The following is a 56,379-nucleotide window of genomic DNA, read 5'->3' as shown; positions in this document are numbered from 1 at the left end:
ACCGAACCGTCGGCCCCGCCCAGTATCACCAGGCTCCGCTGCGCCGCCGTGTCTTCGGTTTTCTTCACTCCCGCTTGCCTTTCCCCAGGATTGATCCCGGCTTCCGCCGAGGTGTAGAGCAGGTCGTCCTCGTCGACCGGGAAATTGGCCTCCCTGATGTAGAACTGCCTCGGTCTCGGCTGACCCGCGCCGACCACGACCAGATAGCGGACGCTCAGCGAAAGCACCGTCAGCACCACGGAGAACAGGGCGAACGTCAGTGCCGAGGTGACGTCGCGGCCGAGCAGGCCGAACACGGTCGCGAGTCCCGCCAGTCCCGCGATCCCCGCGGTCGTCAGCGCGGTCGCCGACGCCGCCGTCGTCAGGCGCCTGGTGAAGCCGACGAAGAGTTCGATGGCGTGCGAGGACAGGAAACCGAAGCCCACTTTGGACTCTCCGCGTTCCCGTGCCCGGTGTGCCACCGGGACGGTCGTGTAGCGGCTGGTCAGCTTCGGCACGGTGGCGAGGAAATACGGGGTGCCAAGGCGGAGGTCGACGATCTTGCGGGCCAGTTCGGTGCGGACCAGGCGGAAGGCCGTCGCGCCCGGTGGGATCTCGATGCGCAGCACGCGGCGGCCGAGGAAATGGAAGGCCGCGGTGCCCCAGCGGCGCAGCAAGGGATCTTGCCGGTTGGTGCGCACGCCGAAGACGGCGTCGTTCCCTTCCTCCGCCGCGGCGATCAATTTCCGCGCTTCGGAAGCCGGGAACTGCTGATCGGCGTCGATGTGCAGGAGCCACGGCTTACCCGCGTATCGATATCCCGCGGAAAAGGCCGCTTCGAACCCGAAATTGCGGGTGAAGGACACATAGCGCACCCGGGGGTCGGTCTGTGCGAGAGCCCGGATGACGTCCAGTGTCCCGTCCGTACTCCCATCGTCCACATAGATCAGTTCGAGTGGGTGATTCCCCAACTCGGCGACTATCTCCCGGTAGGAGGGCTCGACGTTGTCGACTTCGTTGAAGCACGGAACGACTACGGTGAGTCCGCTTTGGGTGGGACCAGGGACCGACCGGCTCATCTGTCGATCCTCTGCGGTGAGTGCGCTATTGTGTTCACAGCGTCACTTGTGGTGAGTTCACGGTTCATGCGTCCCCTTGGCCCCAGGCGACCGGCAGATCATGCCGGCTCGAAAGTTCCCGGTGTTATAGGCAGACTCGCTTTGTTCTCGCCAGGGAGTCCGGAAAGTTCCTCCTTTCAGCTCAGTCGAAAAGGAGGGAATTCCGCTGCGAGTCGGACGAACCACGCATGATCTGTTCCCAATCCGGCCCCGATGACGCATGATTCCGCGCCATGTGGGAGTTGGGGGTGAACGCTGCCTGGCGGGCGGCCTATCGGCGTTCCGTGCGGTCGGCCTTCGCGACGGTGCCGTTCTACCGCGAGCGCTGGGCGCTCGACGGCAGAACGGATCCGGTGCTGGTGCCCGGCCGCACCGGGACGGATTCCGGTGCGGCGCCGCTGGCCGAGGCGGTGCACAAGGTCATCGATCTCGTGCCGCTCGCCGGTGGCACGCAACGGATCGAGCCGAACCGGGGCCTGGGTCCCGTGCTGCGCAAGGCACGTTCGGTGACCGGAGACGCACTGGTCGTCGTGCTCGGTGACGACCGGGCGGGGCCGCCGGTGGACCTGCCACGCGGAGTCCGTTGCTGTGTGGTGGATCCCGATGTCCCGGCGCCGGGCGTACTCGCGGAACTGTCCGCCGCACTGCGCCGCGGACAACGTGTGCTCGCGATCGGTGACGACAAGCAACTGGCCGTCTTCGCCGGAGCGCTTCCTGAAGACCGTGCGTACCGGGTCGAATCCGTACCGCGACGGGAACTGGACACAATGGACACCGGCCCGTACGGCGTGCTCCACGATCCGGCACTGGGTTACCTGGGCGCGATCGAAGAATGCGGTCGCTGGCACCTCGACTGGCCCCGCGTCTACGCGCGGTCCACGACGGGCGGTCTCGCGTTCACCCTGCTGCGTCAGGATTCCCCGCGATTCGTGGACGTGCTGCCGTCGGGCGGCGTCCGTGGCGAGATCGCGCCGTGCCCGCGACACGGCACCCCGGTCGTGCTCACGTGAAGATCGGCTTCCACGATCCCCGTACCGATCCCGTTCCCGTCGGCTGGCCGGAGTTCTTCCACGCCGCGCGCCTGCATCCGGTGTGGGACTACGAGGTGATGGGTCTCGACGCCTGGACCGCGCGGAATCCGCCGATACTGGCCACCGTTACGGACGGTACCGGGATCGTCGCGGCGTTTTCGGTGCTGGTGTGCCGTCCACGGCTGCGATACCGCTTCGCACCGACGCCGGGGCACCGGTTACTGCGCCCGTTCTGGGCCGAGGTCTGCCAACCGTGGCTGAGCGGCTACCCGGGGTTCGCGTTCGCGCCCGGGGTCGGTGGCGCCGAACGCCGTCCCTTGATCCGGGACTTCGAACGGTCACTGCGCCGCCGCCTCGGTCCGGGCCTGCTCGGCGTCCTGTACCGGGCGTTGGGGCGCGACTTCGCGGAGAACCTTCAGGGCCCAGGACGGCTGGTCAAGGTGGTCGATTCGGTCGCGGTGCTGGAAAACCGCTTCGCTTCCGAAGAAGAATGGATCGCGTCGCTGCCCAAATCGCGACGGGGTGGACTGCGACGGCAGCGCCGGAAGCTGGCCGCGGATCCCGATGTGGTGGTCGAGGGCGGTGCGGGCCGGGAAGACGTCGACAGCGCCGAGGTCGCGACCCTCATCCAGGGGCATCGTGAACGGCACGGGAAGCTCCCGTTCGACACCAGGACACCGCCGTCCGCGGCGTTCCTGCACCGGTTCCTCCGGCGGCCGGACGTGCACACGCTGACCTACACCGGCGCCGACGGCAGGCTGCTCGCGGTGAACACCCTGCTCGATCATCCGGACAGTCCGGCGAAACAGCATTGGGGCACCTTGCCGGTGGACGAAGGCGGACGGCAGGGACTGCTGTTCGACTCCTACATCCACGCGATGCGTTACGCCACCCGGCGCGGGGTCAAGGAACTCACCGCCGGGCGTGGACTGCCCGAACTCAAGGCCACGCTGGGCTTCCGGGCGCGCCCGGTGTACTCCGCGGCCGTGCCGAGACCGGTACTGGGATGGTGACGATGAAGGTGACGGAACGGAGCACCGCCTTCGAGGTCGAGGTGGTCGATCCGAGGAGCGCTGCCGAACCCGCGGGCTGGCGGGAATTCCTGCACCGCGCGAGGTTGTCGCCGGTCTGGGAGTACGAGGTCCTGCGCCGGGAAGCCTGGCTGGCGAAGAACCCGGCGGTACTCGCGGTGCTCCGCAGGGGTGAGCAGGTCGTCGGCGCGGTCACCGTGATGGTGTGCCGGAGCTGGCGGGCGGACGACTTCGCGCCCCTGTCCGTCCTCGGTGGACGATTCCGCCCGCGCTGGGCGGAGGCCTACCTCTGGCAGCTCAGCGGCTATCCCGCGGTGGTGCTCGACGAGCGGCTGGACGAGACCGAGCGGCGGGAAGTGGTCCGCCGGTTCGAACGGGCACTGTGCGCGCACCTCGGCCCCGGGTTGCTGGGCCTCATCTACCGTGCGATGACCCCGGAACTTCTCCCCGCGCTGGACGGCCGCGGCCGGATTTCCCGGGAGATCGACCCGATCGCCGTTCTGTCCAATGACTATTCCACTGTGGACGACTGGGAACGGACGCTCGGCGACGAGACCCGGAAGACGCTGCGCGACCTGCGCGAGGACGGGGACCTGCACACCGAGGCGGCCTCCGCCCGCCAGGACCTGGACTGCCACGAACTCGCCGTGCTGCTCAACGCCCACCGCGCCAGGCAGGATGAACGGGCGTGGGCCGAGGGGCAGCGGTCGCGGTTCGGCGGGCTGCACATGGACACCCGGAGCCCGATCGCACCGTCCTATCTGGACGCACTCGTGCGCCGCCCGGACGTCGTCACCCGGACCTACCGGGACGGAGCCGGGCGGCTGCTGGGATTCGGCACGTTGATCGACGCGTACGGCGAATGCGTGCTGCACCAGTGGGCCGCGCTTCCGCGTGCGGGCGGTGGCCGCGTAGGGCTCTATGTCGACTTCTACGCCAGGGGAGTGGAGTACATGGTCACGCACGGGCGCCGCGAACTGACCGCCGGCCGGGCGATGCTGGCGAACAAGACCGCACTCGGCTTCGGCACCAGGTCCCTGGTCTCGGTCGCCGTGCCGAGACCGGTGCTGGGCCGATGACCTGGGAAGTGCGGGTGCTCGACCCGCGAACCGATCCCGAACCCGAAGGCTGGGCCGCGTTCCTCGCCGTCCAGCAGGCGCCGGTCCCGTGGGACTATGGGTTGCTGCGGGTGGAATCGCGGTTTTCCCGCAGTCCCAACGTCCTCACCGTGATCAGCGACGGGGGCGAGATCGTCGCCGCGGTACTGGCGATGCAGTGTTCCCCGCCGGCGTCGGAGCGGCCTGGCGCGGTGCGCGGCGCGGCGCGGTGGGGACCGCGCTGGGTCGAAGTGCAGCACGCGTGGCTTTCCGGATATCCGCCGTGGTTGTTCGCCGACGGGGTCGGCGCCGCCGACCGGCGGGAGATCATGCGCCGATTCGAACGGGCCGTCTGCCGGTTCACCGGGCCCGGCTGCCTCGGGGTCGTGTACCGCACTGTGGAGCCGGAATCGCTCGACATGCTGTCCGGACGGGGCAGGAAGGTGCTCGACACGATGCCGACATCGGTGCTGGAGAACCGGTTCGTCGACGTCGAAGGATGGCTGGCGTCCCTGCGCCGGAGCAGGCGGCTGAGCCTGCGCGGTCAGGCGAAGAAGGTCGCCGCCGATCCGGACGTGCTCGTCCGGGGCGAGGCCGCCCGCACCGACCTCGACCCACGGGAACTGGCCACGCTGCTGCGGAAACACCGTGAACGGATGGGCCCGGTGAAGTTCGACCGGCGAGGTCCGGTCACCGCCGAATACCTCGCCGAACTCGTGCGCAGGCCGGACGTGATCACCTCGACCTACCACGACGCCGACGGCAAGCTGCTCGCGTTCGGCATCGTGCTCGATCACCCGGTGGCCCCCTGCCACCAACATTGGGCCGCGGTGGCGCCGGAGGAGGGACGGCCGAAGCATCTCTACTTCGACGCCGTCGTCCGGAATGTGCGCTACATGATCGAGGGCAACCGGAAGTCCCTGTCGATGGGGCGGGGGCTGACCGAGCTGAAGGCCACGCTCGGTTTCCGGCCGGTCCGGCTGCTCGGGGTCGTCGCGCCGAGGCCGGTGACCCGATGGTGATCGAGGTGCTCGACCCCCGGCGCGATCCGGAGCCCGCGTACTGGAAGACGTTGCGGGCCAAAGCCGGTCTGCGGGCGGACTGGAGCTGGGAGGTGCTCACCACCCAGGCGTGGGCGGCGCGTACCGCGCAGCCCGTCACGGTACTCATCGAAGACGGGGAACCGCGTGGCGTGGTCAGTTCCGCGTGGGTCACCGGACTGACGCGGCGGCACCGGTTCGCCCGCCCGACCGGACGCGGACGGCTCGGCGGGCTCGACGTCCGCGCCCCCGGTTCGGGTGCGATGCCGGGCTGGTGGTTCGACAGTGAGGACGACGATGGCGGCGTCGGCAGGCTGCTGGACACCTTCGTCCCGGCCATGCGCTCCGAGCTGGGCCTGGGACTGCGAGCACTGCTGGTCCGGCAGATCGGCGAGTCCGGAGTGGACAGTGTCCGCGGCGGGCTGAAGATGGTGCGCCGGACCGAGGACGTCGCCGTGCTCGACGTCACGAGGTTCTCTGACCGGGACGACTGGGTGAACTCGCTGGCCAAGAAACGGAAGTACAACCTGCGCAAGATCTTCCGCACCTTCGAGGCCGATCCTTCGATCGAGGCGCGGGTCGTGCCCGGCGTCGACGCCGATCCGGTCGAGATCGCGGAACTGTTGCGGCACAACGAAGCCAAACACCACGATGTGCCGATCGTGCCGCTCCCGGCGTTCGTCGGCTACTGGAGCGCCCTGCTGCGGCAGCCCGACGTGACCCTCATCTGCTACCACGACACCGCCACGGGCCGGGTGGTCGCCATGACGACCCTTCTCGATCACCCCACCCTGCCGATCGTCCGCAACTGGGCCGCGCTGCCGCCGGAGCTGGGCGGACGCACCAACCTGTATTTCCATTTCTACGGCGAAGTGGTACGCTGGGCGTTGGAGACCGGGCGGCCACAGGTGATGTTCGGCAAGAAGATGTCCGAGACGAAGGCGTCACTGGGGGCGCATCTCGTGCCGCAGTACGCGGCCGCGGTCGCGCTGCTCTGACCTGAGCCGGAGGCGTCACTCGCGTGCTTATTGAGGGGTAACTCAAATGTGGCGTGTCCTGAAGGCCCCCGTTGAGACGTTGAAGGTCTCAAAGGGGTCCTTCAGGACATCACGCTTCGACGCTGGGGCCGCGGTGTTCGGGCCTGTCGCGAAGGCCCCTTTGAGGGGCTCGCATTTGCTTACTCACTGGTGTGGAGCTTTGTGCGGGTCGCCGGTCCACCGGTAGTGATCAAGGGGCGAGCCGGGCGACGATGCCCGCGGAGCTACCCTCGTCCAGGTCAGGCGTAGGTGCACAAATGCGGGTTCTCCTTCGGGACATGTGGTGTCCCGAAAGGGGCTTTCGCGTCTCTGGAAAGTGTCTCTTGTGGACACTCAGGGCCGTGGTCCGGCTTCCGTCAGCCAGGCCGGACCGCGCGCGGTTTGCCTCGTTCCTCAATGACCGTCGTTACCGCTCACGAGGCCGCGGAGGAACATGTCGATGGCGAACTCGAAGCGCTCCTGCGCGGTTTCCGCGCTGAAGTACTCGCCCGACCTCAGCAGGTTCGGGAAGGTGCCCGGCGGGAACGACGTCATGTAGTCGACCATCCGCTTGCCGCGTTCCTCCTGCTCCGCCAGGTTGATGTCGCCGTGCTTCCAGCCGTCGCCCTCATAGGCGAAAGCCTTGGCGTAGAGCCATAACGCGTCGGCGGCGAACAGTGCCCGCCTGAGGTCGAGGCCGCCCGCGCGCAGCACCGCGAGCAGGGCTTCGGCCTGCTGCAAGGAGTTCGCGCCGACAGGTACCGCGATGGCCCACGCGATCTTGGCGATCCCGGGGAACGACGTCAGCGCGCGCACGTTCCCGCGCAGCAGCTCCTTCGCCTGCTCGACCCACCGGTCCGGGTCGGGTTCGGGGATCGGGCCGAAGTCGAGGACGTGGTCGACCATCAGCTCGTGGAGTTCTTCCTTGTTCGCGACGTGGGCGTAGAGCGACGCCGGGCCGGTCTCCAGCGCCTGTGCCACGCGCCGCATGCTCACCGCCTCCAATCCCTCGGCGGCGAGGAGGTCCAGTGCCGTCTTCACCACGAGCTCCTGGGACAGCACTGGTTTCTCGGCGCGACGCCGGGGCCTGCTCACTTCGTTCGCCTCCTGATCCGGGGTACGCGGGAACTCTACTTGACGCGAACACCGTTCGTCTGTAGAACAGTGTTCGTAACACGAACAGCGTTCGTCCCACTGGAGGGCATCATGACCGAATCCCGTACCGAAGTCCTGGCCGTGCTGAGCAAGCTCGCCGAAGCGTGGAACGCCGGTGACGCGGCCGCGTACGCGCGGTTGTTCACCGAAGACGCCGATTACGTGACGTTCTTCGGGATGAACATGCCGGGCCGCGCGATCATCGAAAGCGCACATCGATCCCTGTTCGAGGGGCCGCTGAAGGGGTCGAAGCTGGCCGGGGGCGATGGTGAGCCAAAGGTCCGGTTCATCCGGCCGGACGTCGCGATCGTGGTGGCGGGTGGCGGGTCGTCGCTGGCGGGTGGCAAACCCGAACCGGGCCGGGAATCGACGCTGACGTACGTGCTCGTCGAGGAGTCCGACGGTTGGCGCGTCGCGTCGTTCCAGAACACGCGTGTGAGCGACCCGGCCGCGAGGGCGTCGTGAGGCCTCTGGTCGAAGTGGCGGGTGCGGCCGTGCAACCCTGGCTTCGAGGGCAAGGTCGCTTCCAGGCGGGTTTTGCTCAGCTGATCGGTGACCTGACCCCGCCTGCCGGAGAAGGGCGTACGCTCGGTTAGGTTCACCTAACCTGCAGGAAAGGAATCGTGGATGGCCGAGGCGAGGAAGCCGGTGTCGGCGACCCGGTTACGGGTGCTGCGCACCGAGCGGATCACCCCGCATATGGTCCGGATCGTGGCGGGGGGCGAAGGGATCGCCTCGTTCCAGCCCAATGATTTCACCGACGCCTATGTCAAGGTGCACTTCCGGGTTCCCGGCGTCACCTATCCCGAGCCGTTCGACCTGGCGCGGGTTCGCGAAGAGTTGCCGCGCGAGCAGTGGCCGCGGATGCGGTCCTACACCGTCCGTGCCTTCGACCCGGACCTCGGTGAGCTGGTGCTCGACTTCGTCCACCACGGTGACGAGGGCGTCGCCGGGCCGTGGGCTGCCGCCGCGAAACCCGGGGACGAACTGCTGATCTCCGGTCCCGGCGGGGCATACCGGCCGGGCGACGAGGCCGACTGGCATCTGCTCGCCGGGGACGAGAGCGCCCTGCCTGCCATCGCCGCGTCACTCGAGGCGATGCCGGCGGGGGTGCCCGCGCACGCGCTCATCCTCGTGGAGGACGCCGCCGAAGAGCAGTCGCTGGCCACCAAGGCCGACGCGCACATCACCTGGCTGCACCGGAGCCGGGGCGACGATCTCGCCGCCGCGGTCCGCGCGCTCGACTGGCGTGACGGTGTCGTGCAGGCGTTCGTCCACGGCGAGGCCGGATTCGTCCGCGACCTGCGGCGTCATCTGCTCGACGACCGGGGGATGCGGCGCGACCTGCTCTCGATCTCCGGATACTGGCGGCTCGGGAAGACCGACGAGGCGTGGCGACTGGAGAAGCAGGCCGAGCGGAACGCGTAGCCTCGGGCACATGATCGAGCTGAAGGTGGACGTCGACCCGGCCGAGGTGGGTTTCGACGAGGAGCGGCTGCGGCGGATCGACAAGCACTTCGACGGGTACCTGGAACGGAACCTGCTTCCCGGGTACCTGGCGGTGGTGACCAGGAACGGGAAGGTCGCGCATCTGGCGTCGAACGGGATGCGTGACATCGAGGCGGGACTGCCGGTCGAGACGGACACGATCTGGCGCATCTACTCGATGACGAAGCCGGTCACCTCGGTCGCCGCGATGATGCTCGTCGAAGAGGGCCGTATCGACCTCACCGACCCGATCTCGCGATGGCTGCCGGAATTCGCGGAGCCGCGGGTCTTCACGAAGGGCTCGTCCGTCCGGATGGCGACCGAGCCCGCGACCGAGCCGATCCGGCTCTGGCATCTGCTCACCCACACCGCGGGCCTGACCTACGGCTTCCACCGCACGCATCCGGTCGACGCGGTCTATCGCGAGGCCGGATTCGACTGGGGCACGGCGCCGGGGCTCGACCTCGCCGGGGTCTCCGAAGCGATCGCACGACTGCCCTTGCTGTTCCAGCCCGGTTCGGAATGGAACTATTCGGTCGCGACGGACATCCTCGGCAGGCTGGTCGAAGTCGTCTCCGGCCAGACTCTCGACACCTTCTTCGCCGAACGGATCTTCACGCCGCTCGGTATGCACGAGACAGGCTTCCAGGCCGATTCCGGCGTCCTCGACAGGCTCGCCGCCCTCTACGTACCCCACCCGAAGACCAAAGCACCCTTCCGGCACGACGAGATGGGCGCCGTCGGCCGGGTCGCGCCCACCTGTTTGTCGGGCGGTGGCGGCCTGGTCTCGACGGCGGGCGACTACCACCGCTTCACGCAGATGTTGCTGCGCGGCGGCGAACTCGACGGCACTCGGCTGCTCGGCCCGCGCACGGTGCAGACCATGGCGACCAACCATCTGCCGGGTGGCGTCGACCTGGAGACCTACGGGCGGCCCGCGTTCTCCGAGGCGCCATACCACGGTTTCGGCTTCGGACTCGGCTTTTCCGTGCTCGACGACGCGGTGAAGGCCAAAACCCTCGCCAGTGCGGGAGAATTCGCCTGGGGTGGCGCGGCGAGCACCGCCTTCTGGGTGGATCCGGACGAGGACGTCACGGTGCTGTTCTTCACCCAGCTGCTGCCGTCGTCGTCCTATCCGATCCGGGTCGAACTGCGCAACCTGGTGTATCAAGCGCTCGTCGGCTGAGGACGGTCCCCACTCGGTGTCCCTTGTGGACCCTGAAGCCCGGCATGCGCCCAGAATCAGGTCGGCCCTACCTCTGAACGTCCTGCGCTCTTCTTGAGTCACCTGGCGTCGAACGGTGCGTGATCCGGGGCGCAGACGGTGCCGCGCGCCGGAAGCCGTCCGAAGGTCAGGTAGGCGTCGAGTGCCGTGTCGACACAGGCACTGCGGTTCGCCGCGCCGTGCCCCCACGCGTCCAAGGTGAGGAGCCGGGCGTTACCGAGGATCCGCTCGGTTCGCTCAGCCCCCGCGTACGGCGTTTCCGGATCGCCCTTACCGTTGGCCAGCAACAGGATCGGCGCGGTCGGGCGATTCCACGGTCCGGTGTGGCGCGCCGGGTCGGCGGCGGGCCAGAAGGCACACGGCAGCGAGAGATACGTGTCGTAGGAACCGAACCCGCGGCTTTCCCGGTCCGCCGCGCGTGCCGCCTTCGGCCAGGCGGCCGGGTCGCGCGGGTTCGTCGTGTCGGCGCAGAGGGTTCCGCCGCCGCCCAGTGCCGAGTCGAAGGGCGTCGCGATGGCCTTCGCCGCTGTGGGAGCTGCCGCCGGTTTCGTCGCCGTCTGAAGGAATTCCGCCAGCGCGGGAGAGTTCCTCTCGTCGGTCAGCGCGTTGTGGGTGCGCCGGATGACCTCCTGGTAGGTGATCGGTCCCGGCGTGGCTTCGAGCCGGTCGAGGAGCGCGTCGTACTTGGCCCGGAGATCCGTGCCCGGCTCACGGAACGCGCACCGCGTGTCGGCCGCGCACGCGTCGAGGAACGCCTGCAAGGCGCGGTCCGCGTCCCGGAAACCGCCGAGCCTGGCACTGAACGGGGTGTTCGCGTCTTCCGGACGGTGACCGGTGGACCAGGCGATCGGATCGTTGACGGCGTCCAGTGCCAAGGCGCCCACGCGTTGCGGGAACAGGTTGGCGTAAACCTCGCCGAGGTAAGTGCCGTAGGAAAGCCCGTAGTAGCGAAGGCGGGGTTCGCCGACCGCCGCGCGCAGTTCGTCGAGGTCCCTGGCGACGTTCGCGGTCGACAGGTGATTCAGCAGCGGCCCGGCGTTGCGGCCGCACGACGCGGCGACCTCGCGGACGTCGGCGAAATGCCGGGTCTCCTGTTCGGCGGTGATCGGGAAGTTTCCCAGGATCCGTTTGAGCGGCTCGGTTTCGGCGTCGCTGGTGAAGCAGCGGACCGGGGTGCTGGCACCGACGCCGCGCGGATCGAAGCCGACGATGTCGAACTGCCGGTGCAGGGACGGGGTCTGGAACCTGCTGAAGCGGCCGGGGTTCCCGGGGCCGCCGGGGTTGGTGAAGATCGTGCCGCGTTTGCGCTTCTGGTCCGTGGCGGGGAGACGGCCGAGGGCGATGGTGATCCGAGGGCCGCCCGGGTCCTGATAGGACAACGGGACCTCGATCTCGGCGCAGTCGTAGCCCGGTGGCGAACCGGACGGACACGGGCCCCAGTCGAGTCCCTGCGGCGCGGCCGAGACCGCGGGCGCGAAGGTGACGGTGGCGAGGGCGGTGACGGTGAGCACGGTGGCGATGCGGATTCTGGTCACCGGCCCAGCGTTCCGCCTCGCGGGCGGGCGGTCCCTGGTGCGAATACCCGGAAAGATGGTGGGGCGTACCCCTCCATGGTCAACATATAGCGCACCGGGGGGCTTGCGGCAAGACCCCGGTGGTGCCGCAGAATCCTCGGCCGTAGCAAGAACAGGCCGAACAGGAGTGAACTTGACGGACGTCGATGTGATCATCGTGGGCGCCGGCCCGACCGGGCTGATGCTGGCCGCGGAACTGCGGCCGGCGGGCGTGCGCCCGCTGGTGCTGGAACGGCGGCCGGAACGGGGGAAGACACCCAAGGCTCACGGCCTCAGCGGGCAGATCCTGGACCTGCTGCACTACCGCGGCCTGCTGGACCGGGTGCGGGAGCTCGTCACCGATCCCGTCCCGGCCGACCGGTTCCCGTTCGGCGGGGTGCATGTCGACCTCACCCGGTTCGAGGAGCCGCCGCTGAAGGCGTTGTCGGTGCGCCAGCAGCTGCTGGAAGGGTTGCTGGAGGAGCACGCCACCGGTCTCGGCGCGGAACTCCGCCGCGGGCACGAGGTCGTCGGCGTGAGCCAGGACGACGGGTCGGTGACCGCCGAGGTGCGCGGTCCGGACGGGACCTACCAGGTGACCGCTCCGTATCTGGTGGGCTGCGACGGCGGGCGCAGTCCCGTCCGTTCGATGGCCGGGATCGGCTTCCCCGGCACCACCTATCCCGAGGTCAACCGGATCGGGCAGGTCAGCGTCCCGGATGGACTGACCGTGCACGACAACGGCGACATCGAGACGCCGGAACTCGGCCGGATCAAGGCGGGCTTCACCCGCACCGGCACCGGCGTGTTCGCGCTCGGCTCGCTCACCCCGGGGATCCTGTTCATCCAGACCACCGAGGACGATCCCGGCGAGATCGACGACGACGTGCCGATGACGCTGACCGAACTCGGCGACAGCATCCGCCGCGTGCTCGGCGGGGACGTCCCGCTGGGCGACCCGGTCCGCCTCTCGCGCTACCAGTTCTCCGCCCGCCAGGCCGAGCGCTACCGCGCGGGCCGGATCCTGCTGGCGGGCGACGCGGCCCACCTGCTGCCCTCCACCGGCACCGCGATCAACGTCGGCATGTCCGACTCGGTCAACCTCGCCTGGAAACTGGCCGCCGAGATCCAGGGCCGGGCACCGGAAGGCCTGCTGGACAGCTATCACGCGGAACGGCACGCCGCGGGTGCGCGCGCGTTGCTGCAATCCCGGGCCCAGGTCGCGCTGCGGCGCGGGCACGACGAAGCCGCCGAGGCACTGCGGGCGGTCTTCCAGGAGCTTCTGGACGACGAGCAGGCCGCGCGACGGCTGGCCTCCCACGTCGCCGGGACCGACACGCGTTACCCGATGCCGGGTTCCACGCACGCGCTCACCGGCACGTTCGTCCCGGATCTCGCGCTGGAGACCGATCAGGGCGCGACGAGTGTCGCCGAGCTGCTGCGTGACGCGCGGCCGGTCCTGCTCGACCTCGCGGGCCGCCCGGAACTGCGCGCACTGGCGGAAGGGCTTGTGGACGTCCGCACCGCGAAGGCCGAGGACCGGCCCGCCGACGTCCTGCTGATCCGCCCGGACGGGTACATCGCCTGGGCGGGCGACGGCGACACCGAGGGCCTGCGCGAAGCCCTGGCCGCCTGGTTCGGCGCCTGACCCCACGCGTTTCGTCCTCTGAATGCGGTACCGCATTCAGAGGACGAAACGCGGGTCGTCAGCGGCCGATGACCTCCGAGCCGTACCGCTTCAGGGTCTCTTCCCGCTGATCGTGCATGAGGTACAGCGAGAACTGGTCGACACCGAGCGAAGCCAGCTCCTCCAGCCGTTCGACGTGCGCCGAGGACGGGCCCAGCAGGCAGAACCGGTCCACGATCTCGTCCGGGACGAAGTCGGTCGACGGATTGCCCGCCCGCCCGTGATGTGCGTAGTCGTAGCCCTGACGCTCACGGATGTAGTCGGTCAGTTCCCTAGGCACCGGACCGGAATCGCCGTAGCGCGCCACGAGATCCGCGACGTGGTTGCCGACCATCCCGCCGAACCACCGCAGCTGTTCCCGCTGGTGCGCCAGATCGTCACCGACATACGCCGGCGCCGCGAGACAGATGGTGATCCCGCCCGGATCCCGTCCCGCCGCACGGGCCGCCTCGCGCACCGCGCCTATGGTCCACTGGGCGATCGCGGGATCGGCGCACTGGAGGATGAAGCCGTCCGCGTGTTCACCGACCGTCTTGAGCGCCTTGGGCCCGTATCCGGCCATCCACATCTCAAGCCTGCCGTTGCGGATCCAGGGGATCCGGACCGGCTTGTCCCGCAACAGGACCTCACGTCCCTCCGCCAGTTCCTTGACCACGTGCATGCAGTCGCGCACGGTGGCCAAAGTGGACGGTGGCATCCCGACCACCCGGTGCGCCGAGTCGCCGCGGCCGATGCCGCACACCGTCCGGTTGCCGTACATGTCGTTGAGCGTGGCGAAGGTCGACGCCATCACCGACCAGTCCCGGGTGGCCGGGCTGGTCACCATCGGCCCCACGATCATCGACGACGTCGCCGCGAGGATCTGCGAGTAGATGACGAACGGTTCCTGCCACAGCACGCACGAGTCGAACGTCCAGCCGTAGCGGAAACCCTGGTCCTCGGCAGCCTTCATGAGCCGTACCAGGTCGCGTGCGGGCGGATCGGTCTGGAGAACTATCCCGAAGTCCACGGCCACCACCTCAGTTCAGGTACTGGTTGAGGTCGCGCGAGAGGAATTTCCCGTGCGTCGTACTCCCGGAGAACCCCGACGGCGACACCACCACGCGGCCGCGCGAGAACACCGTTTCGACCTTGCCGGTGATCTCCAGCCCTTCGTAAGCCGAGTAGTCCACGTTCATGTGGTGCGTCTCGACCGAAAGGGTCTGTTTCGCCGTGGGGTCGTAGACGACGATGTCCGCGTCCGAACCCGCCGCGATGACCCCCTTGCGCGGGTACAGCCCGAACATCCGCGCCGGAGTGGTCGAGCAGGTCTCGACCCAGCGGCCGAGGGTCAGCTCGCCCGCCACGACACCCTGGTGCAGCAGGTCCATCCGGTGCTCGACGCCGGGGATCCCGTTGGGGATCGCGCGGAAGTCGCCGCGGCCGAGTTCCTTCTGGTCTTTGAAGCAGAACGGACAGTGATCGGTCGACACCACCGAAAGGTCGTTGGTGCGCAGCCCGCGCCACAGGTCCGCCTGATGCGACTTCTCGCGCAGCGGGGGAGAAGCGACGTACTTCGCGCCCTCGAAATCCGGCTTCGCCAAGTCCTCAATGGACAGATAGAGATACTGAGGACACGTCTCCGCGAAGACGTTCTGCCCGTCGTTACGCGCTTCCGCGACCGCCGCCAGTGCCTGCGACGCCGAGAGATGCACGATGTACAGCGGTGCCCCGGTCACCTTGGCCAGCTGGATCGCGCGCGAGGTCGCCTCGCCCTCCAGCTCCGGCGGCCGGGTGAGCCCGTGCTGCACCGGGTCGATCTTCCCGGCGGCGAACGCCTGCGCGGCCAGCTGGTCGATCGCGATGCCGTTCTCCGCGTGCATCATGATCGTGGCGCCGATCTCGCGCGCCTTCTGCATGGCCAGCAGGATCTCGCCGTCGGTGGAGTAGAACACCCCCGGGTACGCCATGAACATCTTGAAGCTGCCGACCCCGCCGTCGACACAGGCCTGCATCTCCTTCAACGACGAATCGTTGACGTCGGAGACGATCATGTGGAAGCCGTAGTCGATCGCGCAGTTCCCGTCGGCCTTCTCGTGCCACTTGTCCATAGTGGACAGCAGTGACGTTCCCTTGGCCTGTACGGCGAAGTCGATGATCGTGGTCGTCCCGCCCCACGCCGCCGCCGTCGTCCCGGTGCCGAAGGAATCGACGGAATGCGTTCCGCCGAACGGCATCTCCATATGGGTATGCGCGTCGATCCCGCCGGGCAGTACGTACTTCCCGGTGGCGTCGATGGTCTCGTCGGCGGGCCCGAGGGTGCCCGGCGCGCCGACGGCCGCGATCGTCTCGCCGTCGACGAGGACGTCCGCCGCCGAAGCGCCCGCCGTGGACAGCACCTGCCCGCCCTTGATGAGGGTGGTCATCACGCCTCCGCGAGGGGTCCGTAGCTGTCGGGACGGCGGTCTCGGTAGAAAGCCCACAGATCGCGGACCTCGGCGAGCTTGGCCATGTCGAGGTCGCGGACGACGATCTCCTCCTCGGTGTCGGACGCGGCCCCACCGACGAGCTGTCCCCGCGGGTCCGCGAAATAGGACTGGCCATAGAAGTCGTTGTCGCCCAAAGGTTCCACGCCGACCCGGTTGATCGTGCCGACGTAGTACTCGTTCGCCACCGCGGCCGCGGGCTGCTCCAGCCGCCACAGGTACTCCGAAAGCCCCCGGCTGGTCGCCGACGGGTTGAACACGATCTTCGCCCCGGCCAGGCCCAGCGCGCGCCAGCCCTCGGGGAAGTGCCGCTCGTAACAGATGTAGACGCCGATGCGGCCGACGGCGGTGTCGAACACCGGGTAGCCCAGGTTCCCGGGCCGGAAGTAGAACTTCTCCCAGAACCCCTTCACCTGCGGGATGTGGTTCTTGCGGTGCTTGCCGAGGTAGGTCCCGTCGGCGTCGATGACCGCGGCGGTGTTGTAGTACACGCCCGGCTGCTCGACCTCGTACATCGGGACGACGAGGACGACGCCGTGGCGTTCGGCCACCTCCTGCATGAGCTTCGTCGTCGGCCCGTCGGGAATGCCCTCGGTGTAGGAGTAATAGTCGGTGTCCTGCACCTGGCAGAAATACGGGCCGTAGAACAACTCCTGCAGGCAGACCACCTGCGCGCCCTGCGAAGCGGCCTTACCGATCGCTTCGACGGCGTTGGCGATCATGGACTCCTTGTCACCCGTCCACCGCTGCTGGATCAATCCGGCTCGGACCAGGTCGCTCACTTGCTTCCTCCTCTGGATAGGCGGTGCGGTTGCGCTCGGGCAGGGCCAGCAGCAGGTAGACGACGAAAGCGCCCGCCAGTCCGACGACCCAGTTGTAGTCGTAGAGCGGTTTCAGCAACGGGATCAGCCCGTCGGCGGGGAACGGCCCGCCGTACGCGCCGCCGACCGCGAGCACGGCGCCGACCAGCGTCGCGACCAGCGCCCGCCAGTTCCACCCGCCGTTGAACCAGTAGACGCCGCGTTCGGTGTAGAGGTCCCTCAAGCTGAGGTGTGTCCGGTTGACCACCCAGTAGCCGGCGACGAGCACCCCGGCGACCGCGCCGAGGAGGCCGCCGTAGAAACCGAGCCACGCGAAGATGTAGATGTTCGGGTCGGAGTAGAGCCGCCACGGCTGGATGACGATGCCGATGATGCCGGTGATCAGCCCGCCGACGGCGAAGGTGATCTTCTTCGGGAACGCGTTCGAGAAGTCGTAGGACGGGCTGACCACGTTGGCCGCGAGGTTCGCCGACACGGTCGCCAGCACCAGCGCGATCAGCGCGATCACGACCACGAGCGGGGAGTCGAACCGGTCGGCCAGTTTCGCCGGGTCCCAGATCTGCTCGCCGTAGAGGACACTGCCGCCGGAGGTGGTCAGGATCGCCACGATCGCGATGAAGGTCATCGTGGTCGGCAAGCCGAGGATCTGGCCGCGGACCTGCTTGCCCTGGCTGCCGCCGAAACGGGTGAAGTCCGGCATGTTGAGCGAAAGCGTCGACCAGAACGCGATCATCGCCATCAGCGACGGCGCGAACACCTTCCAGAAGTCGGGGCCCCAGCCGAGTTTCCCGGGTTCGGACAGGATCGGGCCGAGCCCGCCCGCCTTGACCAGCACGTAGCCGAGCATGATCAGGAAGCCGACCGAGACCAGCGGTGCCGTCCAGTTCTCGAACTTCCGCACCGCCTCCATCCCGCGCCAGATGATCAGCATCTGGAACAGCCAGAACAACCCGAACGAAAGCCACAGCGTCCAGTGCTGCCCGAGGACGACGGTGGAGTCCTTCCAGCCGGAGCCCGCCAGCCGTCCGACGATGATGTAGACGGCCTCACCGCCGACCCAGGTCTGGATGCCGAACCAGCCGCAGGCGATGAACGCCCGCAGCAAGGCCGCCAGATTCGCGCCGCGCATCCCGAAGAAGGCGCGGGCGAACACCGGGAACGGGATGCCGTACTTCGTCCCGGCGTGGCTGTTGAGCAGCATCGGGGCGAGCACGATCAGGTTGCCGATGGTGATCGTCATCAGGGCTTGGACCCAGTCCATGCCGAGCGCGATCAAGGACGCGGCGAGCGCGTACGAGGGGATGTTGTGCGCCATCCCCATCCACAGCGCGAAATAGTTGTAGGTGGTCCAGGTCCGTTTTTCCACCGGGACCGGGGCGAGTTCCTCGTTGTAGAAGCGGCTGTCCTTCAAGGACTCGGCCTCGCCGAGTTCCACCCGGCCATCAGGATGCACGAGCTGGGTTCCGCGTGCCGTCGGCTCCATTGCGGAATCGTGCTCGCCCGCGCGGCGGAGGTGGGACTGGCAGACTGTTCACTGTTGGTGGCGTCGAAACGCAGACTGTCGATTGCGTTCGAGCGCCCCTGGTGCATGACCTGCGTCACACACACGGACGTCTCAAACCGGCAATCCGGCCGAAACATCTCCACAGGATCTCCACAGCTCACCCGAACGGTCTCCACGGCCGCTGCTTACAGTCATCCCCATGGAACTGGGAGGACGCCGGGTGCTGGTCGTCGAGGACGACGTGACCATCGCCGAAAGCATCGCCGCGCGGCTGCGCGCGGAGGGATTCTCGGTGGATCTGGCGCACGACGGCCCGACAGGTGTCGAGGTGGACGCCGCGCGGGAGCCGGACCTGGTGGTGCTGGACGTGATGCTGCCGGGGTTCGACGGACTCGAGGTCTGCCGCCGGATCCAGGCCCGCCGCCCGGTCCCGGTGCTGATGCTGACCGCCCGATCGGATGAGACGGACATGCTGATCGGCCTCGGCGTCGGCGCGGACGACTACCTCACCAAACCGTTCTCCATGCGGGTGCTCTCGGCCAGGGTGCACGCGCTGCTGCGCCGCGTCGACCGGTCCGCCAGGGCCGACCTGAGCGAAACGGGCACGAAGATCGTGCTCGGCGACCTCGAAATCGACGTCGAACAGCGGCGGGTCACCCGGGCGGGTACCCCGGCACAGCTGACGCCGATCGAGTTCGACCTGCTCGTCCATTTCGCGAAGCGGCCACGGGCGGTGCAGCCGCGGGAACGGCTGCTGAGCGAGGTCTGGGACTGGGACGTCGCCGGCACCGGTTCGGGCACCCGCGCGGTCGACAGCCACATCAAGGCACTGCGCCGCAAACTGGGCGCGGATCTCATCCGCACCGTGCACGGCGTCGGCTACGCCCTGGAGGTGGGATCGTGAACCCGCGCCCGCTCGTGGGCCGGATCGTCGACGCGCTGCCGAGACCGCTCGACCCGGTCCGCTCCATCAAACTCAAGCTCGCGATCCTGCTGGTGTCCTCCGGCGGCATCGCGTTCGCCTTCTTCAACTGGCAGATCGGCTGGCTGCCACCGAAGACGACCATGGCCGCGATGGTGCTCGCCGTGGTCACCTCGCAGATCCTCGCGCACGGGATGACCCGGCCGCTGCGGGAGATGACCGCCGCCGCCCGCGCGATGGCCAAGGGCGACTACACCCGCCGGGTGCGGGCGACCGCGCGGGACGAGGTCGGCGAGCTGGCGCACGCGTTCAACCAGATGGCGGCCGATCTCGAAGTCGCCGACCAGCGACGGCGCGAGCTCATCGCGAACGTCTCCCACGAACTCCGCACCCCGATCACCGCGTTGAACGGGGTGCTGGAGAACCTCGTCGACGGGGTCGCCAAACCCGATCCGGCGACCTTGAAGACCGCGCTGCAGCAGACCGAACGGCTCGGCAGGCTGGTCTCCGAACTGCTGGACCTCTCCCGGATCGACGCGGGGGCGTTTCCGCTGCAGCTGGAGGAGTTCGACCTCGAACTGCTCCTGGAGGAGGTCGCCGCCGAGGCCGGGGTGACCGCGGCCGCGACCGGCAGGGGCGTGCGGTTCGCCGTCGACGTCCAGCCGCCCGGCGCGATGGCCGTCGCCGACCGGGGCAGGCTCTACCAGGTCGTGGTGAACCTGCTCGACAACGCCGTCCGGCACGGACCCTCCGGTGGCGAGGTCCGGGTGCGGGCGGAGGCGCGCGACGCCGACGTCGTCATCGAGGTCGAGGACGAGGGCCCCGGGATCCCGCCGGGGGAGCGGGACAGCGTGTTCGAACGGTTCACCCGCGGTGAGCGGGCAGGCGGCGGGGGCACCGGCCTCGGCCTCGCGATCGCCCGGTGGGTGGTCGACCTCCACGACGGCAGCATCGCCGTCGTCAGCCCCGTAGCGCGGCAGGGCTGTGTCATCCGCGTCGTGATCCCCGTTCCTTAGGGGCTGAAGGGGACTTTCGCCGCATGCGATGGGGCGAAAGCGTCCTTCACCGCATGAGATGAGGCGAAGGGCCCCTTCAGCCCTCCCTACACGCCACGGTATGTGCTTTCGCAAACTGGAGGATTCGATGAGCGAAGACCACGAGAAGAAGCAGGCGCACGCGTCGCCCCCGGCGACAGGGGCGACGGCCACGTTGCCGCCCGCGCCGCAAGTACCGGTGCTGATGCGGCCCCGGGTGCCGCCGAAGTCCGCGATCGTCCCGCTTCCCGGCTCGGTGCTGCCCGCGGCGGCCGCGGCGGGGCTGATCGCCGCCGCCGCGCTGCCGGACGATCCCGGAATCGGCTGGTTCGTGGCCGGGCTCGCCTTCGCCGTGGCCGTCTACTTCGCGGACAAGCGGGCCCGTGGTGCCGCCGCGCCGCATTTCGGCCTGGTCAACGCGGTGTGGGCGCTGGCCGCGCTCGGCCTGCTCGCGGTCGGCGTGTTCCGCGCGTCGGTATGGCTGAACGTGTTGTGCGTACTGGCCGCCTGTGTGGCGGGATCTCTCGCGGTGGTCGGGAAGCGCACGGTGAACACGATCATCTACGACGTCTTCGCGGTGCCGATCGAAGCGCTGCTCGCGATCCCGTGGATCGGGCGCGGGCTGAAGAAGTTCACCAAGCAGCCGGAAAGCCGCGCGAGGCCACGGTTCCTGGTGCCGGTGCTGGCGAGTGCCGGACTGCTGCTGGTGTTCGTCCCGCTGCTGCGCGGTGCCGACGCCGCGTTCGCGAACGTCGTCGACGCGGTGATCCCCGAGCTGAACCCGGAAACCTTCGTACGCTGGGGTTTCCTCTTCGCCGTCGGCGCGTTCGCCGTCATCGGCGCGTGTTACCTCCTCGCGGCGCCGCCCTTGCCCGCCGAGGACGACGCACCGCGCAAACGGCTGGCGCACCGGCTCGAATGGGCTCTGCCGCTGGGGATGCTGGTGCTGCTGTTCGCGAGCTTCGTCGCGGTTCGCCTGGTCGTGTTGTTCGGTGGCACCGAGTACGTCCTGCGCACGAGTGGCCTGACCGCGGCCGAATACGCCAGGAGCGGGTTCTGGCAGCTGTCCGCCATCACCGTGCTGACCCTGCTGCTGGTCGCGGCGGCACTGCGGTGGGCGCCGAAGTCCTCGAAGGCCGATCGGGCGTGGCAGCGCGGGTTGCTCGGCGCGCTGAGCGTGCTCAGCCTGGTGCTGGTCGCGTCGGCCTTGAGTCGCATGTGGACATACCAGGAGGCGTACGGGTTCACCGTGCTGCGGCTGCTGGTCGAGGTCTGCGAACTCTGGATCGGGCTGATCTTCGCGCTGATCCTGGTTTCCCTGATCCCGCTGCGCTCGGCGTGGCTGCCGCGCGCGGCCATCGGTGCCGCCGCGGCGGCCCTGCTGGGGCTGGCCGTGCTGGATCCGGAGCGGTTCATCGCCGAGCGCAACATCGACCGCATCGCGGCGGGCAAAACCCTCGATACCCGTTACCTGTCGGGGTTTTCCGCCGACGTCGTACCCGCGGCGGACCGGCTTCCGGAACCCCTTCGCTCCTGTGTGCTCGGACCGGTCGTGACGGGAATCTCGGAAGATGAGTGGCGCGGATGGAACCTGAGCCGGGCTCGCGCGCGTCAGACCCCCGTCGCCACCGCGGACGGGGAGAGGTGTCCTTATCCGGCCCGTCGCTGAGCCGTGGCACCACGGCCTTGATCGCCCTCTTGGGGGTGAGGGCGATCAAGGCGGTGGTGATCGGCGGCGACCGCCGGGCCACCGAGGGGGAGGCCCGGCGGTCACCTGTCCTTTACCGGTCAGAAGGTGAAGACGCCGTCAGAGTCGGCGTCGGCGACACACGGGTTCGGGTAGGAAGTGCGGAAGGTGACCGGTTCACCTCGCCATTTGCCGACCGCGGAGACGTCCACCGGCGAGTACTCCAAGGTGCAGGCACGCGGTTCCCCGCGTAGCCTGTCGAACTTTCCGTCCACTTTGGACAGGCTGGCGCAGGCCCTGCCGCGGCTCGGGTGTGAGCCACCGGTGGGCTGGCAGGTGAGCGAAACGGAGCCGATCCGGCCGTTGGAGTGGTGGCTGGTCAGCTGGAACGTGGAGTCGGCGGGCTGCACCGGGGCCAGACAGGCCAGCGCGAGCATGCAGGTGCCGATCGGTTCGAAGAAAGCCATATCAACCCTATCGGCTGACGTGACCCGGTGACTGTGTTCCTCGGCTGGGTGAGATTCACTCACCCGGTCGTGTGGTCGTCGCCTTCTCGGATGTCGTGGGCGAGCAAGGCGACGTAGAGGGAGAGCATCGACTCCGGCTCCTCCAGCCGCACACCGAGCACCTGCTCGATCCTGGCCAGCTGCTGGTAGTAGGCGGTGCGGGAGGTGTGCGCCGCGGCCGCGGCCGCCGATTTGTTGCCCCCGTGTGCGCAGTAATGCCGCAGTGCCTGCACCAGCCTGCTGCCCTGCGCCGCGTCCCGGCTCAGTAGCGGGCCCAGTTCCCGCGCGGCGAACGCGGTGACCCGTTCGTCGCCTGCCAGCAGATGCAGCAGACCGCGCAGGCGGACGTCGTCGAGCCGGTGGACGACCCGCTCCGCGTTCTCAGTGAGCGCGGCGGCGGCGACCTGAGCGGCTTCGACGAGCGTCCGGCGTGCCTCGGCGGGCCCGGTGGCGGTCGTGCCCACCGCGACCACGGCGGGCGCGCTGGAGCGGGCCTCGTGGACGTCGGTGGCCAGCCGTCGCAGGACCGCGTCGACCCCCGCCTCCGGGGAAAGCGCGATCAGCGCGCGCACCAAGGTGTCGTCGGCGGCCACGAGCGCGGACACCTTGGCCCGGCGCGCGGCGAGCGCGGTCGCCTCGGCGAGTTCCCTCAGCAGCACCGGGGTCGACTGCGCGGTACTGGTGGTCGCGGTGATCCGGGGCCGCACGGCGACCCCGATCAGCAGCCGTCCCGTCAGCGGGACACCCAGCGCGGAGGCGCGCGCGGTGAGTTCGGCAGGCGGCACCGGGTTCGCCAGCAGTTCGGTCAGGATCGCGCGGTGCGCCTGGCGTTCCAGTCCGTCGGTGTCCTTGGCGACCAGCCGGTGGACGGCGAGCGCGGACGCGGCGCGTTCGGCGACCACGACGTGCCGTCGCGGCGGCGGATCCCCGCAGACCACGATCAGCCGTCCCCAGTCGTGCCCGCGCGCGCCGACCACGGTGACCAGCCAGCCCGCGCCGGTGTGGAAGCCGGTCCGCTCGCCGACCCGCACCGGTCGCGACCGCGACGGCCAGCCGGGCAGCAGCTCGCCAGGGTCGGTGCCCGCCGTGTCGTAGGCGAGGACCTCGTGCGACAGGGTCTCCAGCACGACGGGATGTTCGGTGAGTCTCGCGACTTCGCGGAGGATCTCGCCGGGCTCGGCTCCGGCGACGGTCAGCGCGGTGAAGGTCTCGTGGACCCGTTCCGCCGCGCGGAGTTCGTCGACCTGGGCGTCCACGATCAGCCCGTTCACCGCCTCGGTGACCGACACGAAGCGCGTCTCCCGGGAAAGGGTGATCAGCGGGACCCCGTGGTGCTCCGCGGCCTCGACCAGCGCGGACGGCAGCTTGTCACTCCAATGACGGACCAGTTCGACGACCACGCCGGCCACCCCGACCCCGGCCAGCTCGGCGACATACCTGGCGAGCGCGTCCCCGTCGTCGGGCAGCGCGACCCCGGTGGTGAGCACGAGTTCCCCGCCCCGCAGCAGGGGCGCGATGTCGGCGACCTCGGCGACGTGCGCCCAGCGGACCGGCGCGTCCAGTCCCGCCGCCCCCGCCACCACATGGGGCCTGCCCTGGCGCAGTACCGGCAGCGCGAGCACCTCGGCGACGGTCGGGTACATCGGCCTCCCACCTGGTCGGAACGCAGAGTATTCGTCGGTGAACCCGCGTCCGCGATCGACGTCGGCAGGACGCTGCCTGGTCGTCGACGTCACGGTGGCGGATCAGGCGTCCTGCCACCGCGATAGCGGGGCCTTCGGCCGTGGCGGGTGCACGCGTCTGGTCACCTTTCGAGGTACGTCTTCAGCTCCGCCGACAGCACAGAGACAGACTGTACGGCCGGGAGCGGGAGTCCGTACACGTTGCCGATGGCGTCGGTGTGGCGCGCGCACCCAGACTCGACCGGGAGCAGGCATCGGGCGACCAGGAGGGCGGAAATCCGTGACCGACCGCATCAACCACTGGATAGACGGCAAACCGTTCGAAGGCGTGAGCGAACGATCCGGTGACGTGTTCGATCCGGCCACCGGTCAGGTGCGGGCGAAGGTCGCCTTCGCGGCGCAGGACGACGTCGACGCCGCGGTCGCGGCCGCGTCCCGGGCGCTGCCCGGCTGGCGCGGGACGTCGCTGGCCGGGCGGACGCGGGTGCTGTTCGCCTTCCGCGAGCTGCTGTCGGCGCGGCGTGACGAGCTGGCGAAGATCGTCACCAGCGAGCACGGCAAGGTCGAATCCGACGCGGCCGGTGAGATCGCGCGCGCCATCGAGAACGTCGAGTTCGCCTGTGGCGCGGCGCAACTGCTCAAGGGCGGCTTCAGTGAGAACGCCTCGACCGGCGTCGACGTCTACTCGATCGCGCAGCCGCTGGGCGTGGTCGGCGTGATCTCGCCGTTCAACTTCCCGGCCATGGTCCCGCTGTGGTTCGTGCCCAACGCGCTGGCCTGCGGCAACACCGTCGTGCTCAAGCCGAGCGAGAAGGACCCGTCCGCGGCCGTGTTCATCGCGGAACTGTTCGCCGAGGCAGGCTTGCCCGACGGCGTCCTCAACGTCCTGCACGGTGACAAGGTCGCTGTCGATGGCCTGCTGGAGCACCGCGACCTCAAGGCGATCTCGTTCGTCGGGTCGACGCCGATCGCGAAGTACGTCTACGAAACCGGGACCAGGCACGGGAAACGCGTGCAGGCGCTCGGCGGGGCGAAGAACCACATGGTCGTCCTCCCGGACGCGGACCTCGATCTCGCCGCCGACGCGGCCGTCTCCGCCGGCTTCGGCTCGGCGGGGGAGCGGTGCATGGCGGTGTCGGTCGTGGTCGCGGTCGACCCGGTCGGCGATGACCTGGTCGCGAAGATCGCCGAGCGGATCACGCGGCTGCGCGTCGGCGACGGCAGGCGGCCGACGTCGGAGATGGGACCGCTCGTCACCGCCGCGCACCACGAACGGGTCGAGTCCTATGTGGAAGCGGGTGTCGAAGCCGGCGCCCGGCTCGTCGTCGACGGACGGGGAGTCGAGGTCGACGGCGAGGACGGCGGGTTCTGGCTCGGCCCGACCCTGTTCGACCACGTGACACCGGAGATGTCGGTCTACACCGACGAGATCTTCGGGCCGGTGCTCGCGGTCGCGCGCGCCGAGGGGTACGACGCGGCGCTGGAGCTGGTGAACGCCAACGCCTACGGAAACGGCACCGCGATCTTCACCAACGACGGGCGGGCCGCGCGGCGGTTCCAGAACGAGGTCGAGGTCGGGATGGTCGGGGTGAACGTGCCGATCCCGGTGCCGGTCGGCTACTACTCGTTCGGCGGCTGGAAGGACTCGCTGTTCGGCGACACCCACGCCTACGGGCCGGAGGGCTTCCACTTCTTCACGCGCACGAAGGTGGTCACCTCGCGGTGGCCGGATCCCTCGCAGGGCGGCGTGAACCTCGGCTTCCCGCGCAACAGCTGAGCCGAAGGGGACCATCCCCGCATCGGACGCGGTGAAGGGCGCTTTCACCTCATCTCATGCGGGGAAGGCGTCCTTCGGCTACCCGGGCACGATGCCTTCCGTAAACTCGTTGTGAGGACGAGCTGAGGGAGGTGCAGGTGGCCAACGCGGAAGAACGCCGCTTCGAAGTGCTGCGCGCGATCGTCGCTGATTACGTGTCCAACCAGGAGCCCGTGGGATCCAAGGCGATCGTCGACCGGCACAATCTCGGTGTGTCCAGCGCCACAGTGCGCAACGACATGGCCGCACTGGAAGAAGAGGGATACATCACCCAGCCCCACACCAGCGCGGGGCGCATCCCCACCGACAAGGGATACCGGCTGTTCGTCGACCGGATCGCCGAGGTCAAACCGCTGAGCGCCGCCGAACGCCGCGCCATCACGGCCTTCCTCGACAGCGGCACCGACGTCGACGACGTCCTGCGCCGGTCCGTCCGCCTGCTCGCGCAGCTGACCAGGCAGGTCGCGGTCATCCAGTACCCGATGATGACCAACTCCGCCGTCCGCCACCTGGAAGTGGTGCCGCTCACCCCGGCCCGGCTGATGCTGGTGCTGATCACCGACTCCGGCCGCGTCGACCAGCGCACCGTCGACCTCGGCGACGTCATCACCGAGGAGAACGTCGGCAGGCTGCGCACGGTGCTGAACGGCGCGCTCGCGGGCCGCAGGCTGTCCGAAGCCGCCGCCTCCGTCGCCGAACTGCCCGAAAAAGCACCGGGCGAACTGCGCGACAACCTCACCCGCGTCTGCACCGTGCTCGTGGAATCGCTGGTCGAACATCCCGAAGAACGGCTGGTGCTCGGCGGTACGGCGAACCTCACCCGCAACGTCTCGGACTTCCCCGGATCGCTCCGGCAGGTACTGGAGGCGCTCGAGGAGCAGGTCATCGTGCTCAAGCTCCTCGCGGCCGCCCGCAACCCCGGTGCGGTCACCGTGCGCATCGGTGAGGAAAATGAGGACGAGCAGATGCGCAGCACCTCGGTGGTTTCCATCGGCTACGGCATGGACGACATGCTGCTGGGCGGGATGGGCGTCGTCGGGCCGACCAGGATGGACTACCCGAACACCATCGCCGCGGTGCGCGCGGTGGCGAACTACGTGGGGCAGATCCTCGCCGGCCGCTGAACGCGGGCGTCGAGATCGAAGGCAGAAGGAGAAGGCGAAGACGGTGGCGAGGGACTATTACGGCATTCTCGGGGTTGCGAAGAACGCGACGGATCAGGAGATCAAGCGCGCGTATCGCAAGCTGGCCCGTGAACTGCACCCCGACGTCAACCCGTCGGAGGACGCGCAGCACCGGTTCGGTGAGGTGACCACCGCCTACGAGGTGCTGTCGGACCCGCAGAAGCGCAAGATCGTCGACCTCGGCGGCGACCCGATGGACAGCGGCGCACGCGGGAACGGCGGCGGCGACCCCTTCTCCGGCTTCGGCGGTCTCGGCGACATCATGGACGCCTTCTTCGGCGCCGCGGGAGGTGGCGGTGGCCGCGGACGCGGACCGCGCAGCCGCGTCCAGCCCGGCTCCGACGCGCTCATCCGCCTCGGCCTCACCCTGGAGGAATGCGCCACCGGCGCCGACCGGGAGATCACCGTCGACACCGCCATCGTCTGCGACCTGTGCCGCGGCGCCGGCGCGGCCGAAGGCACCGGCACCAAGACCTGCGACACCTGCGGCGGCGCCGGCGAGGTCCAGTCCGTGCAGCGGTCGTTCCTCGGCCAGGTCGTCACCGCCCGCCCCTGCCCGGTCTGCCGCGGCTTCGGCGAGGTCATCCCCGACCCCTGCCGCCAGTGCGGCGGCGACGGCCGCGTCCGCGCGCGCCGCAACGTCACCGCGAAGATCCCGCCGGGCGTCGGCGACGGGATGCGCATCCGGCTGTCCGGCCAGGGCGAGGTCGGCCCCGGCGGCGGTCCCGCCGGTGACCTCTACGTCGAGATCGACGAAGCGCCGCACGAGGTGTTCGTCCGGCAGGGCAACGACCTGCACTGCAACTTCCGCATCCCGATGACCACCGCCGCGCTCGGCGCCACAGTGCCCATCGAGACGCTCATCGACGGCGACTACGAACTCGACATCGAACCGGGCACCCAGCCCGCCACCGAACTCGTGCTCACCGGCAAGGGCATGCCGCGCCTGCGGTCCTCCGGCCGCGTCGACGGCCGCGGAGACCTGCACGTCCACATCGACGTCGTCGTGCCGACCAAACTCGACGACGCCCAGCGCGACCTCCTCGTCGAACTGGCCCAGCAGCGCGGCGAAGACGTGCCTTCGCTGTCTTCGAACGGTTCCAAGCCCGGCGGGCTGTTCTCCAAGCTGCGCACCAAGAACCACCGGTAACCCGTGCCCGAGACGACACTGCCGGTCTTCCTCACCGCCGCGCTGCCCGGCTCCGGGCGCACCACCCTCGACGGTGAGGAAGCCCGGCACGCCGCCACCGTCCGGCGACTGCGGGTCGGTGAACGTCTCGTGCTTTCCGACGGCGAAGGCGGCATGGCGCGCTGTGTCGTCGAAGCCGTCCAAGCAGGCCGCGACGCGGTACTCACCCTCGCCATCGAAGAACACTGGACCGAGGAACCACCCGCACTCCGCGTCATCGTCGCCCAGGCCCTCGCCAAAGGCGACCGCGGCGAACTGGCCGTCGAACTCGCCACCGAAGCAGGCGCCGACGCGATCGTCCCCTGGCGCGCCGCCCGCAGCGTCGCCCGCTGGGAAGAAGGAGCCCGCGGCGACAAAGCCCTCACCCGCTGGCGCACCACCGCCCGCGCCGCCGCCAAACAAGCCCGCCGCGCCCACATCCCCGAAGTCGCCGAACCCGCCACCACCCGCGAACTCGCGGAACTCGTCCAGACCGTTTCCCGCGCCCTCGTCCTCGAATCCGGCATCACCACCCGGCTCACCGAGATCGAACTCCCGCCCCAAGGCGACGTCCTCCTCATCGTCGGCCCCGAGGGCGGCATCACCGACGACGAACTCACCACCCTCACCGACGCCGGCGCGACCGCCATCCGGTTGGGCCCCACCGTCTTGCGCACTTCCACCGCCGCCGCCGTCGCCCTCGGCGCGCTAGGGGTTCTCACCGACCGCTGGAAGTGAAAAAACACCCCACAATTTTGCGGCGAGTTATGGCGCGATCACGCAAACAGCCGTTACTCTCGTTAACTGACGCGCAACACACGGTTTCGGCGCGCCACTGGGGATGAAGCCCGGTCGCGCGCGTGAATCCCCGCCGGGCACCTCCCCCCTCGGTCCGGCGGAGCCGCGGCGGCGGTGGACCGACCCCCAGGGTCCACCGCGCCGCGGCATCTTCATTTGGGGCTTCGCGAGTTCACCCCGTGACGTCGCCGCGCTTTCGCTGATGGGCGCGCAGTACCACGAATCGCTGGCGAACCGCACCACGCTCTTGTTGCAGTTACAGGGTTTCGCCGCCTGCCACCGTCTCCGGCGCCGCGCGGCCCGACCCGGTGACGCTGAATCCACGCCGGTTTGTCCGAGCACGTCATCACCGAGACCGACCGCGACGTTAGGGTGGGGGAATGAGTGACGCGGAGACGTTGTTCGAGCGGATCATCGCGGGCGAGATCCCGTCCGAGAAGGTGTACGAGGACGCGACCACGTACGCGTTCCGTGACATCGCGCCGCAGGCGCGGGTCCACGTGCTCGTGGTGCCGAAGAAGCGGTTCCGGAACCTGGCCGAACTGGCCGCCGCCGAACCGCGGCTTCTCGCCGACGTCGCGGCCACCGCCAAGAAGGTCGCCGAGCTCGAGGGGATCGCCGAGTCCGGCTATCGGGTGGTGTTCAACACCGACGGTGACGCCGGGCAGACCGTCTTCCACGTGCACGCGCACGTGCTCGGCGGCGAGCAGCTGGGGCATTTCGGCCGTTGAGGCGCGCGGCCGGGAAAAACCGGACTGCGTGCCGCCACCCGCAACCAGTAGCATCGACGTTGTCAGTGTCGTTGAAAATCGCAGCGTAAGCGCAGGAAGTAGGCCCGAGGCCACGTGGCCGGAACCGTACCGGGTGAAGCCGCCCGCCCCGACGTCCCCCTGGACGTCACAGCGAAGGCCGACGAGGCCACCGTCACCGAAGCGGCCCAGTCCCGATTCCCCATCCCCGACGCCGCCGCGCTCAGCCTGCTCGGCTCGAGGGACGAAAACCTCCGGGTCGCCGAGGAACTCCTCGCCGCCGACGTGCACGTCCGGGGCAACGAGGTCACCCTGACCGGGGCACCCGCCGACGTCGCCTTCGCCGAGCGTGTCTTCGCCGAACTCGTGACGCTCGCCGGCCGCGGCCAGCAGGTCGACCCGGCCACCGTCCGCCGCACCGTCGGCATGCTCTCCACCGGTGACCACGAGTCACCGGCCGAAGTGCTGAGCATGAACATCATCTCCCGGCGCGGCAAGACGATCCGGCCCAAGACGCTCAACCAGAAGCGCTACGTCGACGCCATCGACAAGCACACGATCGTCTTCGGCATCGGCCCCGCCGGTACCGGCAAGACGTACCTCGCCATGGCCAAGGCCGTCCAGGCGCTGCAGGCGAAGCAGGTCACGCGCATCGTGCTGACCCGGCCCGCGGTCGAAGCCGGTGAGCGCCTCGGCTACCTGCCGGGCACGCTCAACGAGAAGATCGACCCGTACCTGCGCCCGCTCTACGACGCGCTGCACGACATGGTCGAGCCCGAGTCGATCCCCCGGCTGATGCAGGCGGGCACCATCGAGATCGCGCCGCTGGCGTACATGCGCGGCCGCACCCTCAACGACGCCTTCATCATCCTCGACGAGGCGCAGAACACCACGCCGGAACAGATGAAGATGTTCCTCACCCGGCTCGGGTTCGGCGCCAAGATCGTCGTCACCGGCGACGTCACCCAGGTCGACCTCCCCACCGGCCAGAAGAGCGGCCTGCGGGTGGTACGGGACATCCTCGAAGGCGTCGACGACCTGCACTTCGCCCAGCTCACCAGCCAGGACGTGGTGCGGCACAGGCTCGTCGGCGACATCGTCGACGCGTACGAGAAGTGGCAGGCCTTGCAGGACAGCCAGGACAAGGGCAACGGCTGGAAAGGGCAGCGGCGTTCATGAGCATCGAGATCGCCAACGAATCGGGTGTGAACGTCGACGAGAGCTCGATCGTGTCGGCCGCCCGTTTCGCGCTCGACAAGATGGAGGTCAGCCCGCTCGCCGAGCTGTCCATCCTGCTCGTCACCCTCGAGGTGATGGAGGACCTGCACGAACGCTGGATGGACCTGCCCGGTCCCACCGACGTGATGGCCTTCCCGATGGACGAGCTCGACTCGTCGCGCCGCCCGGACGCGCCCGACGCGTCGCCCGCGCTGCTCGGTGACATCGTGCTGTGCCCGGCGTTCGCGAAGGACCAGGCCAAGACGGCCGGGCACGCGCTGATGGACGAGCTGCACCTGCTCACCACGCACGGCGTGCTGCACCTGCTCGGCTACGACCACGCCGAACCCGCCGAGGAACGTGAGATGTTCGGTCTGCAGAAGCGGATCCTCGGCGAGTTCCAGGCGGCCGTGGCCGCGGTGAACCGGCGCGACGCGCAGCGCACCGCGGACGACAGGCTCCTCGGCACCGCCGGTCTCGACGCCGTGCCCGCCGACGAACCTCCCGCTTAGGCGGCTCGCCGACATGGGTAGTCCCACGGCACTGCTGGTCATCGCCATCGCGCTGATCCTGCTCGCCGGGGTGTTCGCCGCGGCCGACGCGGCGGTCAGCACCGTCTCCAAGGCCCGCGCCGACGGCCTCGTCCGGATGGGCAGGCCGGGCGCGCGCCAGCTCGCGCTGGTCATCGCCGAACGCCGCCGCCACATCAACCTGATCCTGCTGCTGCGGATGACCTGCGAGCTGACCGCCACCGTGCTGGTCACCGTCGACATCCTCGGCTGGGTCCGGCCGCTGTGGCTCGCCATCGTCGTCGCCGCGGCCGTGATGGTCGTGGTGAGCTACGTGCTCATCGGGGTCGGCCCGCGCACCCTCGGCCGCCAGCATCCGTACCGGATCGGCCTGGTCGTCGCGGGGCCGGTCCGCGTTCTCGGCACGGTGCTCGGCCCGCTCAGCAAACTGCTGATCGTCCTCGGTAACGCCATCACCCCCGGCCAGGGTTTCCGCGAAGGCCCGTTCACCTCCGAAGTCGAGCTGCGTGAACTGGTCGACCTGGCCCAGGAACGCGGCGTCGTCGAGGAATCCGAACGCGAGATGATCCACTCGGTGTTCGAGCTCGGCGACACCGTCGCGCGCGAGGTCATGGTGCCGCGTACGGAGATCGTCTGGATCGAACACGAGAAGACCGTGCGCCAGGCGCTCGCGCTGGCGCTGCGCACCGGGTTCACCCGGCTGCCGGTGATCGGCGAATCCGTCGACGACGTCGCTGGCGTGGTCAACATCAAGGACCTCATGCAGGCGTACATGGCCGAGGGCGGCCAGCAACGCCGGGTCGAAGAGCTGATGAACCCGGCGGGTTTCGTACCGGATTCGAAGCGGCTCGACGAGCTGCTCAAGGAGATGCAGGTCTCGCACAACCACATGGCGATCGCGGTCGACGAGTACGGCGGCACCGCGGGCCTGCTCACCATCGAGGACATCCTCGAGGAGATCGTCGGCGAGATCACCGACGAATCCGACACCGACGAACGCCCCGAGGTCGAGGAACTCGACAACGGCGCGGTCCGTGTGTCGTCCCGGCTCTCGATCGACGACCTGGGCGAACTGTTCGGAATCGACCTCGAAGACCATGACGTGGAGACCGTGGGCGGGCTGCTCGCCGAGCGACTCGGTAGGGTCCCGCTGCCGGGGGCCGAAGCCGAGGTCGCCGGACTTCGGCTGTTCGCCGAAGGCGGTAAGGACCGGCGCGGGCGGATGCGGATCACCACGGTGGTCGTCCACCCCGCCGACGCGGACGCGGTGACCGACGCTGCCCAGGGCAGGCGCCGTACCCGGCTTCCGCAGCCCGATGAAAGTGACAGGAGTGTCGAACATGCCTGAGCTGGACGCCGAGGACGAGAAGCTGGTGACCCTGGCCAGGTCCGCGCGAGCCCGCACCCAGGCCGCCGAAGGCGCCGCGCTCCGCGACACCGACGGCCGCACCTACGCGGCGAGCACGGTCGATCAGCCGTCCTTCAAGCTCACCGCGTTGCAGGCCGCCGTCGCGGCCGCCGTTTCGAGTGGGGCCGAAGGAATCGAGGCCGCCGTCGTGGTCAGCCCGGAGGGCCTGCTGAAGGGTGCCTCGGTCCAGGCAGTGCGGGACATCGCCGAAGCCGCCCCGATCTACCTGGTCGATCCGAGTGGCAAGGTGCTGAACTGATGGCCGAACCGCATCGCTCGGGCTTCGCCTGTTTCGTCGGGCGGCCGAACGCGGGCAAGTCGACGCTGACCAACGCGCTCGTCGGCAGCAAGGTGGCGATCACCTCCAGCAAACCGCAGACCACCCGGCACGCCATCCGCGGCATCGTCCACCGCGACGACGCGCAGCTGGTGATCATCGACACGCCGGGGCTGCACCGGCCGAGGACGCTGCTGGGTGAGCGGCTCAACGACATCGTCCATTCGACATGGTCCGAAGTGGACGTCGTCGGGTTGTGTGTGCCCGCCAACGAAAAAGTCGGTCCCGGTGACCGGTTCATCGCCGCCGAACTCAAGAAGATCGCCCAGCGCACCCCGGTGATCGGCATCGTCACCAAGACGGATCTCGTGAAACCCGAGCAGGTCGCCGAGCAACTGCTGGCGCTGCAGGAGGTCATGGAGTTCGCCGAACTCATCCCGGTGTCCGCTGTGGACGGTTTCCAGGTCGGCGCGCTCGCGGACCTGCTGGTGCGGCACCTTCCCGAAGGCCCGCAGCTGTATCCGGGCGGCGAACTCACCGACGAGCCCGAGCAGACCCTGGTCGCCGAGCTGATCCGCGAGGCCGCGCTGGAGGGTGTCCGTGACGAACTCCCGCACTCGATCGCCGTCACCGTCGAGGAAATGCTGCCGCACGAGGGCCGGGACGACATGATCGACGTCCACGCGTTCCTCTATGTGGAACGGCCGAGCCAGAAGGGCATCATCCTCGGGCACAAGGGTGAGCGCCTGAAGGACGTCGGTGCCCGTGCCCGGCAGCAGATCGAAGGGCTCCTCGGTTCGAAGGTCTACCTCGATCTGCACATCAAGGTCGCCAAAGAGTGGCAGCGCGACCCCCGTCAGTTGCGACGACTGGGCTTCTGACCGCTTTTGCCTGAACGGAATGTCTCGATTCGGTCGCGGACACCGGTTGATGATGTGGAACCGGACGGGTGACCCTAGAGTCTCACTCCTCGACTCCGGTGATCGCTGATCGGGCGGCGCGCGCCCGGGTCGATTTGCACATCATCATTCGTGAAGGGAAAGCGGTAAATGACCGACAACCAGGGCCTGCCCAACTACTCCGGCGACCCTCAGGGCGGGGGCGCCTCCAACAACCCCGGCCCGCCGCCCAACAACAACCTGGTGTGGGCGATCCTCACCACGATCCTGTGCTGCCTGCCCTTCGGTATCGTCTCGATCGTCAAGTCGACCCAGGTGAACTCCCTCTGGGCGCAGGGTCAGACCGCCGCCGCGCAGGAGGCCGCCGACGCGGCCAAGAAGTGGGCCATCATCGCCGCGATCGTCGGTGTCGTGGTCAACATCGTCTCCATCATCTTGGTGATGTCTCTCGGTCTCCTCGCGGCCGACGTGAACAACTACCGCTGATAGCGGCGATCGAGGGGGAGACCTCATGACCGACCAGTACCCGAACTACCCGCCTCCGGGTGGTCCTCCGCCGCAACAGCCCTATTACGGCGGCGCGCCGAGTTACGGTCCTCCACCGGACAACAACCTGGTGTGGGCCATTCTCTGCACGGTGCTGTGCTGCTTGCCGCTGGGTATCGTCGCGATCGTGAAGTCGAGCCAGGTGCAGACGTTGTGGGCGCAGGGCTTCCACGCCGAAGCCCAGAAAGCGGCCGACGACGCGAAGAAGTGGTCGATGTGGGGAGCGATCGCCACCGGCGGTCTTTTCCTGCTGTACATCATCTTCATCGTGGTGATGATCATCATCGGCGCGTCGGCGGGAAGCTTCACGCCGTGACGACGTCCGTCTACACGGGATTCCCGGCGCGCGGGTTCAAGGCGAAGGCCCGCGCGCTGGGGCCGCCGCTGGCCATCGCGGCGGGCGCCGGGCTCGGCTGTGTCGCATTGTGGCTGGGCGACCCCACCACCCCCGGCGGACCGCTTCCGGTCTGCCCCACCAAAGCACTGCTGGGCATCTCCTGCCCCGGCTGCGGTGGCATGCGCATGGTCTACAGCGCGCTGCACGGAGACATCCCCGCCGCGCTGCACTACAACGCGGTGTCCTTTGTGGTCGTTCTGCTGCTCGTCTGGAGCACCGTCGCCTGGACGGTCGGCAGGCTCCGCGGCAGGCCGGTGAACAGCTGGCTGCACTGGCGCTGGACGCCGCTCGCGTTCGGTGTCGTGTTCGTCGTCTGGTTCGTCATTCGTAACCTGCCCTTCGCCCCGTTCACCTCGCTCCACGTCTGAGAACTGGTTGGCGGAGCTGAGATGTATCCGCCAGAGGTGACGTGGATGACCAGGTCTCGCCCTGCCGACGTCGATCGCGGTCGCGGGTTCACCGATTGGCACTGAGCGACGGGCCGAGGTCCGGATCGTCGGTGGCACCGAGTACGCTCCCGCGCACCGGTCTGCTCGGTGTGTACCCATGCCGTACATTCAGGCCGGGTCGCCGCACGAGGGCCCCGTGCGCCAGGGGGCGAGGAACCAGCGAGGGGATTTCGATGACCACTCCCTACGGCCAGCAGCCGCCGGGACACCAGCCGCCGTCCGGGTTCGGGCCTCCTCCGGGGGACGGGCAGCAGCAGTCACCGCAGTCGCAGCAACCGTTCGGGCAGCCGCCGTCGGGGGAGCAGCCTTCGCCGTTCGGTCAGCAGGCGCCCGCCGAACAGCAGCCCTCGCCGTTCGGCCAGCAGCCGCCCGCCGAACAGCAGCCCTCGCCGTTCGGCCAGCAGCCGCAAGCCCAGCAGTCCTCGCCGTTCGGGCAGCCGCAGCAACAGCAGTCCCCGTTCGGGCAGCCGCAGCACCAGCAGTCGCCCTTCGGCCAGCAGCCCGGACAGCCGGGGCAGCCCCCGTTCGGTCAGCAGCCGCCGCCGTACGGACAGGCGCCGTTCGGTCAGGCTTCGCCGTACGGCCTGCCTTCGCACGCGTACGCACCCTGGGGCAAGCGGGTCGGCGCGATGCTGATCGATTTCAGCCCGGTCCTTCTGGTCTACCTCATCGGCGGCCTGCTCTTCCTGGTGAGCGAATCCGCCGGGAGCGCGGGGATGGGCATCACCGGGATCGCGTTCTTCGGCTTCACCATCTGGAACCGCTGGATCCTGATGGGCACCACCGGGCAGTCGCTCGGCAAGCGGTTCATGAAGATCAAGCTGCTCAAGGAAGCCACCGGCGAGCCGCTCGGCGTCGGGATGACGATCGCGCGCGAGTTCTGCCACTTCCTCGACAACTTTCTCTTCGGTCTCGGCTACTGGTGGCCGCTGTGGGACATGAAGCGGCAGACCTTCTCGGACAAGATCATCGGCACGGTCGTGCTTCCCGTCGACGCCGAGGTTCCCGGAGCGCAGCAGTTCGGCGGCCAGGCCGGTTTCCCCGCGCCGCAGTCGGCGCCGTTCCCCGCCCAGCCTTCGCCGTTCGGTCAACCCCAGCAGGCCCCCTCGGGTGCCTTCGGCCAGCCGCAGCAGCCGTCGCCGTTCGGGCAGCAGCCCGCGCCGCAGTCGCAGCCGTTCGGCCAGCAGCCGCCGGGAACCGCGACCCCGTCCTCGGAGTCCCAAACCGAACCGGGCTTCGGCGAGGCCGAGCCGACCCAGGTGCTCCGCCCCGGCCAGTCCCAGCAGGCGCCGTCCGCGTTCGACGAAGCCGAGCCGACGCAGAAGATCACGCCGGAACAGCTGAGGCAGCAGCTGCCCGGTGCGGACGGGCCGAACGGACCCGGAACGCCGCAGCAGTAAGGAACGACCGGCGGGATCCACCCGCCGGGAAGCACGACAAAAGTGGGGAACCCCGATGACGAACCCGTACGGCCAGCAGCCCGGCTACGGCCAGCAGCAGCCTTATGGCCAGCAGCCTCAGCCCGGCTACGGACCTCCGTCCGGCGCCACGCCCGCACCGTACGGTCAGCCTTCGGGGGCGAACCCGATGCCGTATGGCCAGCCGGCACCGTACGGTCAGCCTTCCCCGTACGGCCAGCCCGCGCCCTACGGCGCTCCGGGCGGCATGCCCGGCGGCGGGGACATCAACTCGATCCCCGACTACAAGGGCTGGGCGATCGGCTGCATCTTCCTCTTCTGGATCATCGCGATCTTCGCGATCATGAAGTCCAACGAGGTCAACACCTACAAGATGCAGGGCAACTACGCCGCCGCCATGGACGCGTCGAAGTCGACGAAGACCTTGTGCATGATCGCCTCGATCGTCGGCGGTGCCAGCTGCCTGCTCTCCCTTCTCTGGATCATCGTGGGCGTCGCGACGGCGTTCTGACCGAAAGAACAACGAGGACCATTCAAATGACCAATCCCTACGGCCAGCAGCAGCCCTATGGACAGCAGCAGCCTGGCTACGGACCGCCTTCCGGTGGCATGCCCGCTCCCTACGGCCAGCCGGCCCCGTACGGCGCCCCGTCTCCCTACGGCGCGCCGGGCGGTATGCCCGGCGGTGGCGGCGACATCAACGCCATCAAGGACTACAAGGGCTGGGCGATCGGCTGCATCTTCCTCTTCTGGATCATCGCGATCTTCGCGATCATGAAGTCCAACGAGGTCAACACCTACAAGATGCAGGGCAACTACGCCGCCGCCGCGGACGCGTCGAGGTCGACGAGGACCCTGTGCATGATCGCGACGATCATCGGTGGTGTCAGCTGTGCCTTCGCCATCGTGATGCTCATCATCTCGATCGTCGCGGCTTCGACCGCGACCTACAGCTGCTACGGCAGCTACTGCTGATTCCGGGGCACACCACCCCGATGTCGGTCCCAGGTGGGACGATGTCGGGGTGGTGAACCTCTATCGCGACACCGGCGTGGTGTTGCGGACGCACAAACTGGGTGAGGCCGACCGGATCATCACCCTGCTCACGCGGCGGCACGGCAAGGTCCGTGCGGTCGCGAAAGGCGTGCGTCGGACTTCTTCGCGCTTCGGGGCGCGTCTGGAGCCGTTCGGGCACGTCGACGTCCAGTTCTACACCGGCCGGTCCCTCGACGTGATCACCCAGGTCGAGACGGTCGACGCCTTCGCCTCGCCGCTGGTGGCCGATTACCAGCGCTACACCGCGGCGAGCGCCATCGCCGAGACGGCCGACAGGCTGTCCGCCGAAGAGGGCGAACCGGTGCTCAAGCTCTACATGCTCGTCGTCGGAGCCCTTCGGGCGCTCGCGGGCGGCGAACGCGACAGCTCCCTCATCCTCGACGCCTTCTTCCTGCGGGCCATGGCCTACGCGGGATGGGCGCCCGCGATCACCGAATGCGCCCGCTGCGGCCTGCCAGGACCGCACAAGGCGTTCAGTGTGTCGGCGGGCGGCTCGATGTGCCCGGATTGCCGGGTTCCCGGCTGTGTCCACCCCTCCCAAGAGGTGCTGACCCTGCTCGCGGCGCTCCTGCACGGCGAGTGGCCGGTGGCCGAAGCGGCGTTACCGGTGCCTCGGCGGGACGCGTCCGGCCTGGTCGCGGCGCATCTGCAGTGGCATCTGGAGCGGCAATTGCGGTCGCTGCCGCTGGTGGAGAGGCGTGCGCGGGAGGGCGTCACCGGAGCGCAGTAGGGTCGCAGGCACAGGTTCACTCGATCAGGAGGCTCGAAGGTGCTGCGCAGGGGACGCGAGAACAAGGCGTCACAATTCGAACTTCGCGCGCCGGAGCCGCATCCGTCCGGTGCCCGGCCGCCGGAGATCCCCCGGGAACTCCTCCCGAAGCATGTGGCGCTGGTGATGGACGGCAACGGCCGCTGGGCCAATCAGCGCGGCCTGCCTCGGATCGAGGGGCACAAGCGCGGCGAAGCGGTGATGATCGACGTCGCCAGCGGCGCCGTGGAACTCGGCGTCAAATGGCTGTCGGTGTACGCGTTCTCCACCGAGAACTGGAAGCGGAGCCCGGAAGAGGTCCGCTTCCTCATGGGCTTCAACCGCGACACCATCCGTCGTCAGGTCGACTACCTCGGCTCGATCGGCGTCCGCATCCGCTGGGCGGGGCGCCGCCCCAAGCTGTGGGCGAGCGTCATCAAGGAACTCCAGGTCGCCGAGGAGAAGACCAAGCACAACACGGCGCTGAACATGACCATGTGCGTCAACTACGGCGGCCGCGCCGAACTGGGCGACGCCATGCGCCGGATCGCCCAGGACGTGGCCGACGGGAAACTGAACCCGGACAAGGTCACCGAGAAGACCATCGGGAAGTACCTGTACCAGCCCGACATGCCGGACGTGGACCTGTTCCTGCGGCCGTCGGGGGAGCAGCGGACGTCGAACTTCCTGCTCTGGCAGTCGGCCTACGCCGAGATGGTCTACCAGGACACGCTCTTCCCGGACTTCGACCGCACCCACCTGTGGCGGGCGTGCCTCGAGTTCGCGAAACGGGACCGTCGCTTCGGCGGTGCCATCGACAAGGCTTCGGAAGGAACCTCATGACCACCGAAGCGGCGGACACGGCGGCATTGCTGACGTCGGCACGGGAAGCCCTCGAGCGTTATCTCGAAGTCCACGTCGACGACGACGGCGCGCTGACCTTCTCGCACGCGGACGTCCCCTGCGTCATCCAGGCGACCCGGCTGGCCGAAGGGCTGACCGTGCTGAGCCTGACCTGCGTCGTCGCCTGGGATCTGCCGGACGACCCGGCGATCGCGGCCTCGGCGGCGGAACGCGCCGGGCAGGGCCTGTTCGGGACGCTCGGGGTCGTGCGCTCGGAAAAGGGCATCGACATCACGCTGAGGTACGCGTTCCCGGCCGAGGGGATGGAGCCCTCGCCGCTCGGGACGTTGCTCATGCTGGTCGTGTCGACCGCGTCGCAGCTCCGGAGCGATCTTCTGGGCGCCACCCCCGGGGACTGACCCCGGGAACACAGGGTCACCTGGCATCATCTCGCGCATGGAAACCATTTCCACGAGCGCCCCGGAGCAGAAGCCGGTCCGGCGGTTCAAGATCACTTCGATCGAGGTGCTCTGCGCGATCCTGCTGATCGCGATCCTCGGGCAGAGCTGGCTCCAGCAGGTGTTCGACGTGCCCGCGCTGCGGACCGGCTCGACGGTGTTCGTCGCCGTCTGCGTGCAGGCGCTGCCGTTCCTGGTGCTCGGGGTCCTGATCAGCGGCGCGATCGCGGCGTTCGTACCCGCTCGCGTGCTGGAGAAGGTGCTGCCCCGGCGCGCGGGTGCGGCGGTCGGCGTCGCGGGTCTGGCCGGGGTCGCCCTGCCGGGGTGTGAATGCGCCTCGGTGCCGGTGGCGCGGCGGCTGATCGGCCAGGGCGTCGCACCCGCGGCCGCGTTGACGTTCCTGCTGGCCGCTCCCGCGGTGAACCCGGTGGTGCTGGTCGCCACGGCGGTGGCGTTCCCCGGGAATCCGGAGATGGTGTTCGCCCGGTTCGCCGGTTCGCTCGCCACGGCGATGGTGATGGGCTGGCTGTGGGCGAAATGGGGCAAACTCGACTGGATCGCCGAGCGCGCTTTGCGACGTCTTCCGGAGGTGCGGCACGGTTCGCGCTGGAAGACCTTCGCCGAGACGGCGCGGGCGGATCTGGTCGAGGCGGGCGGATTCCTCGTACTCGGTGCGATGATCGCCGCCGCGATGAACGTGCTCGTGCCCGCCAAATGGTTCGGCGTGCTGGGGGAGCAGATCGTGCTCGGGATCCTGGTGATGGCCGTGCTCGCCGTCGTGCTGGCCCTGTGCAGTGAGGCCGACGCCTTCGTCGCCGCGTCGCTGACCGCGATGCCACTGCTGCCGAAACTGGTGTTCCTGGTGGTCGGGCCCGCGATCGACGTGAAGCTGTTCGCCCTGCAGACCGGTACCTTCGGCAAATCCTTCGCGCTGCGCTTCGCGCCGGTGACCTTCGTCGTCGCGTTGTCCTGCGCCGTCGTGTCGGGCGTGCTGATCCTCGGAGGTGGCGCGTGAAACGCGAGACCCAGAACATCCTGCTGATCCTGCTCGGCGGGGCACTGCTCAAGATCACGATCAACGGCGACTACCTGCGCTACGTCAAACCCGCGCAGCAGCCCTGGATCATCGCGGGCGGCGCGGTGATGGTCACGCTGGGCGCGGTCGCGATCGTCCGCGACCTGCTGGCCGCGCGCGCCGCCTCCGCCGCCGTCTCCGGCGATGTCCACGCGCACGACCACAACACGCGTTCGGCGTGGCTGCTGATGGTCCCGGTGCTGGCCGTCTTCCTGGTCGCGCCGCCCGCGCTGGGCGCCGACTCGGTGACCCGGACCGAGGCGAGGGCACCGCAGAGCGCCTCGGCGAGCAACGCGGCCGCCTTCCCGCCGCTACCCGCCGGGGACGTGGTGCCGCTGGAGGTCAACGAGTTCGTCAGCCGCGCGGGCTGGGACAAGAGCGGGACCTTGAACGGGCGCACGGTGCGGCTGTCCGGCTTCGTCGTGCACAACGAAGGCAACACGATGCTGGCCAGGCTGGTCATCGGCTGCTGTGCGGCCGACGCCTACCCGATCACCGTGCGACTGGTGGGCGAGGGCGTTTCGGGCTTCGGCAACGACACCTGGCTGGAAGTGACCGGGACGGTCGTGCCGGGCACGGCGGTGCGGGAAAACAGCTACACGCCGGACTTGACGCTCACCTCGGTGCGGCAGGTGCCCGCGCCGAAGGATCCCTACGAGTACTGAGCAGGCGCCTAACGCTGTGGGCTGGGGTCGTGAGTGGCGATTCGGGTTCTGGCCAAGGGTGTTTGAGGTACCGACGGCAGGTGGGGCCGGTAGCGGCCGGGCCGTGAAGGGCTCCTTGAGGGACTCAGAGCCCCTCAAGGAGCCCCTCACTCGTCGCGGACGGCCGTCACGACACCAGTCACACCGGGGGCCTTCCTGTGCTTGGGTACTCGGGGAAGGTGTGAAGGTCGAGTTTCCTCGGCTGAGCCGAGGGAAGGGGGCCTTCACGCGCAGCCGCTGTGACTACTGGGGCTGGTGGTGTTGCTGAGGCCACGGATGGTGATCGCGTAGTCCGTGAAGGCCTCCTTCCCTACCTTCAGGGTAGGCAAGGAGGCCTTCACGGACCGACCCTGCGGCCACACCTGGCCGCCACATTCAGTAGGTACCTAAGAGGGGTTCTATTGAGGGGTAAGGCAATTTGGCGCGGTCGGCGCCCGCTGCCCGTGTCGCGAAAGCCACTGCCCCAGCGTCGAAGCGTGATGTCCTGAAGGCCCCCGTTGAGACCTTCAACGTCTCAACGGGGGCCTTCAGGACAACGCCACATTTGAGTTGCCTCTCAATAACCCGAATCGCCACTCACGACCACCTGCGCCGAAAGCGTCAGTGGTTCGAGCAGGTCCCGACGATCTCCACGGTGTGGCTGATGTCGGAGAAGCCGTGCTCCGAAGCGATCTTCTCGGCCCACCGCTCGACCGCCGGCCCCTCGACCTCGACGGTGCTGCCGCAGAGACGGCACACCAGGTGATGGTGGTGGTGCGACGAGCAGCGGCGGTAGATGGCCTCGCCGGTGTCGGTGCGCAGGGTGTCGATCTCGCCGGCCTCCGACAGCGACTGCAGCGTCCGGTACACCGTGGTGAGCCCGATTCCGTCGCCGCGTTTGCGCAGCTCGTCGTGCAGTTCCTGGGCGGAACGGAAGTCGTCGATCTCCTTGAGCAGCTCGACTACGGCGGCCCGCTGTTTCGTCGACCGGCGACCCGGCACCGGCGCGGAACCGTTGGCCGTCGTGGGACTCATGCTCACTTCCCCTCCTGAACGTGGGCTACGGCGTCCACCACGATATGCGCAAGGTGATCGTCGACCAGCCGGTACACCACCTCACGGCCGCGTCGCTCGCCCTGGACGACGCCCGCGGTCTTCAGTACCCGCAGGTGCTGGCTGATCAGCGGCTGCGCGACGTCGAGGGTGTCCACCAGTTCGTGCACGCACCGGTCGGCGCTGCGCAGCTGCAGGACGATGGCGATGCGGACGGGGGCGGCGAGTGCCCGGAGCAGGTCACCGGCGTCCGCGAGGGCGGCGGCCGAGGCCGACGCCGCCGGCTCGGCAGGCGGCCGGGCGGCCGAATGCGGTCCGGGGTCTTCCGTGAAGCCCGGGGCGGCCGAGTCCGGGGTCACCGTAGCCATGCCGCCTCCATGTTCATCATGATTTCCGAAGTCATTGCCAGTAACAGTGCCCCTCATCTTAGTGTTCCCGTCTCGGCTGGTCTGTTCGCCGACCGGGCGACCACTCGGCGGCGGTGTTACTGCTCCATTCGGGTGACTTCGCAAAGAAATGACCATTCCACTTCGCATGTGGTCGCTGACGGTGCAAGGTTGTCGCGGAGCGTTTCGTCGCTTCTCGTACGCTGACGACCGCGCTCGGAGGGCCCGGAGAGGCAGTGGGGAGACATGACTCGTTTCGTGACGAAGCTGGCCGCCGTGACGGCGGCCTTCGCTTTGGCGTCGGTTCCGGGGCTCGCCTCGGCGCAGACGACGCAGGCCGTCGATGAGAAGACCGGGCCCGTGTCGTTCGCGAACGTGGCGTCGGCGAGGATCGGGAACTCGGGTTCGCTGATCACCGAGACGCAGCGATCGCCGCTGACCCCCGGCCAGTCGAAGCTCTCCCCGGATCGTACCGTCGTCCCCCGCGACGAAGGTGAACGCAAGACCTTCGGCGGCAACTGGGACATCAACCTCGGCCGCTACGGCTCGTCCGCGAACCCGTACCCGAGCGGTATCGCCAGCCGCGACCACAACGTGCTCGCCGCGCTGCAGCAGACCACCGTCCCGACGGCGGTCGCGGAGAGCAACTACGCACTGATCGACAACGGACGCGGCGGCGCGAAGCCCGCCGACAACACCGTGCTGGTCCTCGAGGGCGCGAAGAGCGCCGTCGACTGCTCGTCGCCGAGCAAGCCGTCGTCGTCGACGAGTGTGTCGAAGATCTGGGTGCGCGACGAGAACGGCGCGCTGAAGCCGTCCGGCGCTTCGGGTGTCGACATCAAGGGACTCAAGCTCGGTCCGCTGTCGACCGTCCAGGCCGAGAAGGTCAGCAAGGAGAAGACGGTCTCCGATCTGACCGTGTCCCGGGTGACCGCCTTCGACCAGCTGATCCGGCAGGACGGCTGGCGCAGCGGCGACGTCACCGCCGCCGCGGGCTGGAAACTGGAGATCGTCACGCATGTGCGCGACGCGGACGGCAAGGACCTGCGCGAGGCCCGCGCGACGATCGTGCTCGGCGGCGTGAGCTGCTCGATCCCGAAGAACTTCGTCGCGAAGCCCGCCGGTGGTACCGGGCCGGGCGCGGCACCCGAGCAGCCGTCGGTGCCCGGCACGGTGCCCGCGGGCGGCGTCCCGCCGCAGACCGCCGACACCACGCGGACCGTGGTCGGGCTCGGGCTGCTGGGTGGTGGCATCGTGATCGGCGCGGCGGCCATGCTGCTCTACCGCCGTCGCAAACCCGTTCCGGTACGGGAGAAGTAGCGGTCCCGTGCGGAACTGGCTGGCGGGGCTCTCCGCCGTCGTCTCCGCGCTCGCCATCTCAGCGGGCGTGATCGTGCTGACCTGGATCCCGCCGGAGCAGTCGGTCTCGTTCGCCGAACCCGCGGTCCTCCCGGGGGAGGACGGGGCCCCGCTGGCCTTGCCCGCCGACAGTTCGACGCGCGGCCAGCGGCCCGGCACCATCCGGCTGCCCGAGGGCGGAACGGCGAGACTCATCCGCTCCGAGGTCAACGCCGACGGCGTCCTCCCGATCCCGCGCGGCCTCCAGGACGCGGCCTGGTGGGGCGCGCGGCTCGGCGCCGAATCCGGGACGGCGCTGATCTCCGGGCACGTCAACTGGGGCGGTACCAAGGGGCCGTTCGACGAGCTGTGGCGGATGCGTGCCGGCCAGGAGGTGGCCGTCAGCGACGCGGCGGGCGGTATCTGGGTCTACCGGGTGCGCGAAATCGTCACCGTGCACAAGAGCGAGCTGCCCGCGCAGGCGGCGAAGCTGTTCGCGCAGAGCGGGCCGCACCGGCTGGTGCTGGTCACCTGCGGCGGCGACTACCTCGGCGGGACGGACGGCTACCGCGACAACCGGGTCATCGTCGCCACCCCCGTCACCGGCCCGCCCGCCTGATCCCCTGCGTTTAGAGGACTAAACGCGGGAAGTCGGTGCAACCCACGTCAGCTCGCGTCGCGTGTCTAGCGACACCGGCCGCTCCGGCGGCTTGAAGCGAGCAAGGAGAAATACCCGATGGTGGGACAGTTCGACGACGGCGCGGCGAGCGAGGAGCAGCCGAAGAAACGCTCCGGCCTGGGCTGGATCCTCGCCTGCGCCGCGATCTTCGTGGTGGCGACCGTGGTCGCGGTGGTCTTGTTCACCGGAAAGGGTGACCCGGTCAACGCGGCGGCCGAAGGCCAGGCGGGGACGTCCGCGATGCAGCCGCCCGAGGTCCCGGTCGACGTCCCGGCCGACAAGGGGCAGGCGCCCGGCACGGTCAAACTGCCCGGTGGCGGCACGGCGAAACTGATCCGCAAGGAACTGACCGCCGACGGGACCCTCCCCATCCCCGAGGGTCTCGACGAAGCCACCTGGTGGGGTTCGAAACTGGGCGCCGACCAGGGCGCTTCCCTGCTTTCCGGGCATGTGAACTGGAAGGGCAAGAAGGGCCCGTTCGACGAACTGTGGCGGCTCAAGACCGGCCAGGAGGTCAGCGTCGTCGACACCGACGGCGGCAAATGGGTCTACAAGATCGGCGAGGTCGTCACCGTGCACAAGACGAAGCTGGCCGAGCAGGCGGAGAAGCTGTTCGGACCGGACGGTCCGCACCGGCTGGTGCTGGTCACCTGTGGTGGCGAGTACGTCGGCGGGACCGACGGTTACGAGGACAACCGCATCGTCACCGCGTCCTTGGTCAGCAGGCCCTGACCCGTTCCAACCTCGCCGGAGGTCGCGCGGGGACGGGCGGTTAGTCTTGTCGTTCTAGTCCGATACCCGTCCCCGCATGCTTCGGAGCGTGGAGTGCCCGCCAACACCATTGAGACCGTCGTCAGCCTGTGCAAGCGTCGAGGCTTCGTTTTCCCGTGTGGAGAGATCTACGGCGGTACCAAATCGGCGTGGGACTACGGTCCGCTCGGGGTCGAGCTCAAGGACAACATCAAGCGCCAGTGGTGGAAGACCGTCGTGCAGAGCCGCGACGACGTCGTCGGCCTCGACTCCTCGGTGATCCTGCCGCGCCAGGTCTGGGTCGCGTCGGGTCACCTCGACGTCTTCACCGATCCGCTGATCGAATGTCTTTCCTGCCACAAACGTTTCCGCGCCGACCAGCTGGCCGAGGACTTCTCCGCGCGTACGGGCAAGGAGGTGACCGAGGACGACCTGACCGAGGTCCCGTGCCCGAACTGCGGCAACCGCGGCGAGTACACCGCGCCGCGTGACTTCAACATGATGCTGAAGACCTACCTCGGCCCGGTCGAGTCCGAGGAAGGCGTGCACTACCTCCGCCCGGAGACCGCGCAGGGCATCTTCATCAACTTCCTCAACGTGCAGACCGCGGCACGCAAGAAGCCGCCGTTCGGCATCGGCCAGATCGGCAAATCGTTCCGGAACGAGATCACGCCGGGTAACTTCATCTTCCGCACGCGTGAGTTCGAGCAGATGGAGATGGAGTTCTTCGTCGAACCGGGCGAGGACGAGACCTGGCACCAGTACTGGATCGACGCGCGCACCGAGTGGTACAAGGACCTCGGCATCAAGGCGGACAACCTTCGCCTCTATGAGCACCCGAAGGAAAAGCTCTCCCACTACTCGAAGCGCACCGTCGACATCGAGTACCGCTTCGCGTTCAACGCGGGCCAGGAATGGGGCGAGCTCGAGGGCATCGCGAACCGCACCGACTTCGACCTCACGACGCACTCGAACCACTCCGGCGTGGATCTGTCGTTCTTCGATCAGGCCACGAAACAGCGGTTCCGCCCGTTCGTCATCGAGCCCGCGGCCGGTGTCGGCCGGTCGATGATGGCGTTCCTGGTCGACGCGTACCACGAGGAAGAGGTGCCGAACGCCAAGGGCAGCACCGACACTCGCGCGGTGCTCAAGCTGGACTACCGGCTCGCGCCCTTCAAGGTCGCCGTCCTCCCGTTGTCCCGCAACGCCGATCTCACACCGAAGGCGCGCGACGTCGCGGCGGCGCTGCGCAAGCACTGGAACGTCGACTTCGACGACGCCGGCGCGATCGGCCGCCGCTACCGGCGCCAGGACGAGATCGGGACGCCGTATTGCGTGACCGTCGACTTCGACTCGCTCAACGACCACGCGGTGACCGTGCGGGAGCGCGACACCATGGCGCAGGAGCGGGTCGCGATCGACAAGCTCGAGGCTTACCTGGCTGGACGTCTGATCGGCTGCTGACGCCCTCGGCAAACGCCATGAAAGGTCCTTTCCTTGCAAATTTCGCAAGGAAAGGACCTTTCATTGCATTGGGGGAGCGGTTCGGGACCACCCCCTGACAACTGTCACCCCCAGGTCGTGACGCGCGGCCCAGGGCCGCGAGCCCCGCGAGCGCCAAGCTCGGAGTATGCGAGAACAAGACATCATCACGGGGGCGGCGGTCCGGCTTTCCGGGCTGCGTAAGCATTACGGCGACGTCCATGCCGTCGACGGCGTGGACCTCACGATCGCGCCGGGCGAGGTGGTCGCCCTCCTCGGCCCCAACGGCGCCGGCAAATCCACCACGGTCGACATGATCCTCGGCCTCACCGTGCCCGACAGCGGCACCGTGACCGTCTTCGGCCGCGAGCCGGGCGAAGCGGTCGGCGACGGGATGATCGGCGCGATGCTGCAGGGCGGCGCGCTCGTCGAGGATCTCACCGTCGCCGAGACCGTCGGTATGGTCGCCGCACTGCACCGCAAGCCGATGCCCGTCCGCGAAGCGCTGCGCCGCGCCGGGGTCGAAGACCTCGCGAACCGGCGTTCCACCCGGCTTTCCGGCGGGCAGAAGCAGCGCGTGCGGTTCGCGGTCGCGTTGGTGAGCGACCCCGACCTGCTGATCCTCGACGAGCCCACCGCCGCGATGGACGTCGGCACGCGCCGCGAGTTCTGGAAGTCCATGTACGAGTACACGGACTCCGGTCGCACGGTCCTGTTCGCCACCCACTATCTCGAAGAGGCCGAAGAGTTCGCCGACCGTGTCGTGCTGATGCGGTCGGGGCGGATCGTCGCGGACGGTTCGGTCGCGCAGGTCCGTGCGCTGGCAGGGGGACGCACGGTCCGCGCGGTCGTGCCCGCGACGGTGGAACCGGTGATCGCGGGGCTGCCCGCGGTCACCGGGTTCGAACTCCGGGGCGGCCGCGTCACCATCTCCAGCTCCGATTCCGACACCACGCTGCGGGCGCTGCTGGCCCAGGTCCCCGAAGCGCATGACATCGAGATCAGCGCCGTCGGTCTCGAAGGCGCCTTCCTTTCCCTGACCACCGAGACCACCGAGGAACCCGTCCGATGAATCCGACCTATCTCAAGACCGAGATCGTCCGCACCTTCCGCTCGACCCGGTTCGTGCTCTTCGCCGTCGCCTTCCCGGTGCTGATGTTCCTGTTGCAGTCCAACGTTTTCAGTGCGGCCGACGTGAACATCGCCGGCGTGATCATGGTCAACATGATGGCCTTCGGCACCTTCTCCGCCGCGATGACCAGCGGCGCGAAGCTGGCCATCGAACGGTCCACCGGTTGGCAGCGCCAGCTGCGGCTGACCCCGCTGACCGGCGCCGGTTATCTCGGCGGCAAGGCGCTCTCGGCGATGCTCGTCGCGCTTCCGTCGTTGCTCGTCGTCCCCTTGATCGGCGTCCTGTTCCAAGGCGTCCACCTCGACGCCGCCGGCTGGCTGCGGCTGGTGTTCGGCATCTGGCTGGGCGCGATCCCGCTGGTGCTGCTCGGTCTGTTGCTCGGCCAGTTCGGCACGCCGGAGTCGATGCAGCCGATGAACATGATCGTCATGATGGGCATGGGTTTCCTCGGTGGGATGTGGATCCCCATCGACGCGATGCCGTCGTGGATGGCCGACCTCGCCCAGGTGACGCCGACCTACTGGCTGATCCAGCTGGTCCGCCCGGTCGTGACCGACCATCTCACGGTGAGCCTCACGGCCGCGCTCGGCGTGCTGGCGGCGTGGACCGCGGTCCTCGGGGCACTGGTGATCAGGCGTTACCGTAAGGACAGTGCGCGGGTCTGAGAAATGGGTGAACCGGTGAACGACTACCCGGGCAGGGTGAAGACGGGCCTGAACAACCGTGAGAACTGGTGGTCGGACATGCCACCGAGGACCGGCAGCGGGCCCCAGCCGGCGAAGTGGGCAGTGCTGGGGCTCGCCTTCGTCCTGCCGAGCTTCATCCCCACGGCGGTCGAGCTGACCACCGACGGGATCACCGCGGAAGAACTGGTGATCGCCGGTCTCCTGCTCGTCTACGGGGCCTGCTACCTGCTGTTCCCGTTCGCCCTGCCGCCTTCCCGGCGGAAGACGACCTACGTCTTCTCGGTGCTGATGCTGCTCATCGGTCTCGCTCTGGTGTTCCTGCACGGCAACAACCCGTACATCCTGATCTACGCGACCGCGGTCCTGGCCTTCTCGCTGCCGCCGGCGTGGGCGCTGATCCTGGACGGCGGTGCCCTGCTGCTGGTGCTGGTCGTCCACCTGATCCTCGGCAAGGACGATCTCGGTGACCTCATCGCGGTCGTCTCGATCACGGCGGCGATGTTCTTCATGGCGAACCTGGTCCGCGCGGTGCGCAAACTGGAGGCGGCGAACCAGGAGATCGCGACCCTCGCGGTGGCGGGGGAACGCGAGCGCCTGGCGCGGGATCTGCACGACATCCTCGGCCACAGCCTCACCACGATCACGGTGAAGGCCGGGCTCGCCCGCCGGATGCTGGAGAGCGGCAAGGACGACGGCCGTGCGCTGGAGGAGATCCGCGAGGTCGAAGGCCTGACCCGCAGCGCGCTGTCGGACATCCGCGCCACGGTGTCGGAGTACCGCGAGGTGTCGCTCTCGGCGGAACTCGCCGGGGCACGGGCGGCGCTGCGGGCGGCCGAGATCGACGCCGATCTGCCGCATGCGGTGGACAACGTCGAACCGGGGCTGCAGCGCACTTTCGGGTACGTGCTGCGGGAAGCGATCACCAACGTGCTCCGCCATTCCGAGGCGAAGCGGGTCGAAGTCCGGTTCGGCGAGCGGTGGCTGGAGATCAAGGACGACGGTCAGGCCGTCGCGGCGCCGGCCGGGAACGGCCTGCGGGGGCTCTCCGAACGGCTGGACGCCGTCGGGGGGACGCTCAAGGCCGCTCCCCGGCCAGGAGGAGGATGGCTGCTCCGGGCCGAGGTACCGGCCACCGTCGTGGTGCGCGATCCGCGTGCGTCGTTCACCGAAACAGCTGGAGAGTGTGCGTGATCCGGGTCCTGCTCGCCGATGACCAGGCGATGGTGCGCGGGGCCCTGGCCACCGTGCTCGGCCTCGAAACCGACATCGAGGTGGTCGCCCAGGCGGGCTCTGGCGACGAAGTGCTCCAGCTGGCGAAGGAATCGGCCCCGGACGTCGCGCTGCTCGACGTCCAGATGCCGGGCAAGGACGGCCTCGAAGCCGCCGCCGAGCTGCACCGCGCGCTGCCGTCGTGCCGGATCATCATCTGCACCACCTTCGGCAGGCCGGGCTACCTGGCGCGGGCGATGGCGGCGGGCGCCGCCGGATTCGTGGTCAAGGACGCTCCGCCGGAACAACTCGTCGACGCCGTCCGCAGAGTCCACAGTGGACTCCGCGTGGTCGACCCCGCGCTCGCCGCCGAATCCCTCGCCACCGGCGCGAGCCCGCTCACCGGACGCGAACACGACGTCCTCACCGCGGCGAAGGACGGCAGCACGGTGGCCGACATCGCCAAGGCGCTGCACCTTTCCGACGGCACCGTGCGCAACCATCTTTCGGCGGCCATGGGCAAGACCGGGGCCAGGACGCGGGCCGAGGCGGTGCGGCTCGCGGAAGAACACGGTTGGCTCTGAGATCGCCTGGCGCCTCTGCGAGAATCACCCCCGTGAGTACCGCCGAACGGACGAAACCCACGCGCGCGAACTGGGCGCGCCGGATCGTGGCGGGGGTGCTGCTGATCGTCTTCGCGGTGATCGGCGGGACGGCGTTCCGGGTCTGGCAGGTCGCGCGGGACGACGTGCGCGACCAGGCCGACGTCATCGTGGTGCTCGGCGCCGCCCAGTACAACGGCAGGCCGTCGGGGATCTTCGAGGCGCGGCTGGCCAAGGCGAAGACGCTCTACGACCAGGGCGTCGCCAAGACGATCGTCACCGCGGGCGGCAAGAAGGCCGACGACAACTACACCGAGGCCGACGCGGGCGCGCGGTGGCTGCGCAAACGCGGGGTCCCCGAGTCGGCGACCCTTCCGGTGGGTGAAGGCAGCGACACCCTGCGCAGCCTGCGGGCGGTCGCCGAGCAGGTGCAGAAGCGGGGCTGGAAGACCGCCGTGCTGGTCAGCGACCCGTGGCATTCCTTCCGCGCCAGGGTGATGGCCGACGACCTCGGGCTGGAGACCTGGACGTCGCCCACCCATCGCGGCCCGATCGTGCAGACCCGCGAGACGCAGGCGCGCTACATCGTCCGCGAGACCGGCGCGCTGCTGTACTACCGGCTCACGAAGTCCCCGGCGGACGCCCTGTTCGGTACCGGCGAGGTCTGACACCCGATAGGTGTCGGTGACCGCGCTTAAGCTTGGCTGGTGAGCGACACCTACACCCAGGCCGACACCGCGCGCCTGCTGCCCGAGCGGCCCAAGGGCGCGGCGCTGGAAGGCGCCAAAGACGGGCGGAGCGCCTTCGCCCGTGATCGCGCGCGGGTGCTGCACTCGGCCGCGCTGCGGCGGCTGGCGGGCAAGACCCAGGTGGTCGGCCCGGGTGAAGGTGCCGAGGTCAGCGGCGTGCCGCGCACCCGGCTGACGCATTCGCTGGAGGTCGCCCAGATCGGCAGGGGGATCGCGGACGAACTGGGCGCGGATCCCGATCTGGTGGACACCGCCGGGCTCGCGCACGACATCGGGCATCCGCCGTTCGGCCACAACGGCGAGCGCGCGCTGAACGAGGTCGCGGGGCCGTGCGGCGGCTTCGAGGGCAACGCGCAGACGCTGCGGATCCTGACCAGGCTGGAGCCCAAGGTCCTGCTCGAAGGCGGGACCGTCGGCGGGCTGAACCTCACCCGTGCCTGCCTCGACGCCTCGACGAAGTACCCGTGGCCGCGTGAAGAAGGCAATCCGAAGTACGGCGTGTACGCCGACGACGCCGAGGTGTTCGCATGGGTCCGTGACGGCGCTCCCGAGCGGCGTACCTGCCTGGAAGCGCAGATCATGGACTGGTCAGACGACGTCGCGTATTCGGTGCACGACGTCGAGGACGGCGTACTGGCCGGCCGGATCTCGTTGCAGGTTCTGGCCGACTCCGAAGAACGCGCCGCGGTGGCCGAGGCGGCGCGGCGGTTCTCGGCCCAATCCCAGTCCACTTTGGAGGGTGCGGCGAAAGAACTGCTCGATCTGCCCGTGGTCGCGGACCTCATCAAGCCCGGTCTCGACGGTTCACTCAAAGCGCAGGTCGCGCTGAAGCGGCTGACGAGCGAGCTGGTCGGCCGGTTCGCGACGGCGGTCGTCGGCGCGACCCGGGAGGTGTACGGCGAGGGGCCGCTGAGCCGCTATGCCGCGCAACTGGTCATCCCGGAGCAGGTCGCGGCCGAGGTCGCGCTGTTCAAGGCGCTCGCGCTGCGGTACGTGATGAGTGACAGGCGGCGTCTCGCGATGCAGGACGGCCAGCGCCAGACGCTCGCCGAACTGGTCGGGGCGCTGTGCCACCGCGCGCCGGACGCGCTGGACGGCCTGTTCCTGCCCGCGTGGGAGGCGGCGCCGGACGACGCGGCCCGCCTGCGCGTCGTCGTCGACCAGGTGGCCTCGCTCACGGACGCGCAGGCCTACGCGTGGCATGCCTGGCACACCGGCCGGCACGGCTGAAGGGAACTTTCGGACAGGAGACGGACGGGCCCGTCCACGGTACGGTCTGCGGCATGGGCGCTGTCGAAAGCCACCTCCGGTTTGGTCTGGACCTGTACCGGGTGCTGGCGAGCCGCACGGAGAACGCGTGCTTCTCGCCGTACTCGATCGCGAGCGCGCTCGGCCTGGTGACACAGGCCGCCAAGGGGAAGACCAGAGAAGAGCTGATCGCGCTGCTCGGCGATCCGGACGAACTCGCCGACCTGCTGGGCAAGGCCTCGTCGCTGCTCGACGACGGCCCGGTACTCGCGGTCGCGAACACGCTCTGGGCCTGGGACGGGCTCACGCTCGAGGACTCGTTCCGCGAGGAACTGGCGGCATGGCCGGGCGGCAAGGTCGCCGGCGCCCCATTCAAGGACGATCCGGAGGCCGCGCGACGGCTGATCAACGTCGACGTCGCCGAGGCCACCCGCAAGCTGATCCCCGAGCTGCTGAAACCGGGGACGGTCGCGCCGGACACCGTCGCCGCCATCGTCAACGCGCTGTATCTCAAAACCGCGTGGACCAACCCGTTCTCGCGTGACAACACCGCGGACGCGGACTTCCACGCGCCGTCCGGAACGCGCAAGATACCGACCATGTGGCTCGAAAAGCAGCTCGACCACACCCACGAGGACGGCTGGCAGGCCATCCGGCTCGGTGCGGAGGGCGGCGTGGAGGCGGTCGTCCTGCTGCCGGACGGGAACCTCGACGACGCCGAACTCGACGCGGGCAAGCTGGCGCGGCTGCTGGAGAACACCCGGTCCAAGACGATCGCCCTGTCGCTGCCGAAGCTGAAGCTCGACGTGGCCAGTCCGCTGACTGCGAAGCTGCAGGAACTCGGCGTGCGGACCATGTTCACCGGGCGCGCCGACCTCACCGGACTCGCCGACGACGACCGGCTCGAAGTGTCCGAGGTCGTCCACCAGTCGGTGCTTCGCATCGACGAACAGGGCCTCGAAGGCGCCGCCGCGACCGCGGTGCTGATGCGGTTGACTTCGCTCATCGTCGACGAACCGCTCGAGGTCACTGTCGACCGCCCGTTCCTTCTGCTCGTGAGGCACGCCTCGACGGGTGTGATCTACTTTCTCGCCCGCGTAGTCGAGCCGTGAGGATGGTCAGTGAGTCTTTTCCAGGCTGAGGCGGCGGCCGTGGAGGCCGGGGAGACTCCCACGAGACCTCGCCGGTTCGCCGGTGCCGACGCCGCCATCATGGGTGGCTTCCTGCTGTTCGCTTTCCTGCTCTACAACGGGCTCTGGCTCGATCTCGAAGAGGGCTACCTCTGGAACAGCGCGTCGGACCAGAACCTGTGGGAGTGGTTCTTCTCCGTCACCGCGGACAACGTGCTGCACCTGAGGAACCCGCTCACGACGCATTTCCAGAACCATCCGCTCGGTGTGAACCTGATGGCCAACACGGCCATGCTCGGCGTCGGCATCCCGCTGGCGCCGGTCACGCTCACCTTCGGCCCGACGGTCACCTGGGCCATCGCGCTCACCGGCGGTCTCGCCGGCACCGCCGCGGCCTGGTACTGGGTCTTCTCGCGGCATCTGGTCGCCAACCGGGTCGGCGCGGCGATCGGCGGCGCGTTCTGCGGATTCGCCCCGCCGATGATCTCGCACGGCAACGCGCATCCCAACTTCGTCGCGTGGTTCGTGCTGCCGTTCATCGCGCTGCTGGTCTTCAAGATCGCCCGTGGCGAGCGCCCGGTCCGCAACGGGATCTTCCTCGGTCTCCTGGCGGCGTACCAGATCTTCCTCGGCGAAGAGCCGCTGCTGATCTTCGCGATGGCGTTCGCGATCTTCGCCGTCGCCTACTTCGCGACCAACTACCGCGAGTTCCCGCCGATGGCGAAACCGCTGGGCATCGGTGTCGGCATCGGTGTCCTCGTGGCGCTGGTGCTGTGCGCCTTCCCGTTGTGGTGGCAGTTCTTCGGCCCGCAGAGCTACCAGGCGATCGAGCACGGTCCCGTCGGCAACGACACGGCCGCGTTCACCCGGTTCGCGACGCAGTCGGTGGCCGGGCAGCCGCAGGCCGCGGCGGATGTGTCGATGAACCGCACCGAGGAGAACGCCTTCTTCGGCTGGCCGCTGATCGTGCTGATGGTGGTGGTCACCGTCTGGCTGTGGCGCGAGGTGTTCGCGCGGGCGCTGGCGATCTCGATGTTCGTGATGGCGTGGCTTTCGCTCGGCGTGCAACTCGTCGTGGTGCACGAGGAGACCGGCATTCCCGGGCCGTGGAAACTGCTGTCGGAACTGCCGCTGTTCGAATCACTGCTGGAATCCCGGCTCGCGATGGGCTGCATCCCGCTCATCGGTGCCCTGCTGGCGCTGGCGACCGAGCGGGTCTGGTCGGTCGCGGCGAAACTGCCGGAAGTGCCGGGGGAGCGGCGATTCCCGTTGCGGCTGGTGTGGATCGGCGTCGTCGTCGCGGTCCTGCTGCCCATCGCGCCGACGCAGCTGATCGTGAAGGACCGGCCGCCGACACCGCGGTTCCTCGCCGACGGCACCTGGCGGAGTTACGTCGCGCCCGGCGGCACCGTGGTGCCCGTCCCGTTGCCGAGTTCCGGCGAATCCGAGCCGCTGCACTGGCAGATCGACGCGGGACTCGGCTATTCGATGCCCGAGGGCTACTTCGTCGGGCCGAGTGGACCGGACGACAAACGCGGCCGCTACGGCGCCATCCAGCGGCCGACGTCGATCATCTTCGACCAGATCAAGCAGACCGGCGTGCCGGCGACGATCACCGAGTCGCAGCGTGAGCAGGCGCTGGCGGATCTGCGGTACTGGAACGCCGACGTGCTCGTGCTGATCCCGCGCGAACACCAGGACGCCTTCCGGGCGACGGTGGACCTGCTGCTGCGGAAGCCCGCCGAGTTCGTCGACGGCGTCTGGATCTGGGACGTGCGGGCGATCACCCCCTGACGCCTCTGCCGGGTGTGGTCGTTCTGGCCAAGGGTGTTTGAGGTGCCTACGGTGGGTGGGTTCCGTAGCGGCCGGGCCGTGAAGGACTCCTTGAGGGACTCTGAGTCCCTCAAGGTTCCCCTCACTCGCCCCGGGCGGCCGTCGCGAGCCTCAGCGGCACCACCAGTCACAATGGCTGCGCGTGAAGGCCCCCTTCCCTCGGCTCAGCCGCAATGTCAGGGACTTAAGGGGGTCCCGATTGTCCACAAGGGACACAAGTCAAGTAGAAATGTCCGTTTAGTTACTGTTTGACTGTATTCTTAAGTCCGTGAAGGCCTCCTTGCCTACCTTCAAGGTAGGCAAGGAGGCCTTCACGGACTTCCCGCACCTCGTCGGCGGCC

General features: G+C 68.8%; 56 protein-coding genes and 1 pseudogene. 45 read left to right on the top strand and 12 right to left on the bottom strand.

The features are described from left to right. Positions 1–101: 101 nt before the first annotated feature. Positions 102–1,058 (bottom strand): annotated as a pseudogene (locus ACZ5ZX_RS35360) (glycosyltransferase family 2 protein); the annotation flags it as partial. A gap of 323 nt (positions 1,059–1,381) precedes the next feature. Between ACZ5ZX_RS35360 and ACZ5ZX_RS35355 the strand changes: the two are divergent. From ACZ5ZX_RS35355 to ACZ5ZX_RS35335, 5 genes are read left to right on the top strand one after another with little or no spacing between them, the layout of a single operon-like run. Continuing rightward, the gene (locus ACZ5ZX_RS35355; RefSeq protein ID WP_465506399.1) at positions 1,382–2,107 is read left to right on the top strand and encodes a hypothetical protein; all 726 of its coding nucleotides are present in this window, start codon (positions 1,382–1,384) and stop codon (positions 2,105–2,107) included. Continuing rightward, complete coding sequence (locus tag ACZ5ZX_RS35350) at positions 2,104–3,141, top strand: GNAT family N-acetyltransferase (RefSeq protein WP_465506330.1); 1,038 nt, start codon at positions 2,104–2,106, stop codon at positions 3,139–3,141. The genes ACZ5ZX_RS35355 and ACZ5ZX_RS35350 overlap by 4 nt, the downstream gene beginning before the upstream one ends. Continuing rightward, positions 3,135–4,238, top strand: coding sequence for a hypothetical protein (locus ACZ5ZX_RS35345; protein ID WP_465506329.1), 1,104 nt, complete (start codon positions 3,135–3,137; stop codon positions 4,236–4,238). Before ACZ5ZX_RS35350 ends, ACZ5ZX_RS35345 begins: the two co-directional genes overlap by 7 nt. Then, positions 4,235–5,278, top strand: a complete 1,044-nt coding sequence (locus ACZ5ZX_RS35340) for a GNAT family N-acetyltransferase (protein ID WP_465506328.1) — start codon at positions 4,235–4,237, stop codon at positions 5,276–5,278. Before ACZ5ZX_RS35345 ends, ACZ5ZX_RS35340 begins: the two co-directional genes overlap by 4 nt. Further along, entirely contained in the window at positions 5,272–6,294 is a 1,023-nt protein-coding gene (locus tag ACZ5ZX_RS35335) for a GNAT family N-acetyltransferase (RefSeq protein ID WP_465506327.1), read from the top strand. Before ACZ5ZX_RS35340 ends, ACZ5ZX_RS35335 begins: the two co-directional genes overlap by 7 nt. Positions 6,295–6,726: 432 nt before the next feature. On the opposite strand, the gene ACZ5ZX_RS35330 is transcribed toward ACZ5ZX_RS35335, so the two are convergent. Beyond that, on the bottom strand, positions 6,727–7,407 hold the full coding sequence (locus tag ACZ5ZX_RS35330; RefSeq protein ID WP_465506326.1) for a TetR/AcrR family transcriptional regulator: 681 nt from the start codon (positions 7,405–7,407) through the stop codon (positions 6,727–6,729). A 111-nt stretch (positions 7,408–7,518) separates the two neighbouring features. Between ACZ5ZX_RS35330 and ACZ5ZX_RS35325 the strand changes: the two genes are divergently transcribed. From ACZ5ZX_RS35325 to ACZ5ZX_RS35315, 3 genes are all read left to right on the top strand, one after another. Then, complete coding sequence (locus ACZ5ZX_RS35325; protein WP_465506325.1) at positions 7,519–7,932, top strand: SgcJ/EcaC family oxidoreductase; 414 nt, start codon at positions 7,519–7,521, stop codon at positions 7,930–7,932. A gap of 162 nt (positions 7,933–8,094) precedes the next feature. Beyond that, positions 8,095–8,895 (top strand): siderophore-interacting protein, encoded by an 801-nt coding sequence (locus ACZ5ZX_RS35320; RefSeq protein WP_465506324.1) that lies wholly within the window; start codon positions 8,095–8,097, stop codon positions 8,893–8,895. A 10-nt stretch (positions 8,896–8,905) separates the two neighbouring features. Next, a complete protein-coding gene (locus ACZ5ZX_RS35315; RefSeq protein WP_465506323.1) occupies positions 8,906–10,141 on the top strand; it encodes a serine hydrolase domain-containing protein in 1,236 nt (411 codons plus the stop codon). Positions 10,142–10,239: 98 nt separating this feature from the next. On the opposite strand, the gene ACZ5ZX_RS35310 is transcribed toward ACZ5ZX_RS35315, so the two are convergent. Then, the gene (locus ACZ5ZX_RS35310) at positions 10,240–11,715 is read right to left on the bottom strand and encodes an alpha/beta hydrolase (protein WP_465506322.1); all 1,476 of its coding nucleotides are present in this window, start codon (positions 11,713–11,715) and stop codon (positions 10,240–10,242) included. 172 nt (positions 11,716–11,887) lie between these two features. On the opposite strand from ACZ5ZX_RS35310, the gene ACZ5ZX_RS35305 reads away from it, so the two are divergent. Then, positions 11,888–13,381 carry an FAD-dependent monooxygenase gene (locus ACZ5ZX_RS35305; RefSeq protein WP_465506321.1) on the top strand — a complete coding sequence of 498 codons (1,494 nt, stop codon included), beginning with the start codon at positions 11,888–11,890 and terminating at the stop codon, positions 13,379–13,381. A gap of 58 nt (positions 13,382–13,439) precedes the next feature. On the opposite strand, the gene ACZ5ZX_RS35300 is transcribed toward ACZ5ZX_RS35305, so the two are convergent. From ACZ5ZX_RS35300 to ACZ5ZX_RS35285, 4 genes are read right to left on the bottom strand one after another with little or no spacing between them, the layout of a single operon-like run. After that, the gene (locus ACZ5ZX_RS35300) at positions 13,440–14,429 is read right to left on the bottom strand and encodes a TIGR03842 family LLM class F420-dependent oxidoreductase (protein ID WP_465506320.1); all 990 of its coding nucleotides are present in this window, start codon (positions 14,427–14,429) and stop codon (positions 13,440–13,442) included. 10 nt (positions 14,430–14,439) lie between these two features. Next, entirely contained in the window at positions 14,440–15,825 is a 1,386-nt protein-coding gene (hydA, locus tag ACZ5ZX_RS35295; RefSeq protein ID WP_465506319.1) for a dihydropyrimidinase, read from the bottom strand. Next, positions 15,825–16,667 carry a nitrilase-related carbon-nitrogen hydrolase gene (locus ACZ5ZX_RS35290; protein WP_465506318.1) on the bottom strand — a complete coding sequence of 281 codons (843 nt, stop codon included), beginning with the start codon at positions 16,665–16,667 and terminating at the stop codon, positions 15,825–15,827. Before ACZ5ZX_RS35290 ends, hydA begins: the two co-directional genes overlap by 1 nt. Continuing rightward, entirely contained in the window at positions 16,618–18,189 is a 1,572-nt protein-coding gene (locus ACZ5ZX_RS35285; protein WP_465506317.1) for an NCS1 family nucleobase:cation symporter-1, read from the bottom strand. Before ACZ5ZX_RS35285 ends, ACZ5ZX_RS35290 begins: the two co-directional genes overlap by 50 nt. A 241-nt stretch (positions 18,190–18,430) precedes the next feature. Here ACZ5ZX_RS35285 and ACZ5ZX_RS35280 point away from each other — a divergent pair, with 241 nt between their 5' ends. From ACZ5ZX_RS35280 to ACZ5ZX_RS35270, 3 genes are all read left to right on the top strand, one after another. Beyond that, positions 18,431–19,114, top strand: a complete 684-nt coding sequence (locus ACZ5ZX_RS35280) for a response regulator transcription factor (RefSeq protein WP_465506398.1) — start codon at positions 18,431–18,433, stop codon at positions 19,112–19,114. Beyond that, entirely contained in the window at positions 19,111–20,148 is a 1,038-nt protein-coding gene (locus ACZ5ZX_RS35275) for a HAMP domain-containing sensor histidine kinase (RefSeq protein ID WP_465506316.1), read from the top strand. The genes ACZ5ZX_RS35280 and ACZ5ZX_RS35275 overlap by 4 nt, the downstream gene beginning before the upstream one ends. 127 nt (positions 20,149–20,275) lie before the next feature. Then, the gene (locus ACZ5ZX_RS35270; RefSeq protein WP_465506315.1) at positions 20,276–21,835 is read left to right on the top strand and encodes a DUF4153 domain-containing protein; all 1,560 of its coding nucleotides are present in this window, start codon (positions 20,276–20,278) and stop codon (positions 21,833–21,835) included. Between the two features lie 119 nt (positions 21,836–21,954). On the opposite strand, the gene ACZ5ZX_RS35265 is transcribed toward ACZ5ZX_RS35270, so the two are convergent. Together ACZ5ZX_RS35265 and ACZ5ZX_RS35260 are read right to left on the bottom strand one after the other, a co-directional pair. Next, positions 21,955–22,320, bottom strand: a complete 366-nt coding sequence (locus ACZ5ZX_RS35265) for an SSI family serine proteinase inhibitor (RefSeq protein ID WP_465506314.1) — start codon at positions 22,318–22,320, stop codon at positions 21,955–21,957. Between the two features lie 59 nt (positions 22,321–22,379). After that, positions 22,380–24,002 (bottom strand): PucR family transcriptional regulator, encoded by a 1,623-nt coding sequence (locus tag ACZ5ZX_RS35260; RefSeq protein WP_465506313.1) that lies wholly within the window; start codon positions 24,000–24,002, stop codon positions 22,380–22,382. Between the two features lie 319 nt (positions 24,003–24,321). On the opposite strand from ACZ5ZX_RS35260, the gene ACZ5ZX_RS35255 reads away from it, so the two are divergent. The 13 genes from ACZ5ZX_RS35255 to ACZ5ZX_RS35195 all read left to right on the top strand — a co-directional run bounded on the left by ACZ5ZX_RS35255 (position 24,322) and on the right by ACZ5ZX_RS35195 (position 35,399). Further along, the gene (locus tag ACZ5ZX_RS35255; RefSeq protein ID WP_465506312.1) at positions 24,322–25,818 is read left to right on the top strand and encodes a CoA-acylating methylmalonate-semialdehyde dehydrogenase; all 1,497 of its coding nucleotides are present in this window, start codon (positions 24,322–24,324) and stop codon (positions 25,816–25,818) included. 137 nt (positions 25,819–25,955) lie between these two features. Further along, positions 25,956–26,981, top strand: a complete 1,026-nt coding sequence (gene hrcA, locus ACZ5ZX_RS35250; RefSeq protein ID WP_465463719.1) for a heat-inducible transcriptional repressor HrcA — start codon at positions 25,956–25,958, stop codon at positions 26,979–26,981. A gap of 43 nt (positions 26,982–27,024) precedes the next feature. Further along, on the top strand, positions 27,025–28,191 hold the full coding sequence (gene dnaJ / locus ACZ5ZX_RS35245) for a molecular chaperone DnaJ (RefSeq protein WP_061982736.1): 1,167 nt from the start codon (positions 27,025–27,027) through the stop codon (positions 28,189–28,191). Between the two features lie 3 nt (positions 28,192–28,194). Next, a complete protein-coding gene (locus tag ACZ5ZX_RS35240; RefSeq protein WP_465506311.1) occupies positions 28,195–28,947 on the top strand; it encodes a 16S rRNA (uracil(1498)-N(3))-methyltransferase in 753 nt (250 codons plus the stop codon). Between the two features lie 440 nt (positions 28,948–29,387). Beyond that, positions 29,388–29,738: a histidine triad nucleotide-binding protein gene (locus ACZ5ZX_RS35235; RefSeq protein ID WP_465506310.1), complete on the top strand. Its 351-nt coding sequence runs from the start codon at positions 29,388–29,390 to the stop codon at positions 29,736–29,738. Between the two features lie 114 nt (positions 29,739–29,852). Beyond that, positions 29,853–30,935, top strand: a complete 1,083-nt coding sequence (locus tag ACZ5ZX_RS35230; RefSeq protein WP_465506309.1) for a PhoH family protein — start codon at positions 29,853–29,855, stop codon at positions 30,933–30,935. Continuing rightward, a complete protein-coding gene (gene ybeY, locus ACZ5ZX_RS35225) occupies positions 30,932–31,486 on the top strand; it encodes an rRNA maturation RNase YbeY (protein ID WP_037310506.1) in 555 nt (184 codons plus the stop codon). The genes ACZ5ZX_RS35230 and ybeY overlap by 4 nt, the downstream gene beginning before the upstream one ends. A 13-nt stretch (positions 31,487–31,499) precedes the next feature. Next, positions 31,500–32,852: a hemolysin family protein gene (locus tag ACZ5ZX_RS35220; protein ID WP_465506308.1), complete on the top strand. Its 1,353-nt coding sequence runs from the start codon at positions 31,500–31,502 to the stop codon at positions 32,850–32,852. Then, the gene (locus tag ACZ5ZX_RS35215; RefSeq protein ID WP_061982742.1) at positions 32,845–33,171 is read left to right on the top strand and encodes a hypothetical protein; all 327 of its coding nucleotides are present in this window, start codon (positions 32,845–32,847) and stop codon (positions 33,169–33,171) included. The genes ACZ5ZX_RS35220 and ACZ5ZX_RS35215 overlap by 8 nt, the downstream gene beginning before the upstream one ends. Continuing rightward, entirely contained in the window at positions 33,171–34,070 is a 900-nt protein-coding gene (gene era / locus ACZ5ZX_RS35210; protein ID WP_465506307.1) for a GTPase Era, read from the top strand. Before ACZ5ZX_RS35215 ends, era begins: the two co-directional genes overlap by 1 nt. Before the next feature lie 168 nt (positions 34,071–34,238). Next, the gene (locus tag ACZ5ZX_RS35205; protein ID WP_465506306.1) at positions 34,239–34,574 is read left to right on the top strand and encodes a CD225/dispanin family protein; all 336 of its coding nucleotides are present in this window, start codon (positions 34,239–34,241) and stop codon (positions 34,572–34,574) included. Between the two features lie 25 nt (positions 34,575–34,599). Further along, positions 34,600–34,950 carry a CD225/dispanin family protein gene (locus ACZ5ZX_RS35200; RefSeq protein WP_465506305.1) on the top strand — a complete coding sequence of 117 codons (351 nt, stop codon included), beginning with the start codon at positions 34,600–34,602 and terminating at the stop codon, positions 34,948–34,950. Then, entirely contained in the window at positions 34,947–35,399 is a 453-nt protein-coding gene (locus tag ACZ5ZX_RS35195) for a DUF2752 domain-containing protein (protein WP_465506304.1), read from the top strand. Before ACZ5ZX_RS35200 ends, ACZ5ZX_RS35195 begins: the two co-directional genes overlap by 4 nt. Positions 35,400–35,737: 338 nt before the next feature. On the opposite strand, the gene ACZ5ZX_RS35190 is transcribed toward ACZ5ZX_RS35195, so the two are convergent. After that, on the bottom strand, positions 35,738–36,076 hold the full coding sequence (locus tag ACZ5ZX_RS35190; RefSeq protein ID WP_465506403.1) for a hypothetical protein: 339 nt from the start codon (positions 36,074–36,076) through the stop codon (positions 35,738–35,740). Between ACZ5ZX_RS35190 and ACZ5ZX_RS35185 the strand changes: the two genes are divergently transcribed. Genes ACZ5ZX_RS35185 through ACZ5ZX_RS35150 form a run of 8 tightly spaced genes read left to right on the top strand, consistent with a single transcriptional unit; the run spans position 36,065 to position 41,743 of the window. Next, on the top strand, positions 36,065–36,880 hold the full coding sequence (locus tag ACZ5ZX_RS35185) for an RDD family protein (protein WP_465506397.1): 816 nt from the start codon (positions 36,065–36,067) through the stop codon (positions 36,878–36,880). The genes ACZ5ZX_RS35190 and ACZ5ZX_RS35185 overlap by 12 nt on opposite strands. 55 nt (positions 36,881–36,935) lie before the next feature. Beyond that, positions 36,936–37,409, top strand: coding sequence for a CD225/dispanin family protein (locus ACZ5ZX_RS35180; RefSeq protein WP_465506303.1), 474 nt, complete (start codon positions 36,936–36,938; stop codon positions 37,407–37,409). Positions 37,410–37,435: 26 nt separating this feature from the next. Beyond that, entirely contained in the window at positions 37,436–37,873 is a 438-nt protein-coding gene (locus ACZ5ZX_RS35175; RefSeq protein ID WP_465506302.1) for a CD225/dispanin family protein, read from the top strand. A gap of 49 nt (positions 37,874–37,922) precedes the next feature. Next, positions 37,923–38,684, top strand: a complete 762-nt coding sequence (gene recO / locus ACZ5ZX_RS35170; protein ID WP_465506301.1) for a DNA repair protein RecO — start codon at positions 37,923–37,925, stop codon at positions 38,682–38,684. Positions 38,685–38,723: 39 nt separating this feature from the next. After that, entirely contained in the window at positions 38,724–39,545 is an 822-nt protein-coding gene (locus tag ACZ5ZX_RS35165) for an isoprenyl transferase (RefSeq protein WP_465506300.1), read from the top strand. Beyond that, complete coding sequence (locus tag ACZ5ZX_RS35160; protein ID WP_465506299.1) at positions 39,542–39,964, top strand: hypothetical protein; 423 nt, start codon at positions 39,542–39,544, stop codon at positions 39,962–39,964. The genes ACZ5ZX_RS35165 and ACZ5ZX_RS35160 overlap by 4 nt, the downstream gene beginning before the upstream one ends. Positions 39,965–40,001: 37 nt before the next feature. Further along, complete coding sequence (locus tag ACZ5ZX_RS35155) at positions 40,002–41,018, top strand: permease (protein WP_465506298.1); 1,017 nt, start codon at positions 40,002–40,004, stop codon at positions 41,016–41,018. Then, positions 41,015–41,743, top strand: coding sequence for a TIGR03943 family putative permease subunit (locus tag ACZ5ZX_RS35150; protein WP_465506297.1), 729 nt, complete (start codon positions 41,015–41,017; stop codon positions 41,741–41,743). Before ACZ5ZX_RS35155 ends, ACZ5ZX_RS35150 begins: the two co-directional genes overlap by 4 nt. A 639-nt stretch (positions 41,744–42,382) precedes the next feature. Here the strand turns inward: ACZ5ZX_RS35150 and ACZ5ZX_RS35145 are convergent. Continuing rightward, positions 42,383–42,796 (bottom strand): Fur family transcriptional regulator, encoded by a 414-nt coding sequence (locus ACZ5ZX_RS35145; RefSeq protein ID WP_037310463.1) that lies wholly within the window; start codon positions 42,794–42,796, stop codon positions 42,383–42,385. A gap of 2 nt (positions 42,797–42,798) precedes the next feature. Further along, positions 42,799–43,182: an ArsR/SmtB family transcription factor gene (locus tag ACZ5ZX_RS35140; RefSeq protein ID WP_465463739.1), complete on the bottom strand. Its 384-nt coding sequence runs from the start codon at positions 43,180–43,182 to the stop codon at positions 42,799–42,801. A 264-nt stretch (positions 43,183–43,446) separates the two neighbouring features. On the opposite strand from ACZ5ZX_RS35140, the gene ACZ5ZX_RS35135 reads away from it, so the two are divergent. From ACZ5ZX_RS35135 to ACZ5ZX_RS35080, 12 genes are all read left to right on the top strand, one after another. Continuing rightward, complete coding sequence (locus ACZ5ZX_RS35135) at positions 43,447–44,520, top strand: hypothetical protein (protein WP_465506296.1); 1,074 nt, start codon at positions 43,447–43,449, stop codon at positions 44,518–44,520. Between the two features lie 7 nt (positions 44,521–44,527). Then, positions 44,528–45,157, top strand: a complete 630-nt coding sequence (locus ACZ5ZX_RS35130; RefSeq protein ID WP_465506295.1) for a class F sortase — start codon at positions 44,528–44,530, stop codon at positions 45,155–45,157. A gap of 117 nt (positions 45,158–45,274) precedes the next feature. Then, positions 45,275–45,949 (top strand): class F sortase, encoded by a 675-nt coding sequence (locus ACZ5ZX_RS35125; RefSeq protein ID WP_465506294.1) that lies wholly within the window; start codon positions 45,275–45,277, stop codon positions 45,947–45,949. Positions 45,950–46,042: 93 nt separating this feature from the next. Next, on the top strand, positions 46,043–47,431 hold the full coding sequence (locus ACZ5ZX_RS35120; RefSeq protein ID WP_465506293.1) for a glycine--tRNA ligase: 1,389 nt from the start codon (positions 46,043–46,045) through the stop codon (positions 47,429–47,431). Between the two features lie 166 nt (positions 47,432–47,597). Beyond that, positions 47,598–48,521: an ABC transporter ATP-binding protein gene (locus tag ACZ5ZX_RS35115; protein WP_465506292.1), complete on the top strand. Its 924-nt coding sequence runs from the start codon at positions 47,598–47,600 to the stop codon at positions 48,519–48,521. Then, complete coding sequence (locus ACZ5ZX_RS35110; RefSeq protein ID WP_465506291.1) at positions 48,518–49,246, top strand: ABC transporter permease; 729 nt, start codon at positions 48,518–48,520, stop codon at positions 49,244–49,246. The genes ACZ5ZX_RS35115 and ACZ5ZX_RS35110 overlap by 4 nt, the downstream gene beginning before the upstream one ends. Before the next feature lie 15 nt (positions 49,247–49,261). Next, a complete protein-coding gene (locus tag ACZ5ZX_RS35105) occupies positions 49,262–50,458 on the top strand; it encodes a sensor histidine kinase (protein WP_465506290.1) in 1,197 nt (398 codons plus the stop codon). After that, positions 50,455–51,060, top strand: a complete 606-nt coding sequence (locus tag ACZ5ZX_RS35100) for a response regulator (RefSeq protein WP_465506289.1) — start codon at positions 50,455–50,457, stop codon at positions 51,058–51,060. The genes ACZ5ZX_RS35105 and ACZ5ZX_RS35100 overlap by 4 nt, the downstream gene beginning before the upstream one ends. 32 nt (positions 51,061–51,092) lie before the next feature. Further along, positions 51,093–51,746 carry a YdcF family protein gene (locus tag ACZ5ZX_RS35095; RefSeq protein WP_465506288.1) on the top strand — a complete coding sequence of 218 codons (654 nt, stop codon included), beginning with the start codon at positions 51,093–51,095 and terminating at the stop codon, positions 51,744–51,746. A gap of 39 nt (positions 51,747–51,785) precedes the next feature. Further along, the gene (locus ACZ5ZX_RS35090) at positions 51,786–53,057 is read left to right on the top strand and encodes a deoxyguanosinetriphosphate triphosphohydrolase (RefSeq protein WP_465506287.1); all 1,272 of its coding nucleotides are present in this window, start codon (positions 51,786–51,788) and stop codon (positions 53,055–53,057) included. 53 nt (positions 53,058–53,110) lie between these two features. Continuing rightward, a complete protein-coding gene (locus ACZ5ZX_RS35085) occupies positions 53,111–54,187 on the top strand; it encodes a serpin family protein (RefSeq protein WP_465506286.1) in 1,077 nt (358 codons plus the stop codon). A 9-nt stretch (positions 54,188–54,196) separates the two neighbouring features. Beyond that, a complete protein-coding gene (locus tag ACZ5ZX_RS35080) occupies positions 54,197–55,999 on the top strand; it encodes a DUF6541 family protein (protein WP_465506285.1) in 1,803 nt (600 codons plus the stop codon). The last annotated feature ends 380 nt before the right edge of the window (positions 56,000–56,379 follow it).

This window comes from Amycolatopsis sp. NPDC033938 (assembly GCF_055575975.1).
The sequence above is the reverse complement of the archived record's forward strand: the minus strand, read 5'-3'. Positions and strand labels throughout refer to the sequence as shown.

Bases quoted from the DNA above. Each gene is read 5' to 3' on its own strand.
- ACZ5ZX_RS35315 (WP_465506323.1), top strand. From the start codon at position 8,906: ATGATCGAGCTGAAGGTGGACGTCGACCCGGCCGAGGTGGGTTTCGAC.
- ACZ5ZX_RS35265 (WP_465506314.1), bottom strand. From the start codon at position 22,320: ATGGCTTTCTTCGAACCGATCGGCACCTGCATGCTCGCGCTGGCCTGT.
- ACZ5ZX_RS35155 (WP_465506298.1), top strand. From the start codon at position 40,002: ATGGAAACCATTTCCACGAGCGCCCCGGAGCAGAAGCCGGTCCGGCGG.
- ACZ5ZX_RS35215 (WP_061982742.1), top strand. From the start codon at position 32,845: ATGCCTGAGCTGGACGCCGAGGACGAGAAGCTGGTGACCCTGGCCAGG.
- ACZ5ZX_RS35345 (WP_465506329.1), top strand. From the start codon at position 3,135: ATGGTGACGATGAAGGTGACGGAACGGAGCACCGCCTTCGAGGTCGAG.
- ACZ5ZX_RS35200 (WP_465506305.1), top strand. From the start codon at position 34,600: ATGACCGACCAGTACCCGAACTACCCGCCTCCGGGTGGTCCTCCGCCG.
- hydA (WP_465506319.1), bottom strand. From the start codon at position 15,825: ATGACCACCCTCATCAAGGGCGGGCAGGTGCTGTCCACGGCGGGCGCT.
- ACZ5ZX_RS35110 (WP_465506291.1), top strand. From the start codon at position 48,518: ATGAATCCGACCTATCTCAAGACCGAGATCGTCCGCACCTTCCGCTCG.
- ACZ5ZX_RS35135 (WP_465506296.1), top strand. From the start codon at position 43,447: ATGACTCGTTTCGTGACGAAGCTGGCCGCCGTGACGGCGGCCTTCGCT.
- ACZ5ZX_RS35235 (WP_465506310.1), top strand. From the start codon at position 29,388: ATGAGTGACGCGGAGACGTTGTTCGAGCGGATCATCGCGGGCGAGATC.
- ACZ5ZX_RS35115 (WP_465506292.1), top strand. From the start codon at position 47,598: ATGCGAGAACAAGACATCATCACGGGGGCGGCGGTCCGGCTTTCCGGG.
- ACZ5ZX_RS35325 (WP_465506325.1), top strand. From the start codon at position 7,519: ATGACCGAATCCCGTACCGAAGTCCTGGCCGTGCTGAGCAAGCTCGCC.
- ACZ5ZX_RS35285 (WP_465506317.1), bottom strand. From the start codon at position 18,189: ATGGAGCCGACGGCACGCGGAACCCAGCTCGTGCATCCTGATGGCCGG.
- ACZ5ZX_RS35160 (WP_465506299.1), top strand. From the start codon at position 39,542: ATGACCACCGAAGCGGCGGACACGGCGGCATTGCTGACGTCGGCACGG.
- ACZ5ZX_RS35260 (WP_465506313.1), bottom strand. From the start codon at position 24,002: ATGTACCCGACCGTCGCCGAGGTGCTCGCGCTGCCGGTACTGCGCCAG.
- ACZ5ZX_RS35220 (WP_465506308.1), top strand. From the start codon at position 31,500: ATGGGTAGTCCCACGGCACTGCTGGTCATCGCCATCGCGCTGATCCTG.
- era (WP_465506307.1), top strand. From the start codon at position 33,171: ATGGCCGAACCGCATCGCTCGGGCTTCGCCTGTTTCGTCGGGCGGCCG.
- ACZ5ZX_RS35145 (WP_037310463.1), bottom strand. From the start codon at position 42,796: ATGAGTCCCACGACGGCCAACGGTTCCGCGCCGGTGCCGGGTCGCCGG.
- ACZ5ZX_RS35175 (WP_465506302.1), top strand. From the start codon at position 37,436: ATGACCAATCCCTACGGCCAGCAGCAGCCCTATGGACAGCAGCAGCCT.
- ACZ5ZX_RS35180 (WP_465506303.1), top strand. From the start codon at position 36,936: ATGACGAACCCGTACGGCCAGCAGCCCGGCTACGGCCAGCAGCAGCCT.
- ACZ5ZX_RS35320 (WP_465506324.1), top strand. From the start codon at position 8,095: ATGGCCGAGGCGAGGAAGCCGGTGTCGGCGACCCGGTTACGGGTGCTG.
- ACZ5ZX_RS35125 (WP_465506294.1), top strand. From the start codon at position 45,275: ATGGTGGGACAGTTCGACGACGGCGCGGCGAGCGAGGAGCAGCCGAAG.
- ybeY (WP_037310506.1), top strand. From the start codon at position 30,932: ATGAGCATCGAGATCGCCAACGAATCGGGTGTGAACGTCGACGAGAGC.
- ACZ5ZX_RS35335 (WP_465506327.1), top strand. From the start codon at position 5,272: ATGGTGATCGAGGTGCTCGACCCCCGGCGCGATCCGGAGCCCGCGTAC.
- ACZ5ZX_RS35340 (WP_465506328.1), top strand. From the start codon at position 4,235: ATGACCTGGGAAGTGCGGGTGCTCGACCCGCGAACCGATCCCGAACCC.
- ACZ5ZX_RS35270 (WP_465506315.1), top strand. From the start codon at position 20,276: ATGAGCGAAGACCACGAGAAGAAGCAGGCGCACGCGTCGCCCCCGGCG.
- ACZ5ZX_RS35205 (WP_465506306.1), top strand. From the start codon at position 34,239: ATGACCGACAACCAGGGCCTGCCCAACTACTCCGGCGACCCTCAGGGC.
- ACZ5ZX_RS35140 (WP_465463739.1), bottom strand. From the start codon at position 43,182: ATGGCTACGGTGACCCCGGACTCGGCCGCCCCGGGCTTCACGGAAGAC.
- ACZ5ZX_RS35085 (WP_465506286.1), top strand. From the start codon at position 53,111: ATGGGCGCTGTCGAAAGCCACCTCCGGTTTGGTCTGGACCTGTACCGG.